The following is a 56,571-nucleotide window of genomic DNA, read 5'->3' on the forward strand; positions in this document are numbered from 1 at the left end:
CGCTGATTCAGTCGTCCGGAAACCAAGCCCCTGCGCCGCAAAAAAAGGAGCGGCCGATCCGGCCGCCCCGCTTGTCTCATCGTCGATCGGTCAGAAGATCTTGACCGCGCTTTCCAACGTCTTCCAGACACCCCATGCCAGCGGCACGCCGACGAAGGCCCAGAACAGGGCGGCCTTGACGTCGAGACCGCCCTTGCCGATGCCGAACGACCCGTGCTGGATCGCCGACTCGTTCTTGGCGAGCTCCGCCTGGTACTTCGCGACTTCGTCCGCGCTCATGTTCCACTTGTCATCGACGGGCTTGATCAAGAAGTTGCAGATCAGGCCGGCGAGCAGCATGGCGCAGAGAATATACATCGTCGTGTTGTACAGCTGGTCGCGCGGCACGCCGGCGGCAAGCTGGAACTCGCGGATGTAGTTGACGACCACCGGACCGATGATGCCGGCCGTCGCCCAGGCCGTCAGCAGACGGCCGTGGATGGCGCCCACGAACTGGGTGCCGAACAGGTCGGCCAGATAGGCAGGCACCGTCGCGAAGCCGCCGCCATACATCGAGAGGATGATGGCGAAGGCCGCCACGAACAACAGCTTCGAACCCATCGCTGCGAAGGTCGGCGCCAGCGCATAGAGCACGATGCCGATCAGGAAGAAGCAGTAATAGGTGTTCTTGCGGCCGATGTGGTCCGACAGCGACGCCCAGAAGAAGCGGCCGCCGATGTTGAACAACGACAACAGGCCGGCAAAGCCTGCCGCGATGCCCGCGATCGCGGCCTTCTGGCCGGCGTCGAGCTGGTTGAAGCTGACGTCGGGCAGACCGATCAGCTTGCCGGCGAAGATCTCCTGCAGCATCGGCGAGGCCATGCCGATCACGCCGATACCGGCCGACACGTTCAAGCAGAGCACCCACCAGACCAGCCAGAACTGCGGAGTCTTGTGCGCGTTGTCGAGGTGCACATGGTGCTCCGAGATCATCGCCTTCTTGACCGCCGGCGGCGTCCAGCCTTCGGGCTGCCAGCCGACCGGAGCGACGCGATAGGCAAAGGCACCGATCATCATGAAGACGAAGTAGATCACGCCCATCGTGACGAAAGTCTCCCAGACACCCACCGAGGTCGGGGTCTTGAAGTAGTTCATCAGCAGGTTGGCGAGCGGAGCACCGATCATCGCGCCGCCGCCGAAGCCCATGATGGCCATGCCGGTCGCCATGCCGCGCCGGTCCGGGAACCATTTCACCAGGGTCGACACCGGCGAGATGTAGCCGAGGCCGAGGCCGATGCCGCCGATGACGCCGGCACCGAGCCACATCATCCAGAGCTGGTGAACATAGATGCCGAGCGCCGCGATCAAGAGGCCACCGCCCCAGCAGCAGGCTGCGACGGCACCCGCCTTGCGCGGTCCGGCCCGCTCGAGCCAGCCGCCCCAGACGGCAGCGGAGCCGCCCAGCAGCACGAAGAACAGGGTGTACATCCAGCCGAGGCTCGCGACCTTCCAGTCGCAGCTCGTCGTGAACAGCTCCTGCACCAGGGTCATGTCCGGGCAGGCCTGGGTCTTGGTCACGCCGATCGCGCGCGACAACGGCAGCCAGAACACCGAGAAGCCATAGGCCATGCCGATGCAGAGATGGATGCACAGCGCAGCCGGAGGAACCAGCCAGCGGTTGAACCCCGCCTTGGCGACCGTGTGCTCACGATCGAAGATCCCCGCCTGCGCGCCCGGGAGCGTGCCCGCGCTTTCAATGGTAGCCATGCATCCCTCCCCTACGGACTCTCGTCCAACGCAACAACGTCATGTTCTGTCCCCTTGATCAGAATCAATACGCCCACTCACCCCGCCCGCTATCGCGTACCAGAGCAGTCTTGCAACGCACAAACGCTCATCACTGCCTCGATGCGCATAACACCCCACCCGAGACGTTATGCCCTCACCATTCTTGTGCCGCTGGTCTGCCTGGCCCGCTCCCCAGCGGGCATGACTCGTCTCCCGCAACCTCCGCGGAAAGCGCCCCAATTGGTGCAGAACCGAGGCAAATTGTCGATAGTAAAATGGTAATAATCGGTCAATCTTGGTGGATTGATCGCACTGCAGCGCGAATGTGTTGCTAACACACACACAAATTCACGTGCAACCAACGCGACCGCCACTCCCGGCTGTAGTCATGTTGCTCTCGATTACTTTCTCGACGCGTCACGACCATCCCTGATGAAATCAACTAATGAGATGTACCGACCGTCAGCGACGGACACGCTCATAGCCGCATGCGCGCGCTCGCGGAAACGTGAAGAAGGAACAACTTGTCCTTGCCTTGCAACAGCGTCGCAAGCCTGGACTGAGAACGCGGCATTGTTGTGAGCTCGGGTTGGCGCCGCTGCGACGATAGGAAGCAGCGCAATCTCTTGACAGTCCGACCAAGACAGCGCGCGAACTACGTAGTTCGAGCAGCCCGCAGCAGAGGATGTTCACCGCCGCACGGATCCGGCCGGTTCCGCGGCCTTCTCGATCCGAAACAGAATGCCGTGCTCGGTGCGATCGACGCTCTCGACCCGATCTCCGGTCTCCCGCACCAGATTCGGGATGTCGATCACGGCAAGCGGGTCGGTACAGCACACTTCGAGCCGCTCTCCCGCCTTGAGCGTCTGCAGCGCCTTCCGGGTCTTCAGCACCGGCAATGGGCACTTCAGGCCCGTCAGATCCAGCCTCGTCATCATCATGCGCGCGACCATGGAGAAGCGGTTCCGGGACGTCAACCGGGGCGGCAGCCTCCTATGGAACTCGGAGCCGGGTTCCTGGGATGCCAGAAGATACAGGTGCGAGCTCGCGCGAGCTCCATCACGGAACACCAGGTTTGTCGCACAGCGCGAGAACGTCCGCCCGCGGCGTCGCCAGATGTAGGACGAGCGCCGCGATCGCCGGAATGTCGTCGAGATGAACGCGCGGCAGCGCCGTCTCGACATCGCCGTCGCTGGCGAGCCCGACAATGCCTGGATCGTCGGGAAACAGCAGCGGCTTGCCATTGGCCGCGCGATGCACCTCGATACGGCGATGCGGCCCGGCCTTGTACCCTTCGATGACGACCAGATCGACGGGAGACAATTTCGCCAGAAGCTCCGCGAGTGCGGGCTCCCTTGCTCCGCGCAGCTCGTGCATCAGCGCCCAGCGCGTGCCCGACGCGACGAGGACCTCCTCGGCCCCGGCCTCGCGATGCCGCCACGAATCCTTACCCGGGACGTCGACGTCGAACTTGTGATGGGCGTGCTTGATCACCGAGACGCGCACTCCCTGCCCCCTGAGATGAGGAATCAGCCGCGTCAGCAGCGTGGTCTTGCCGGCGCCGCTCCAGCCGGCGAGGCCGATGACTTTCATCGCGGTCTCCAGAAAGGCCCCGGCGTTTTTCGCACAGCCAGGAGCGCGGGATCGATCGATGGCCCGAAGGCCCCGTGGAACGCCACGTCCACGCTTGGCGATGTCATGCCAGCAGCCCCATGGACCAGGCAAGGGCCCGTGGGGAGGGCCATGCCGGCATGGCCGCCGGGCAGGCGCAAATGGTGGATCGCGCGCGGCGCAACGCTGACGCCCTGGCAGCAGTCGTGGTAACGAACCCGCGATGACAGCCATGACCTCGACTTCGATCCCCGGCGTGCTGCTCGCCGGCGGTCGCGCGCAGCGGATGGGCGGCGGCGACAAGCCGTTGCGCATGGTCGACGGCCGCACCATCCTCGAGCGCGCGATCGCGCGGCTGGCGCCGCAGTGCAGCCGGCTGATCCTCAACGCCAATGGCGACCCCGCGCGGTTCGCAGGCAACGGTCTGCCCGTCGTGCCGGATGGCGTCGCAGGCTTCCCGGGCCCGCTCGCCGGCATTCTCGCCGGCCTCGACTGGGTTGCGGCGCACATGCCGGAGGCCCGGTGGATGCTGAGCGCCGCCGGCGACTGCCCATTCCTGCCGCGTGATCTCGTCGCGCGGCTGGCAACAGCGCAGGCGGCCGAGCAGGCCAAGCTGGCGTTGGCGGCGTCCGGCGGACAGATCCACCCGGTGATCGGACTGTGGCCGGTCGGGCTGCGCGAGGATCTCCGGCACGCCCTGGTCGCGGAGGACATCCGGAAGGTCACCCGCTTCACGGCGCGCTACAAGGTCGCGATCGTGAGCTGGCCGACGGTGCCGCTGGATCCGTTCTTCAATGCCAATACCGCAGTCGACCTCGCCGAGGCGGAGCGGCTCGCAGCTCTCGAGGATTGAGGACGCCTGATGGACGCGACAACCATCGTTCGCCGCGCCGTGCTTGCCGTTGCCGCGCTCAATCTCGGATATTTCGGCATCGAGTTCGCCGTGGCGCTGGCGATCGGCTCGGTGTCGCTGTTCGCCGACAGCGTCGACTTTCTGGAGGACGCCTCGGTCAACATCCTGATTGCGCTGGCGCTGCGCTGGAGCGCCCCGCGGCGGGCGCTACTCGGCAAGGTGCTGGCGCTGATCCTGCTGGCGCCGGCGGTCGCCGGACTGTGGACCGCCGGCGAGAAGTTCTTCACGCCGATCGTACCCGCACCGCTGCCGCTCACCGTGACCGGCCTCGGCGCGCTGATCGTCAATCTCGGCTGCGCGTTGATCCTGGCGCGGGTCAGGGACCACCAGGGCAGCCTCACCCGCGCCGCCTTCCTGTCCGCACGCAACGACGCCTTCGCCAACATCGCGATCATCGCGGTCGGTCTCGTGACCGCCTTTGTGTGGCCCTCGATCTGGCCCGACCTGATCGTGGGGGTCGGTATCGCGCTCATGAATGCGGACGCCGCGCGCGAGGTGTGGGAGGCTGCGCACGAGGAGCAAAAGACCGCCAAGGCCTGAACGGCCGAGAATCCTGCGCGCGTGCGCGACGACCTCACTGCTTGCGGCATTGCAGCGCACGGGATCGCTCCACCGCTCCGCCGTCCGGCATGATTGACGGCCGCCCTGGATTGATTGCAGATAGGCGGACCGGCCGGCAGAGCCGGAACAAACAACGGCGTCACGCCGCTACCGGTGGAGGACTGATTGCAACTCAGCTGTTTGAAGCGGGCGGCGTGGGCCGCAGCCGCGCTGCTGGTCACGACCGCCGCGCAGGCCGAGATCTCCGACAACGTCGTCAAGATCGGCGTGCTCAGCGACATGAACGGCCCGGCCTCGACGCCGACCGGACAAGGCTCCGTCACCGCGGCGCAGATGGCGGTCGATGATTTCGGCGGCAAGGTGCTGGACAAGCCGATCAGCGTCATCGTCGGCGATCATCAGCTCAAGCCCGACATCGGCGCCGCGATCGCGCGCCGCTGGTACGACACCGAGCAGGTCGATCTCATCGTCGACGTGCCGGTCTCCGCGGTGGGCCTCGCCGTGCAGACCATCGCCACCGAGAAGAAGAAGCTGTTCATCACCCAGTCGACCGGTGCCGCCGATTTTCACGGCAAGTTCTGCTCGCCCTACGCGATGCAATGGGTGTTCGACACCCGCGCACTCGCCACCGGCACGGCGAAGGAGGTCGTCAAGCGCGGCGGCGACAGCTGGTTCTTCATCACCGACGACTACGCCTTCGGCCATTCGCTTGAGCGCGACGCCTCCAGCGTCGTCATCGCCAATGGCGGCAAGGTCGTGGGCGCGGTGCGGCCGCCATTCGCGACGCCCGATCTGTCGTCCTTCATCCTGCAGGCGCAGGCCTCCAAGGCCAAGATCATCGGCATCGCCGCCGGCCCGCCCAACAACATGAACGAGATCAAGACCGCATCCGAGTTCGGCCTGCTCAAGGGAGGCCAGCAGATGGCGGCGCTGCTCGCGCTGGTGACCGACATCCATTCGCTCGGCCTGCCGGCGGCGCAGGGGCTCCTGCTCACCACCTCGTTCTACTGGGACATGGACGACAAGACGCGCGAATGGTCGAAGCGCTATTTCGCCAAGATGAACCGGATGCCGACGATGTGGCAGGCCGGCGTCTATTCCGCCGTCATGCACTATCTCAACGCCATCAAGGCGGCGGGCAGCGACGATCCCCTCGCGGTCGCCGCGAAGATGCGGGACACGCCGGTCGAGGACTTCTTCGCCCGCAACGGCAAGCTGCGAGCCGACAATCTGATGGTGCATGATCTCGTGCTGGCGCAGGTCAAATCGCCGGAGGAGAGCAAATATCCCTGGGACTACTACAAGATCCTCGCGACCATCAAAGGCGATGACGCGTTCGGCCCGCCGGATCCGGCGTGCCCGCTGATCAAGAAGTGACGGCGCACTGAACGATCGGCGGCCGGGGCGACCGGGCCGCCGCATGCGAGCTGAACGACAACAATCAATGGGGGAAGACGAGCATGAAGCTGGCGCGCGCGCTGCTGTTCGGGTTGATCGTCGCGGCGGGACTCGCCGCCAAACCGGGACCGGCGCTCGCCGCCTATCCGGACCGTCCCATCCGCTGGCTGATCGGCTTTGCCCCCGGCGGGCCCGTCGACATCGTCGCCCGCATCATGGCGCAGTGGCTGTCCGACCACCTGGGCCAGCAGGTCGTGGTCGAGAACCGCACCGGCTCGGGTGGCAACATCGCGGCCGCCGCCGCGATCAACTCGCCGCCCGACGGCTACACGCTGCTGTTCGTCGCGCCCAACAACGCGATCAGCACCTCTCTCTACAAGAAGCTGCCCTATGACTTCATCCGCGACACCGTACCGGTCGCCAGCATCATGCAGCTCACCAATATGCTGGTGGTGAGCAACGACGTGCCGGCCAAGACCGTCAAGGAGTTCATTGACTACTGCAAGGCCAACCCGGGCAAGATCGCCTTCGCGTCCTCCGGCAACGGCACCTCGGTGCACATGGCGGCCGAGCTGTTCAAGGCGATGACCAAATGCGACATGCTGCACGTGCCCTATCGCGGCTCGGCGCTGGCCTTTCCCGACATCATCTCCAACAAGGTGCAGTTGATTTTCGACAACCTCCCGACGGCGCTGGAACAGTCGCGCGGCGGCAGCGTCCGCGCGCTCGGCGTCACCTCGCCGCAGCGCTGGCCGACGGTGCCGGACGTGCCCGCGATCGCCGAGACCGTGCCGGGCTACGAATCGGTCGGCTTCTACGGCATCTCGGCGCCCAAGGGCACGCCGCCCGACATCGTCGAGATCCTCAACAAGGCGGTCGGCGAGGCGCTGAAGGACCCCAAGCTGGTGGCGCGACTCACCGAGACCGGCGGCATCCCGCGCGCGATGACACCGGCGGAGTTCGGCAAGCTGGTCGTCGACGAGACCGAGAAGTGGCGCAAGGTGGTGGAATTCGCCGGGGTTTCGGTGGACTAGCGTCGCGGCGCGCCGGGACGGACCGGCGTCGACGGAAGCGCGCCAAAACAATCGGGCAGCGGCATTGCCGGATGGCTGGCCAGGCTGTAAACGGAGCCCGAGCCGTCGTTGGGGTTCCGACGCCGCGCCGGGCAGGCCCGCTCCTGCCCGCCGCCGGCAAGACCTCAGCGTCGCGGGGCCTGTAGCTCAATGGTTAGAGCCGACCGCTCATAACGGTCTGGTTGCAGGTTCGAGTCCTGCCGGGCCCACCAATGAGCTCAAGAGTTTACGGCTCACGCGCCAAGTGTTTTTCGAGGTGAACCACCGTTTCGACCACCGATACGTTCTGCTTGCGATCCCTCGAGGTAATCGCGGCCGCGGCCTCGCGCATGCAGTCCGGGATGATGATGGCCGAAGGTGTCGAGCAGCACCTTGACCGACATTCCGAGAAGGCCTGAGACCTGCCCCGGATAGCGTGCCGCTGCATGAGCCACGTCGCCGCCGTGTGGCGCAGCGTGTGCGGCGAGATCTTCCCCTCCTTCGGCAACAGCCCTGACAGCCGCACGCGTCTGTATGGCACGGTTGGCTTCACGTGCGGCGAGGACGCAGAGCCGGTCGTTAAGCTGGTTGGCCCGCACGGCAGCTGTACCACGCTGCCGGGCTGGACGCGCACTTCAGGCTCTATCCTGACGTGCGCCACGAGATGGAAATGACGCCGGCAATGTGGAACGATGTCTTGGACGTGTTCCGAGGCGCACCTGGTGCCGATTGACGTGTTGAGCCCGCCGCATGCGCCGCAAGGCCTGCGATGCACCTGTGAGCGCGGCACCCGGCGGCGCACCTCGCGCAAGACCGCTTCGTATGTCCCTGCACTTCAACCTGCGATCCACTGAACGATCAGCGGATCGATACTGCATACGGTTGCCTCAAGAAGCTGGCCCAGCGGGACTCTTATTGCCGGCAACAGGAACGCCGTGCAGCGGCGCGTAGTTGGCTGCGAAATCCGAGCAGAGCTTGTTCTGGTACTCGATAGGTAACGACGCAAGCACCGATGCGGCCGCCACCGCCCTTGCATCGTCCTTTGATTTCACGGTGATGTAGGCGATCATTCGGTGAAGTGTCAGAAAAATCGAGAAAAAGTTTCGTGTGTTGACGTAGAAGCAATGATTGCTTTCGAGCTTTGTGCCCGGCCGGTCCTGCCAATGCCGCTGCACGATTGCGGTCCCCGCATCGAAATCGGTAACGGCAAAATTGCCGTAGCCGAGCCGAGTAAATAGCGGACGATTGCTGAGAAACTTGGCAAGGTCGAGCTCCTGTCCACGCACGGCCCCGATCAGCAGCATCTGATCCGCTACAGGAATGTTCTCACGGATCTGAAATCCTTTCGACAGTTCAAGCGCGCAGACTACGTAGCGCGGAAGGCGGGTCGTTTCCATCGCCTTTCCCTGTGCGGCCGGCGTGCACAGATCCTGCCTGACGAGTTGGGAGAGATGAGCGAGCGCGCCTGATACCCCGACCGCCTTCCCCTTCAAGAGCAAAGGCGCCGGGTCTTTCTCACGCAACGCGATTCCAATATCCAGCAGCCCGTCAAATTCATCGTCTGCAGGCAGGTCGATCTCGAGCATGGAAGACCAGCCGAACGGCCACAGCCAGATGGTTGACCGCACTCTCCCCGCCTTGTGCCACACGGCCTCGTTCAGCGTTAAGTCGAGATTCTTGGGCCTGCAGCGTAGAGGCCACACGAGATCGCAGGCATCTCCAAACGAGGTTATGGTCCCCGGGATATTGCTAGCGACCGCCTGATAGCGCGGCCAGAAGTGATTCCGACGCAGGTCGAATTCATCGTTCAGTGGAAGAAGGACAAGGTTCGCGAGCTCGATCTTGGCCCCCTGGCTGCGCATCTCGCGATAATCACGAGAGGACCAAAGGAAGTGAACCCGTGGATCAAAATCGGCCGCAACGAACGGCTGCGACCAGAGGTGGACGTCAAAAACACAATAGACAGCGCGCGCCATTATCGATTTCCTCACAAGATCGATTTCCTCACAAGCGCAGCATCCCCGGCATCTCGCTTCGCCGGTCATCCGCAAACCATTGTCTTCTCGCGCTTTGCGCGCTATTCTCAACGAGCTGTACAGCTGGGCGACTGCCCAAATATGTCGCCAGTGCTTACCGACCAGGCGAGCAAGGCGGCAGCGATCTCCTGGGACCGGCCGCAAGGCCGGTCCCGGCCGGCTCTTCAGGTTAAGGTGAGCGGTTTCATTTGTGCAAGATCCTCGCGCCCGGCCGGCAACCGCGCTGCCTTTTCGTCAAAGTACATCCAGAGAAATTCGGTCGGCTCAAGATTGCCGGCTCTTGATTCCTTGATCGGGTCGAACATGGTCGGTTCGACTCCCCATCGGGCTGCTGCATCAATGGGTTTGATGAACTCGTCTTTATCGAACCATTCTTTCATTTCCGATCGGCACTTCGCATCAGGCGCCTTGAGCTGAAACCAGCCGAGCAAAATCCTGCCGCCATTGCTTGCAGGCACGACAAGCGAGCCGAAATATTGCTTGCCATCCGCGATCATCATAACCGGATCGAGCTTGCCCCCGGCCGCACGCACGGCTTTCTGAATGATCGGGCCGACCCTGTCGGTTTCCTGGACAATGCGCGCGTTGCGCTCCCGGGCGCCGATCATCGAAATACCTTGCAAGACGGCAGCCAAGATTCCGCCAAGCACAATTGCAGCGCCACACAGCGCGAGAAACGCGATCGCGCTCACAGTCGATCCGATCCCCGCAAAATGCAGCTGCAAGGAAGGAATGAGGTACGCCGTCCCAAGGAACAAAAGAGTCGAGATAAAGATGCTGAGTGTAACGGACTCGGTCGCGCCCAGTTCAACTCTTGACTCCTTGGGGGCGAATAGCCGCAAAATCATCAAGAAGAACGTGCCGGGAATGACGTACGACGCGAGGCGGAGCGAAACACCGCCCACGCTCTCAGTCCCGAAAAGACCGATGCTCATCTTCTTTTCCGCAACAGATGCGCCGGCGATCGTTTTGTTGTCCTTCACGTTTTGGAGCGAATAACTGACACTGAACGCCAGGTTCTCGTCCCGCTCTGCGATGCTGGAATCGGCTTTGAGGCACATTCTGCTGCGCACCAAAGTCGAACCGGGCTCAACGGTGCCGAGACCGATGGTGTCTTTCACGTCGCATGTGCCGTCTGGCCCGAGGCTTCCGATCTTCAAAGAAGGAGGACCAAACAAGCTAAGACCCGCGTCCATGATCCTGGCTTCGGTCGCATTCTCGATCCATATGCTGAAGCCCATCGTCTGGCCGGCGAGGATTTCATTGCGCGCGAGAATAACCGTCAACGCCGGCTTGCCGGGAGCATCGGCCCAGGTGAGGCCGGGAAGCAAGCAGGCCATCAGTTGAAGGACGATGGTCCAAAAAGCCCCATTGAGCCGAGGAATTGGAATAGAGCGCACGTCCCGCTCCCAATGAATTTCGCAGCGCAAGCTGCGCGGCGCGTTACCGCAGCAAAGCTGTTTTCTACTAAAGCTTGCAACAGCGTAGGCTTGCTCGGTGGGCAATGCAAGACCACTCGGCATCCGACCGGCGAGTTGCTCCCAGGCCTAGGCTTGATCAGGATCAAGCGTCCAAAACGGCGTCACTTCTATCTTGATCTGATGAAAGCCGTCCTTCTGAGGAGCGATTGATGCCTCACAAGCAGGTGCTGTTTCATTCCGCGGCCCGTGAAAAGATCCTGCGCGGAGCCTCGCTGCTTGCGGACGCCGTGCGCGTGACGCTCGGCCCCAAATCAAAATCAGTGTTGATCCAGAAGAGCTGGGGCACCCCGATCGTATGCAACGACGGCGTCACGATCGCCAAGGAATTTGACCTCAAGGATCCGGAGGAGAATCTCGGAGCGCAGGTGCTGCGTCAGGCCGCGGAGAAGACCGGCGATCTCGTTGGCGACGGAACAAGCACCTCGACGATCCTGGCACATGCGATTCTTGCCGACGGCGTCAGGAACGTGGTCGCCGGCGCCAGTGCCATCGATCTGAAGCGGGGCCTCGACCGCGCTGCCCACGCGACGATAGCGGCCCTCCATGCCATGGCGCGCCCCGTCAAGACAAAGGCGGAAAGAGCTCAGGTCGCCACCATTTCGGCTCACAATGATCCATCGATTGGCGCGCTGGTCGCCGACGCGCTCGAGAAAGTCGGCAGCGATGGAGTGATCTCGGTGGAGGAATCCAAGACCACCGAAACGTCGCTCGACGTGGTGGAAGGGATGAAATTCGACCGCGGCTTCCTGTCGCCCTACTTCGTGACCGATGCCGATCGCATGGAAGCGGTTCTTGAAGAGCCATTCATCCTGTTGTGCGACCACAAGATAAGCGCCCTGCGCGACCTCATTCCGCTGCTCGAACAGATCGCAAAGTCGGCACAACCGCTCCTGATCATCGCCGAAGACATTGAAGGCGAGGCGTTGGCCACGCTCATCGTCAATCAGCTTCGCGGCGTGCTCAAAGGCTGCGCCGTCAAGGCGCCCGGTTTTGGTGAGCGACGCAAGGCGATGTTGCAGGATATTGCAATCCTCACTGGCGCCCAGGTCATCTCCGACGATCTCGGTTCGAAGCTCGAAAACACCACTTTGCAGCAGTTGGGACATGTCGCCCGTGTGGTTGCCGACAAGGAAAACACCACGCTGATCGGCAGCAAGGGCGAACGCAGCCAGATCGATGCGCGGCTGCAACAACTCCGCCGCGAGATCGAGAAAACGACCAGCGAGTACGACAAGGAGAAGCTTGAGGAGCGGCTCGCCAAGCTGTCGGGCGGGGTTGCCGTTATCCGTGTCGGAGCGCCGACTGAAGCTGAGATGAAATCACGAAAAGAGGCGCTTGACGACGCCATCAGTTCGACGAAGGCGGCCGTTGCAGAAGGTATCGTGCCGGGCGGCGGGCTTGCCTTGCTTCGATGCATCGAAGCCGTCGGCAAGGAGGAAGCACTCTGCGAAGGCGACGAAAAGACCGGTGTACAGATCTTGAAGCGCGCGCTCGAGGCCCCCGCTCGCCAGATCGCGGAGAACTCGGCAACGGATGGCGGCGTGGTCGTGGCGCGCATGCTGAGTGGCGTCGGCAGTTTCGGGTTTGACGCCGCGCGCAAGCAATATGTCGATCTCGTCGAGGCCGGCATTGTCGATCCCGCGAAGGTCGTTCGGACAGCCCTCGAGAACGCGGTGTCGGTTGCCGGCATCCTCCTGCTCACCGAGGCGACGATGACCGAAATCGCGGAGCCAAAGCGCGAACGGCTAGCGGAACCCGAAATTCCGGTGTGACGCTAGACCACGAAACGGGGCCGTGCCCCCTCCCCGAGCGTAGCAACAATTTTGCGCGGACCGGTTAGTGACCGCCGGTCATTGACTGTTGATTCAAGTCAACATGCCGCTTCATCCGACGGAGAGTATGGATTGGGTCCCGGAGGGAGGTCGTCGTGATCAATATCAACGACATTCTCGTGCATATTCCGACCGAGCAGCCACCGCAGCCTGTCGTTGATGCCGCCGTCTCGTTGGCTGCCCGGTTCGACGCCCATCTCGATGCGATTGCAGTCGGATACATCCCGCCCAGTAGCGCGTATGTGGTCGATGGAGGCGCGGGCGCAGCAGTCGCCGCTTCAGAGATCTTCGAAATGGAGCGGCAACGCGCCGCCCAACGCAGCGCGGCTGCACTCGCCATTTTCGAGACGGAAGCCCGGAATGCGAACATCTCTCACGCAAGCCGCTCGGTCGAGGACCTGCCCGGTGAAGCCGCGTCCGCGCTCGGCGCTGCGGCCAGGCTCTATGGACTGACGGTGGTCCTGCAGACGGACGCAACACGGGACAGCTACGACAATAGGACTGCGACGGAGATCCTGCTCCAGGCGGGCGGACCCGTCCTGTTCGTGCCGCATATCTTCCGCGGCACCTTCAGGGCCAACCGTATCGGCATCTGCTGGGATGGAAGCCGCCTTGCCGCCCGCGCCTTCAAGGACGCAAGAACGTTTCTTTCTCAGGCAGAAGCGCTGGTCACGATTTCGATCAATGAGGCGCAGGTTGCTCCCACCGAGGCCTCAGCGCGGAAATTGACTGAACATATGGCTCGCGCCGGACTTACGACAACGCTGCTCGAGCTGACGGCAGAGCATTCCGAAATTCAGCCGTCCATCCTGTCCCTGGCCGCCGACGAAAGTCTCGACATGCTGGTGATGGGGGCATATGGGCATTCCCGCCTGCGGGAAGGCATTTTCGGCGGCGTCACCCGTGAAATGCTGAGAACGATGACGATCCCGACCCTGCTGTCGCATTGAATCGAGGCCGGCATCTGTGCTCACCGATCATGACAACGGACGTGATTGCGGAGACGCCGTCGATCCGGGATGCCTCTATTGTGGCCAATCTAGGAGAACGCATCATGAGCGTAACAGGCGTCACCGCGCTGGATCACACCATTCAGGAGACCAATGTCTGGCTCAAGGCGATCGAGGAGAAGCTGGATCTCGGTAGTCGTCAACAGGCCTACAACGCGCTCCGGGCTGTTCTGCATGCGTTGCGCGATCGCGTACCTCCGGAGGTGGCGATCAAGCTTGGCGCCCAGCTGCCGATCCTCCTGCGCGGGATCTACTACGAGAACTGGCACGCGGCGGGAACGCCGACCAAGGAGCGACATGCCAGCGACTTCGCGGATCACGTCGCAATGGAGCTGCCCCAGCAATTTCCCATCGCGCCGCTGACCGTCATTCGCGGGGTGTTCGAGATCGCGTGGGAGAAGCTCGATCCCGGTGAATTTGAGAAACTGATGCACCATCTGCCGGTGCAGATCCGCGAATTGAAATCGTAGTCCGGTCATCTGGCCCCGCCCGGCACGCCCGCCGCGCACTCAGCGACGGGACGCCTTCGTACCGGCCCAATCGCGTGTCGCCAGACCAGCGGCGATGCCGCCGGACCGTCGAATGGACCGCGCAGCCGGCCAAGTGAGCTTCCCAAGTGAGCTTCGATGTGCAGGGATCAGCGCTTTCCTGACCAGCGAGCATTCATTTCCTGACTGCAAGAATGTAGAGGTAGCTCATGATCGCGTACACGTCCTCGTCGGAAAATTCGATTTGCGGCATGTCCCTGTGCTTCGACACCATGCCTTCCGACAGCTCCGCCTGCAACTCGCGCCGATTGAACCGGGCGTAGATATCGCGCATCGGCGGAGCATTCTCGAGCGGGCTTTCGCCAACCGATTTGATCGCATGACAGCGCCCGCATCTTTCCTGCAGGATGGTCCTGCCTCGTTGCGCTGCCTTGCTGAGGTTCGCGGCGTCCACGTTTGTCGGCCAACACGAGAGCAGTCCGACGAAGAGGCCCAGAGCCCGAAACTTGAAACGCCCCGACATGCGTCTGGCTCTCCGCGGCAATCTAACAGCCCCGCCCGTTGCTCGAGTGCAAGCGGATTTAATAGCAGACCCGCACGTAATGCACATGCCGCCTGTGTCGGACAGCTCGGACATAGCAGTCGCCGTATCCGTACGGTCCCCAGAACGGTCCTGGCCCCCAATACGGTGCCGGTGGGTAGTAATAGACTGGCCCCGGATAGCCGTAATAGGGATACGGCCCCCAATAGCCGCCGCCGAGGGCCGCGCCGAACAGCGCGCCGGCAGCCAGGCCGCCGACGATTCCCGCGGCAATGCGCCCGTTGCGAGCGTCGGCACCCGTGGGTGCAAGCAGTGCGAGGGTCAGGACAGCCGCGGTCGCAACCGTGCCAATCTTCTTCTCGAAGCCCATTTCACCCCTCCTGTGCTGTTGCCTAAGAGAACGCAACATCGCGTGCGCAACGTTGCGAAGGATCAAACAATCCGGCTAGCGCTTCAGCATTTTCTTCGCCCGCGACAACGGTTGAGTGTTGATGACGTCTGCGGCTTCGAGCCAGCCTCGGCGCGCCTGATCGACGCCGAAACGCATGTTGGCGAATCCAGCCGTCGAATGTGCGTCCGTCGAGATCGCCAGCTTGACGCCCGCGGACTTGGCGGCATGAACATGGATATCGTTGAGATCGAGCCGGTCCGGGTCGGCGTTGAGCTCGAGATGACAGCCGCGCTCGCCCGCCGCCGCAATGACGGCTTCCATGTCGATCTCGTAAGGCTCGCGGTCCCCGATCAACCGTCCGGTCGGATGACCGATAATCGAGACATGGCGATTGTCCATCGCCCGGATGATGCGCTCGGTCTGCATCTTGCGCGAGAGCTCGAACTTGTAGTGAACGGAAGCAACGACCAGATCGAGCCGCGACAGGATCTTGTCAGGCAGATCAAGGCGTCCGTCCGCCAGAATATCGACCTCGGCGCCTTTCAGCACCGTAAATCCATCCAGCCGGTCGTTCAAACGGCCGATCTCGTCGATCTGACGCGACAGACGTCCGGCATCGAGACCATGGGCGACAGTGACATGTTGGCTATGGTCGGTCAGAGCCATATAGGCATAGCCTCTTGCCTTGGCGGCAGTCGCCATCTCGGCGATCGCGGCGGTGCCGTCGATCCATTTGGAATGGACGTGCAGGTCGCCTCGAATATCGGACAGCGTAATCAGTTTCGGGAGCTTTTTTGCTTTTGCGAGCGCGATCTCGCCGCGATCCTCGCGCATCTCGGGCGGAATCAGGGGCAGCCCGAGCTTGCCATAGATCTCCTCCTCGGTTGCTCCGGCGATGCGCCGCTTGCCGGCGAACAGGCCATATTCGTTCAGCTTCCAGCCGTGATCGTTAGCGAGTCCGCGCAAGGAGATGTTGTGCGCCTTGGATCCGGTGAAATACATCAGCGCGGCGCCGTAGCTGGCCTCAGGAACAACGCGCAGGTCGACGTGCAGCCCGGAGCGCAGCACCACTGCCGTCCGCGTATCGCCATGAGCGAGCACATTGGCGACATTGTCGTATCGAGAGAGTCTCCCGCCGGCGGCGTGGCCGTCACGTGCCACCATCAAGATATCAAGATCACCGACGGTATCGCGCCTGCGACGGTAGCTTCCGGCGACGATCACCTGTCCATCGGTCGCGTCTGGCCTCAGATAGCTGAGGAGTGCTTCCGCTTCGGCTTCGGCCTCGGATAGTCTGAAGCGCCTCTCGGCTCGAGGCTTGGCCAACGCCGCGGTGAGCTTTTCCTCGCTCTTGGCACCGAAGCCCCGAAGCTCTCTCAGCCGACCCGACCTCACCGCGCGCCTGAGGTCCGCGAGTGACCGCACGCCCAGCTTGTCGTAGAGCAGTTTGACGCGTTTCGGACCCAAGCCCGGGAGTGCCGCGATCTCTCCGAGATCGCCGGGCAGTTCACGCTTGAGCTTGTCCAGCACATCGAAATGATGGGTTGCGACGATCGTTTCGATCTTTCCTGCCAGATCCTTGCCGATACCTGGCAGCTCGGAAAGATCCTCACCCGCCTTCAAGAGGTTGGTGATGCTCTTGGGCAGACGTTCAATCACCCGCGCAGCATTGCGATAGGCCCGCGAACGAAACGGATTGTCGCCTTTGATCTCGAGAAGTTCGGCGGTCTGGTCGAACATCTCTGCAATTTCGGCATTCTGTACCGGCATCGATGCACCTCCGTCGCTTGACAAGCTAGAGAGGGATCGAGCCGCTTCCCTTGATGCAGATCAGAATTCAGGGACGCGAGCCTATCCGGTCGGTGACAGCTGCCAGCTGTTCAAGGTGGCTTGAAATCTGCACCGGATAGGGCGCGACCGCTTTGGAGGTTCTCAGCTCCGGAGGCAGCTGATCGAGCTGCCGGCGCGCGTGAGCCCGGATGTCGTGAAGTGAAGGTTGAGAGGCGATAGGGCGTCCGCCGAGCATCACTGCCTGGATCAGCGTTTCCCCCTCTTGTTGGTCCTCCTCGGTGGAAAGAATGTCTGCGAGCATACGACCATCCCTGTCATACCGGCGCCAAACCTGCTTGCGGCCGGGCCAGGTGGCTTTTCCCGTCGAGCGCTTGCGACGCGGCAAGCCCGCATACTCCTGCAGCTTATAGGCACAGTCGAGTGCTGGCGCATCGGACGACGTGACGAGGCCTGTGCCGATGCCGATACCGTCGATCGGCGTCGCATCCCGAGCGAAGGCAATCAGGGTACCCTCCTCTATCCCGCCACTGACGAAGATGCCGGTGTCCTTGAGTCCGCCGGAATCCAGAATGCAGCGCACCTTCTTGGCGAGCGCAGACAGATCCCCGCTGTCAAGCCGCACGGCGCTGACCGCAATTCCAAGCTCCTTCAATCGGGGCGCCAGCATGACGACCTTCCTCGCGGCCGCCTCGGTGTCATAAGTGTCGATCAGCAGGACGAGATTCTCTGGCCTGGCGCGCGCAAACGCCTCGAATGCTGCAGCTTCGTCATCAAAGGATTGAACAAACGAATGCGCCATGGTGCCATAGGTCGGAATGCCGAATGACTTCTCGGCCAGGAGGGTTGCCGTACCGGAGAACCCAGCGACATAGCTCGCGCGGGCGGCCAGCAACCCTGCCTCGGCACCATGGGAGCGACGCAAGCCAAAATCGACCAGGAGCTTGTCTGGCGCGAGTAAGACCAAGCGCGCGGCCTTGGAGGCAATCAGCGTCTGAAAATGCATGATGTTGATCAGGCGCGTCTCGACAAGCTGCGCCTCCGGCAAAGGAGCCGTAACCCTAAGGATCGGTTCGTTGCCAAAGAACACGGTGCCTTCCGGCATGGCGTGAACCTCGCCGGTGAAGCGGAAATTGGCGAGATAGTCGATCAACGACTTGCTGAACCTTTCCGTTCGCTCAAGCCAGCCGAGTTCGTCTTGCGAGAACCGTATGTTTTGCAGGAAATCGAGCGCCTGCTCCAGTCCGGCCGCCATCAGGAAGCTGCGCTGAGGCGGCAGCTTGCGCACAAAGAACTCAAATACGGCTGTATCAGTCTGGCCCGATTCAAGGTACGCTTCGATCATGGTCATCTGATACAGATCGGTTAGCAGCGCGCTCGGTAACGGGTCCATCGATGTCCTCGGCGCTCACATGACGTCAGCCATCCCTTCGATGTCTGCGCATCCCTATTTGACGCCGGTCAAGAGGCGGAAGCAAGTTGCCTCTATCCTCTTTGGTGGAAACGCCGCGGCGTCGCGAGCAAGGCGCGGCAGTGAGCGTCCGAGGCAAGAGCCATGCCCTATCGCACAAACATCGATCTTCCCCCTGCTGTTCGCGCTCACCTCCCATCACACGCGCAGGACATCTATCGGGAAGCATTCAACCACGCCTTTGCCGCCCATGCGGAAGACGAACGGCAGGAAGAGATTGCTCACCGCACAGCCTGGGCAGCGGTGAAGCGATCCTACGCGAAGGTCGGCGACCGCTGGGAGCCGCTGCCCCACGACCATTAGATGCCGGCTCGTCAGGAGGCGTGCATGGATCTGCTTGATGGAAACTGCCTCAAAGTGGCAATCACCTCGTCGTCGCTGACCTGATGAAAGTCGCGATAGAAATAGCCGAGCGCGCCAAACTCCTGAGGCTCATGCAGACAGACGACGGCATCGACTTCCGCATGCAATTTCCTGATGGCGTCCGGCGGCGCGACCGGGACCGCAAGCACGAGCTCTTTCGGTTCCTGCTTCCGAACAGCCTTGATGGCGGCAAGCGTGGTTGCGCCTGTCGCAACGCCGTCATCGACGATGATCGCAACCTGCCCCTTGACTTCGGCGCGAGCCCGATCGCCCAGATAGCGCTTGCGGCGCCGTTCGATCTCAGCACGTTCCTCCCTGCAGACGACCTCAAATTCTTCGGAGGTGACGCCGGATAGCTCGATCACGTCCTGGTTACGTATGGTGGTCATGCCCTCACCATCCGCGATGGCGCCCATTGCGAGCTCCGGCTGCCCCGGCAGCCCGATCTTGCGGACCAGCAGCAGATCGAGTGGCGCATTGAGGGCTGCTGCGACTTCCGCCGCAACCGGCACGCCGCCGCGTGGCAGCGCAAGAACGACCGGGTGCCGCCCCTTGTATTTGAGCAGCGCCTCGGCGAGTTGCCGGCCGGCATCGGTTCGGTTCTGGAACAGCATGGCAGACCTCATGCGGAAGAGGGGCAGGATATGAGCCGGACAGCCACTGCTATTGATCCGTATCAAGCTGCCGGCTGCCTCGATTGGCGATAGGCATCATATGCCCGGATGGCAGAATGAACCCTGGGGCGAGGACGCTGAGAATGGCAGCGCGACCGCTCTTGCTCGCAAGGTGGCGTTTCTCAGCCGGCCGGACAGTTATGTCCCGGCGCCCGACGCTGTGATCACGCGGGAGACCCACATGTCCTGGGTCTTCATGGTTGACGAGCGCGTCTACAAGCTCAAGAAGCCGGTTCATTTTCCATATCTCGATTTCTCCAGCCTTGAGCGCCGCGCAGAGGCCTGCCGCGCTGAGGTTTCGCTGAACCGAAGGCTGGCGCCCGACGTCTATCACGGCGTGGTGCCGCTGACGGCTGCGCCGGGTGGTTACGCCATCGGAGGAGGCGGACACATCGTTGATTGGCTCGTCGTCATGCGCCGGCTCGACGAAGGCCAGACGCTCGAAGTCGGGCTTCGCGATCGCAAGGTCTCCCAGGCCCAGATCGATGGTTTGGCAAGTCGCCTGAGCCGCTTCTATTCGCATGCGCGCCGGATCATGATCAATCCGGAGAGCTACATGGTGACCCTGCAAAAGGCAGTTCTGGCGGATCGGCGAGGTTTGCTCGAGTCGGCCTTCGACCTGCCCCGCGGCACCATCGAGCGCATCGCCAACCTGCAATGCCGTTTCCTGCGGCAGCGGACCGATCTACTGGCGCAGCGGGTGCATCACCGGCTCGTCCTCGACGGCCATGGCGATCTGCGGCCGGAACATATCTGGTTGAGCCCTCCCTTCCCCATCATCGATTGCCTGGAGTTCAATGCCCGCTTGCGGACGTCGGATGCACTGGACGAAATTGCCTTCCTGCACTTGGAATGCGCTCGACTGGGAGGACCGTGGGTCGGTGAGAGGCTTCGGCGATATCTGGCCGTCCAGCTCAATGATGACCCGGCCAGCGGACTGTTCTTGTTCTATCGGATTGGCCGCGCCATGCTGCGCGCCAGGCTATCCATCGCTCATCTCGCCGACGCCCATCCACGGACGCCGGAAAAATGGCCGCGGCTGGCGCGCACCTATCTCAAACTTGCCAAGGCGGACGCAGCGCAGCTTGAGCGGCAGCTCACGGCGTGAGCCAGAATTTGAATTGCGGGGGGATCAATCCTGATACGGAAGCAGCTCCGTCAGCGGCTCGTTGTGGTGCAGCCGACGAATGGTCTCTCCGAGAAGGGGCGCCGCCGAGACAATCTCGAGCTTATCGCGAACCGCGCCCGGCGGAAGCCTGAACGGTGGCACGCTGTCGGTCGCGATGATGCGGCCAATCGCAGGGTCGGCGAGCGTCGTTGCCGCGCCCGGCATGAACAGGCCGTGCGCGACGCAAGCTATCACCTCTTCGGCTCCATGGGCACGGGCCGCCTTCGCCGCCCGCACCAGGGTTCCACCGCTGCTGATGAGATCATCCACGATCACGCACAGCGCGTTCGCCACCTCCCCGGCGAACAAATCGCCCGAAACGACGCCGGAGCTGCGATGCTTCTCCACGAATGCCTTGCCGATCGGACGGCCGAGCGCTTTCCCAAGAACCTCGCGAAGCAGGTCCGCTCGCTTGCCGCCTCCGAGATCCGGCGAAACCACGGCAATCGGCCGATCAGCCGCGATCGCCTTGATCCTGCCGATCAAGAGCGGCGCCGTGCTCAGCGCTACCGATGGGCAACGGAACGCGTTCTCGAACGCGGCCTCGTTGTGAACTTCGAGGGCCACCACTGCGTCAACACCGATCGCCTCGAACATGGTCGCAAGATAACGGATCGTGACGGGGTCATTGGCCTTGGTGCGACGATCCTTTCGCGCATAGCACAGATACGGTGCGACCGCCGTCACCCGCGCAGCACCGGCATCCTTCAACGCTCCGACCAGGAACAGCAGCCGGCATAGCTTGTCGTTCGGACTCTCGTCAGGACCGCCATGGAGGCTATGCAGAACGTAGACGTCGCAGCCGGCGACAACTTCCAGCGGCCGCACCTTGTGTTCGCCGTCCTCGAAGCTGCGTTCTTCGACAGCGGCGAGACGGCATCCAAGCGCGTGAGCGATTTTTTCGCCAAGCCCTTCCGTGCCATGAAGACAGAACAAGCGCAGGCGATCACCAATCATCGGTTACCTCCAACGTCAAACCTGCTCGCCGCTCGCGTCTCGGCCGCCGATCTAAGCCCGCAGCCCATGTTTCCCGAGCATTCTGACCGTGCTCGCCTGCGGTCCTTTCTCTCCGATCTCCTCGACGTAGCTTACGCGGGCGCCGGGCACGATGCTTGATCCGCCATCAACGACACTATTGCAGTTGAAATAGACTTCGTGGCCGTCGGCGGCTTCCAGAAAGCCGAACTGGCCGCTTGGATCGATACGCGCAACGGTTCCGATCGGTTGAGGCTCGTGCGTCTTGACATCGCCACGCATCAGTCGCGCCCGGTCCTGCAATTGTCGACGCGCGCGTTTGAATGCGTTGTCTACGGCGAAGGTCAAGTCGACGTACCGTTCATCCAGCTTCGGGGTACGTCCAACGTGGACTTCCCGACCGTCGGGCAGCGCCAGCCGAACGCTCACCAGATATTGACCGCCGGTTTGGTGATGACCACCCGGACCTTTGACCATGACGCGCGCCGCAGTGATCCGGCCAAAGCGGCTCTCCAGTTCCGCGACATGTTGCTCAACGGCAGCCCGGATTTCAGCGGAGACGCGAATCCCTTCAAATTCGATTTGAACTGGTGTTTGCATTTCCGGCTCCTCTCCCGTGTCGAACTTATTGGACCACGGGAGCGAGGAGCAGCTTTGAGCAAGATCAACTTGCCTTCAGCGTTTTGGCTGCCACGCGATCACGATCAGCTCGCAGCAAACACGAAATCGTCTGCGCGATCGCTCGCGCAGACGACAGGGCATCCGGAACCAATCAGCCGATCTCACCAGGGGCCGCCCCACGGACCACCCCAGCCATAATAACGATGCCGCCAATACGGACGGGCATAGTAGGGACGGCCGTAATACGGCCCGTAGCCGACGCCGACATAGCCGTAGGGCGGACCATAATAATAGGGATCGTCGTAGTAATAAGGCGATGCCGTCGCCGCGATCCCGGCGCCGAGAAGCGCGCCGGCCGCGAGCGCGCCTGCTCCCCAGCCCCAGCCGCCGCCACGCCAGCCGCCACCACGCCAACCGCCGCCATGCCAGCCGCCATAGCGGACCTGAACCGTGCTGAGCGGCGCAACGTCAGCCTTCGCCGCGGCCGACAGCGCAGTGACGGGTGCAGACAACGCCGGAGCGCTCGCTCCGGCCAGCAGCGCGCCGGACAGGGCCAGCGCTCCCACATAGTTCAAGCTTCGCATCGCAAGGACTCCTCGACCAAGGTCATCACGCATGACTGCCCGCGAAGGTCATCCGGCGCAGTCCTCCGCCGCGATCGCGGCGACGAGCAAATGAGTTGCTCGTCGCTACGAACCGCCTGTCGGCACGACCGTTCCATTGCAAAAGCGCGATCGCCGGCGATACATCGATGTCATCCCTTCAATGCCGGCCGAGATTGCTCGAGCTGCCGGAATTGTCGTCGCCGGTGCTCGGGCTGTTGTTGTCGAGCAAGCCGGGGGCGTCATTCGGCGCCGATGGCGTGCGCCCCGATCCGTTCCCCGCCGCAGCGGCGGCTCCCGCCGCGCCCGATCCCATTCCGGTCGTCCCCGTCGCGTTTCCGGGTCCGCCCGGCGTTGAGGTTGTCGCGTCGCGGGAGGCGCCGGCGCTGCTGCCACCCGTGCCGCTGCTATCAGCCAAGGCGAGCTGGCTCGACAACGCGAGCGCAGCAGCGGATGCGATCAAGGCCAATTTCGTGGAGGATGTCCTTCCTTGGGAAGGACAAGGCCGCCTCGGACGGGATGGTCCCGAAGGATCAGCTTCGCCGTTTGCGGCCCTGCGCTGCCGCGGCCTGCTTGCGCAGACCCTCGGCCGCGCTGCCGACGATCTCGGAAATCTGCATCAGTTGCTTGGCGAGCGGGCTGGTCTTGCGCCAGACCATGCCGACCGTACGCTGCGGCTGCGGATCGGCGAAGCGCGCGAGCGACACCGACGCCGACCGCGTCTCGACGCCGACCGCCATCTCCGGAATCAACGTCACGCCCATGCCGGCGCCGACCATCTGCACCAGGGTCGACAGCGAGGAGGCATCGAGCATCTCGCGCGGCGCCTGCATGTTGCAGAACGACAGCGCCTGGTCACGGAAGCAGTGCCCCTCCTCCAGCAACAGCAGCCGCATCTCGCGCAGCATCTCGCTGCTCGGCACCGCCGCGCCTTCATATTCCGGCGGCCGCACCAGCAGGAAGCTCTCCGCGAACAGCGCGACCTCGGTCAGCGACGGCTCCGACACCGGCAGCGCGACGATCGCGGCATCGAGGCGGCCCTCGACCAGTTCCTCGATCAGCTTCGGCGTCTTGGACTCGCGGACGTGGATGTCGATCTCGGGATGTCTGCGCGTCAGGTTCCCAATCACCTTGGGCAGCAGATAGGGCGCGATCGTCGGGATCATGCCGAGCCGCAGCCGGCCCGTGAGCTTGTCGCGCGAGGCGCGGGCGAAGTCGCCGAGCTCATCGACCGAGCGCAGGATCTCGCGCACGCGCTCGGCGAGCTGCTCGCCGAATCGCGTCAGCACCACCTGGCGCGCATTGCGCTCCAGCAGCACGCCGCCAAGCGCGTCCTCCATCTCCTTGATCTGCATCGACAGCGCCGGCTGCGAGATCGCGCAGGCCTCCGCGGCGCGGCCGAAATGGCCGAGACGCGCCAGCGCATCGAAATAGCGAAGCTGCCGCATCGTCAAATGTATCATCAGTTTATCTTATCGTTCACCGCCGCGGAGTCAATTTTCCCTGGCCACAATCTTGAGATGCAGCGGTTACGCACCGTGTCCATATGCGTTTGGATGGCGTCAGACCAGGTTCATCAGATAATCTTATCGTTGCGATCACCAATCTCAATTTCCCCTGATCGAAGCAGCCGCGTAGGGTCCCGGCTCCCACCCCAGGGGGGAACCATGACGATCACGTCAGGAGAGAAACATGGATGACGTCAGCAAGTGCCCGTTTTCGGGCGGCTTGAAGGGATTTTCGAACAAGGATTGGTGGCCGAACCAGCTCAATCTCTCGGTCCTGCATCAGCACTCGAACCTCTCCGATCCGCTCGGTGAGGCGTTCGATTATTCCAAGGAATTCAAGAGCCTCGATCTCGACGCGCTGGTCAAGGACCTGCACGCGCTGATGACCGATTCGCAGGACTGGTGGCCGGCCGATTTCGGCCATTACGGTCCGCTGTTCATCCGCATGGCCTGGCACGCCGCCGGCACCTATCGCATTGGCGACGGCCGTGGCGGCGCCGGCACCGGCCAGCAGCGCTTCGCGCCGCTGAACAGCTGGCCAGACAACGCCAACCTCGACAAGGCCCGCCGCCTGCTGTGGCCGATCAAGCAGAAGTACGGCCAGAAGATCTCCTGGGCCGACCTGTTCGTGCTGACCGGCAACGTCGCGCTGGAATCGATGGGTTTCAAGACCTTCGGCTTCGGCGGCGGCCGCGCCGATACCTGGGAGCCCGAGCAGGACATCTATTGGGGCCCCGAGGGCAAGTGGCTCGCCGACGAGCGCTACAGCGGCGACCGCGAGCTCGCGGGCTCGCTCGCTGCCGTGCAGATGGGCCTCATCTACGTCAACCCGGAAGGCCCGAACGGCAATCCCGATCCGCTGGCTGCCGCGCGCGACATCCGCGAGACCTTCGCCCGCATGGCGATGAACGACGAAGAGACGGTGGCGCTGATCGCCGGCGGTCACACCTTCGGCAAGACCCACGGCGCGGGTGATGCGTCGCTGGTCGGGGCCGAGCCGGAAGGCGCCGACATCGCGCAGCAGGGTCTCGGCTGGGCCAGCAAGTACGGCTCGGGCAAGGGCGGCGATACCATCACCTCCGGCCTCGAAGTGATCTGGACGACGACGCCGACCAAGTGGAGCAACAACTTCTTCTGGAATCTGTTCGGCTACGAATGGGAGCTGACCAAGAGCCCGGCCGGCGCGCATCAGTGGAAGCCGAAGCACGGCGCCGGCGCCAACACGGTACCGGACGCGCATGACAAGTCGAAGCGGCATGCGCCGTCGATGCTCACCACCGACCTCGCGCTGCGCTTCGATCCGGCCTACGAGAAGATCTCGCGCCGCTTCCTGGAGAACCCGGATCAGTTCGCCGACGCCTTCGCCCGCGCCTGGTTCAAGCTGACCCATCGCGACATGGGTCCGAAGGTGCGTTACCTTGGCCCGCTGGTGCCGAAGGAGGATCTGATCTGGCAGGATCCGGTGCCGGCGCTCGATCATCCCGTTGTCGACGACAAGGACGTCGCGGCGCTCAAGGCGAAGATCCTCGCCTCGGGTCTGTCGGTGTCGCAACTGGTGTCGACGGCCTGGGCCTCAGCCTCGACCTTCCGCGGCTCGGACAAGCGCGGCGGCGCCAATGGCGCGCGCATTCGCCTGGCTCCGCAGAAGGACTGGGCGGTCAACAACCCGGCCGAGCTCGCCAAGGTGCTCTCGACGCTCGAGGCCATCCAGAAGGAGTTCAACGCGCAGGCCTCCGGCGGCAAGAAGATCTCGCTCGCCGACCTGATCGTGCTGGCCGGCAATGCCGGCGTCGAGGCGGCCGCCAAGAAGGCCGGCGTCGAGGTGACCGTGCCGTTCGCGCCCGGCCGCACCGATGCCTCGCAGGAGCAGACCGACGTCGAGTCGTTCGCGGTGCTCGAACCGACCCATGACGGCTTCCGCAACTATCTCAGCGGCAAGCAGTGGCTGTCGGGCGAGGAGCTGCTGGTCGACAAGGCGCAACTGCTCACCTTGACCGCGCCGGAGATGACCGTGCTGGTCGGCGGCCTGCGCGTGCTCGGCGCCAACGCCAACGGCTCCAAGCATGGCGTGTTCACCGAGCAGACCGAGACGCTCTCCAACGACTTCTTCGCCAACCTGCTCGACATGGGCGTGGCCTGGCGTCCGGTCGATCAGGGCGAGCACACCTTCGAGGGCCGCGACCGCAAGTCCGGCGCGATCAAGTGGACGGCGACCCGCGCCGACCTGATCTTCGGCTCGCACTCGCAGTTGCGCGCGCTGGCCGAGGTCTATGCCAGCTCGGATGCCAAGCAGAAGTTCGTCAAGGACTTCGTCGCCGCCTGGACCAAGGTGATGAACCTCGACCGGTTCGATCTGAAGGCCTGAGGCGACAAGCCGACTGACCGACACCAAAGAGAAGCGGCGCTTCAGTGATGAAGCGCCGCTTTTTTCATTGGACATGTCTATCAGTCGCGGGCCCGTCAGCGCGCCGCGGCCGAGCCGCCGCCGTCGATCTGGCGGCCCATCAGCGCGATCGCCTTCTGATAGACGCCGGCGGCGTTCCAGGCCTCGATGGCGGCGAAGTTCGGCTCGCCCGGCTGATAGCCGGCGCCTGCCTTCCAGCCGTTGGCGCGCAGGAAGTTCGCGGTCGAGGCCAGCGCGTTGGCGGCGACGTCGAGATTGCCGACGCCGTAAGCGAGGATGTTCTTCGGCATGAATTGCGTCTGCCCGACCTCGCCATGCATCGAGCCGCGGGTGTTGCCCGAGAGCACGCCGCGGTCGATCAGCTTGAGCGCGGCATAGAGCTGGTCGGTGAAGAACTCCGGACGGCGGCAGTCATAGGCGAGCGTCGCGATCGACGACAGCATGTGCTGATTGCCGCGCTGGCTGCCGAACGCGCTCTCCATGCCCCAGATCGCGATCAGCGGTCCGGGCGGCACGCCGTAACGCTGCTCGATCGAGGCGAACATCGCCGCCTGCGACTGCTTGAGCTGGCGGCCGCGCGCGACGATCGCAGCAGCCCCGCGCTTGGCGAGGAACTGATCGAGCGACAGCGAGAAGCTGCGCTGGCCGCGATCGGCGGCGATCGTCGCGGAGGCGTAGTTGGTCTGCATCAGCGCGGCGATCGCGGCGCCGCCGACGCCCTTCGCCCGCGCCTCCTCGCTGAATTCGCGCTTCCACGCCTCGAACCCCGCCGGCGACGAACCGCACTGCGCCGCTTGCGCAACGCCGCCGCAGGCTGCGAGCAGCGTCGCGACGGTGAACGTGAAGGTGATCATGGCCCGGCGCTTAATCATTCAGACTCCTCTGGTCGCGTCCGCCGATGCGGCCTGCATCGTGACCCCTATCGGGACATCGGACGCCGCTGCGCGGCAATATCGGCCGCTCCCGGTTGAAACGGCGACAACCTATCGGAAATGGAAGAAAATCATAGCCGGCGGCGTATTAGCCGCAGATGAACGCGCCGAGCACCCGTGATTGCGCAGCCGCCCATCGACATGCGTGGCCGTGCGGGTTCCAAGGATGCAGCTCCCGCAATCGTGATCAGCGCCATCTACATCATCATGACCGGCCGGACGTCCACCGGTTTCCAGCCGGTCGAAAACAGCGCCAAGGCGATCGCGATCCGCTCGCTGGCCGTGACGAGCAAACGCGAGATCCAGAGCTATCTCCCGCCACCTATCAGTTCGCCAGGCACAATGGCTTGGCCTTCAACATGACGGCGATCGCCCCTCCATCCCCGAGGGCCACGGCGTCGGCTTCGACACCGACTACATGACGCCGCCGGTACCGTAACCTTGACATATACGCTGCCCATAATTATAAAACGATACAGTTTCGTTTTAACACAACCGTTTTCCGAGGGAATGCTCTACAAGCACCGACCGAGATCGGAGACAGCAGGCCGTCATGAAACGAATCATTCTGTTGACCTTGATCCTGCTGTCATGGGCGCCCCTGGCGCACGCGGTCGCCGGGACCGGCTCCGGCATGCAGACCGAGAGGGATCCGTCAGCCTCCACCGATCCGGCACTGAGCCAGGAGACGATCGATCGCGAGCTCGACAAGTTCCGGCGGACGGAGGTGTCACTGCACCAGGCGCTGCGGATCGCCGAAAGGATTCATCCGGGCTCCAAGACCGCGGACATCAGCTTCGAGGGTGGGCTCGACGCGCCCGTCTACAAGGTCCGAACCCTGCAGAGCGGACGGATCTGGGAATCCGACATCGACGGCACCACGGCGAAGGTGCGCAACAGCGTGCTGTTCTCCACCGTGGATGGACTGAGCGAAAGCGATCGTAACAGCCTGGCTGCCCTCACCACGGTCCGGCTCAAGATGTCGGATGCGATTCGGATCGCCGAGCGCTCGGCGGCCGGCCGGGCGATCAGTGGCGGCCTGATGAACAAGGACGGCAAGCTCGCCTTCGTCGTGGTCGTCGTCAGCGGCAACGATCTCAAGCAGGTGACGCTCGAACCGTCATCGCTCCGGCGACGCTGATCGCGCTGCTCAGACCTTCGGCTGCAGCGCCAGGAACGTCTTGACCCGGTCACGGACGAAGCCGGGCAGCTCCCTGCGGATCGTCCTTTCGCTCTCGCCCATGAGCGAGCGCATGATCACCGGCATGACGATCAGATCGATGAAGATCTCGGCAGAAACGGCCGACGCCTTCGACGGCGTCCGGCGAGCGGTCGTGGCCGAGGCGCCGATCGTCTCGCCGAGCAGCACCGCCACAGCATGGGTGGCCCGCTTGCGCGAGACGTCATGAAACTGACAACTGAGATCGGGAAACCGGTAAGCCTCCCCGATCGTGACCCGTAACAATCCCAGCGAGTCCTTCAGCGCCCGATCGACGATGGCGATGGCCAGTCCAACCAGCTTTTCCTGTGCGGTGCCGGCCACCGGCGCGTAGGACCCGAGATTCATCACGTCGTTGATGGACCGCGCGACGACGGCGGCAAACAATGCGGCCTTGCCGGTGTATCGGGCATAAATCGTCGGCTTGCTGGCGGGGGCGCGCTCGGCGATCTCGTCGATGCTGGCGCCGTCAAAGCCGCGCTCGAGAAACACCGCGCGCGCAGCGTCCAGAATACGTTCCTCGATATTTCCAGCCAGCGCCTTCGGCGGCCGTCCCACCCGCCCGCGAAACGCTTCCGTGCGTGCAACGTCCGTACGTTTCAATTTGGCCTGCGTGCGGGCCATACTCAACGACCTCGACTCGACATGAAGATATGTCGTCAAGGGATTACACGTTCTTGTCGAGACGGCAATAGAACGACCACGCCACGCGGCTATGCGCATGGTGGCGTACATAATCGGCAACGCATCAGCACAAACACCTCAAAATACCTCAGGTAACAAGCTCCCCGAGATCGTCGAACACGGCAAGCGCACCGTCGAACGCGTCGTCATGAAAGTAGAGGCTGCGCGTGATCAGCACGGGAACGCCGGCGCGGGTCGCAGCCATCAACCCGTTACCGGAGTCCTCGATCGCGATGCAACTGGCCGCGGGTAGATCGAGCTGCGACAAGACCTCCAGGTAGACATCGGGCGCAGGCTTCTTGCGCACGACATCGTCGGCCGCCACGACGGCGGCAAATCCTGCCTCCCAGTTCGCGCCCAGCGCGGGCGCCAACAGGGCATCGATATTGGCGCGCGTGGTGGTCGTCGCGATCGCGAGCCGCTGCCCGCGGGCCGAGGCAGCCTCCAGTAATGCTTGAACGCCCGGGCGCAACGGGCAGCCCTTGTCGGCCATCAGCGCGGCAAACCGCTCCGTCTTGATGCGATGAAGCCGGGCAACGACGGCGTCGCTGAGCGGCGGACCCGTGCGCCGCATCTGGTCGAACGCACGGACGCGCTCCTTGCCACCGGTGACACGCAGCAGCTCCTTGTAGATGCGGCGGCCCCAGTGCCAGTCGATGCCCACCGCGACGAACGCCTCGTTGAAGGCCTCGCGATGGATCTCCTCGGTCTCGGCCATCGTGCCGTCGACGTCGAAGATCAGTGCGCCGGCGTCGGCGATGCGGCGCCGGAGGTCGTCGAGCGGCGCGTTCCTCACCAGAGCCAGACTCATGATTGCACCTCCACCCTGCCGTCCCCCGCGTCGGCCCCCTTGGCGAACACGCGGCTTGCCAGCACGTCGCTGGCTTCGATCGACATCACGTCATCGGACGTCAGCACGCGGTCGAGCCGCGACACCAGCCGGTTGGCCTGGCGCAGGCGGATCCGATCCAGCGCGTTGCGGATCGAGCGCGCGTTGGAGAACATGGGCTGAGTGCGCCGGACGGCGATGTATCTTTCGAAAGCGGCGCGGGCCTCCGGCGTGAAGCGATAATTCTGCCCTTCCAGCATCATCTCGGAGATCGTCAGCAGCTCGGCCTCCGAATAGTCGGGGAAGTCGATGTGATGGGCGATGCGCGAGCGGAAGCCGGGATTGCTCTGGAAGAACTTCTCCATCCGGTCGGCATAGCCGGCAAGAATGACCACGAGGTCCTCGCGCTGCGACTCCATGATCTGCAGCAGGATCTCGATCGACTCCTGGCCGTAGTCGCGCTCGTTCTCGGGACGGTAGAGATAATAGGCCTCGTCGATGAACAGGACGCCCCCCATCGCCTTCTTCAGCACCTCCTTGGTCTTCGGCGCGGTGTGGCCGATATACTGGCCGACGAGGTCGTCGCGGGTGACGCTGATGACGTGGCCGCGGCGCACGAAGCCGAGCCGGTGCAGGATGCCGGCCATGCGCAGCGCGACCGTGGTCTTGCCGGTGCCGGGATTGCCGGTGAACGACATGTGCAGGGTCGGAAATGTCGTCGCCAGCCCCATCTTGCGGCGGATCCGCTCCATCATCAACAGCGAGGCGATCTCGCGGATTCGCGTCTTGACCGGGGTGAGCCCGACCAGCTCGCGGTCGAGCTGCTCCAGCACCGGCGCAATATCGACGCTCTCGAACTCGCGGCGCAGGTCGACGGTGTCGACCGGCGTCGCCTCGGTGGTGTCCGTCTGCGTGGCCTGCATCATCGGCTGGTGCTCCGTTCTGGACGTTCGCATCAGATCGCCGTGCGTTCGATTGCGAACCTGGCAGCAACGAAGCAACGGCAAATAGAAGGTGATATGGCCGCTCCGGGCGGAGTTCCCTGCCACGCCGCAGACCTGCAGGCGCAGCAGCGACCTCCGCCCGCCAGGGATCAGTAACGCTGGCCTTCCGGGCGCTCGGCCGCGTAGGACCGCGTCGAATAACGCTGATTGCGCCCGACGGTTTCCTGCCGGTCGAGCCGGAAGCCCGGCTCGTTCTGCGGCCGGTTGACGATGAAGGACAACCGGGTCGATTCCCAGCCATGGCTGGAATCGAAGGCCGAGATGCGGATGTAGCGGTCGCCGTAGATCTTCCGGCACTCGGTCAGCTCGTGCATGATGCCGGCGGCGTCACGCAGGTCGAACATCGGCAGGCCCCACATCTCCCAATAGGTGTTGCGGGGATGCGGATCGTCGGTGAACTCGATGTTCACGGCCCAATTCTTCTCGAGGCAATACTGGATCTGAGCGGAGATCTGCTCGTCGGTCAGATCGGGCAGGAAAGAAAAGCAACCCTGGGTCACGCGCATGTTGATGTCTCCTGATATCGCTGAAACGGGCGAGCCGGTGTCCGGCTCGCATCGCGGCGTCGCATCGAACGATTGTTAGGCGGCAGGCGTCACGGTCGGGACGAAGTCCGGCGAATCGGTCGATTCGTAGTTGAAGGTGACGTCCTTCCAGATCTCCAGCGCCTCGCGCAGCGGCGTGCAGGTCTGTGCCGCCTTGGCCAGGATCTCCGGACCTTCATGCACGTAGTCGCGGCCCTCATTGCGGGCGAGGATCATCGCTTCCAGCGCGACGCGGTTGGCGGTCGCACCGGCGGCGATGCCGCGCGGATGGCCGATCGTGCCGCCGCCGAACTGCAGCACGACGTCCTCGCCGAGCAGGTCGAGCAACTGGTGCATCTGGCCGGCATGGATGCCGCCGGAGGCCACCGGCATCAGCTTGTTCAGGCTGGCCCAGTTCTGGTCGAAGAACACGCCATGCTCCAGCCGCATCGGATTGAAGTCCTCGCGGCAGATGTCGTAATAGCCGCGCGTGGTGTTCGGATCGCCTTCGAGCTTGCCGACCACGGTGCCGGCATGGATGTGGTCGACGCCGGCGAGCCTCATCCATTTGGCGATGACGCGGAACGACACGCCGTGCGCGCGCTGCCGCGTGTAGGTCGAGTGACCGGCACGATGCAGATGCAGGATCATGTCGTTCCGGCGCGCCCATTTCGCCATCGACTGGATCGCGGTGTAGCCGATCACGAGATCGATCATGACGATCGTCGAGCCGAGCTCCTTGGCGAACTCGGCGCGCTCATACATGTCCTCCATCGTCGCCGCGGTGACGTTGAGGTAGGTGCCCTTGATCTCGCCGGTTGCCGCCTGCGCCTTGTTGACCGCCTCCATGCAGTACAGGAAGCGCTCGCGCCAATGCATGAACGGCTGAGAGTTGATGTTCTCGTCGTCCTTGGTGAAGTCGAGCCCGCCCTTCAGCGCCTCGTAGACGACGCGTCCGTAGTTGCGGCCGGACAGGCCGAGCTTCGGCTTGACGGTGGCGCCCAGTAGCGGCCGGCCGAACTTGTCGAGCCGCTCGCGCTCGACGACGATGCCGGTCGCCGGCCCCTGGAACGTCTTAACATAGGCAACCGGCAGCCGCATGTCTTCCAGCCGCAGCGCCTTCAGCGGCTTGAAGCCGAACACGTTGCCGATGATCGAGGCTGTCAGGTTGGAGATCGAGCCCGGCTCGAACAGATCGAGGTCATAGGCGATATAGGCGAAGTAGCTGCCGGGCGAGCCCGGCACCGGCTCGACCCGGTAGCACTTGGCGCGGTACTTCTCGGCTGCGGTCAGACGGTCGGTCCACACCACGGTCCAGGTCGCGGTCGAGGATTCGCCGGCGACCGCGGCGCAGGCCTCGGTCGGATCGACACCGTCCTGCGGCGTGACGCGGAACAGCGCGATGACGTCGGTGTCCTTGGGCTGATAGGACGGCTCCCAATAGCCCATCTTCTTGTATTCCATCACGCCGGACTTGTAGCGATCCTTGCCGCGCACCGTGATCGATTGGTCGTTCATGTGTTCCTCCTGGATTTTCGTTGTGGCTGTGGACGTCACGCAGCTTCGGTCATTCCCCCAATTCGCGGATCGAGCGCGCCGGAGCGATAGCGCTTGGCCATCTCCGACAGCGGCAGCACCTTGATCCTGGATGCATTGCCGGCGGCGCCGAACTGCTCGAACCGCTCGCGGCAGAGCTCGCGCATCGAATCCATCGCGGGCTTCAGGAATTTGCGCGGATCGAACTCGCTCTTCGACGACGCGCCGACTTTTCGGAAGATGGCGGTCATTGCCAGCCGGCAGTCGGTGTCGATGTTGACCTTGCGCACGCCGTGACGGATGCCGCGCACGATCTCCTCGACCGGGACGCCCCAGGTCTGCGGCATCTCGCCGCCGAACTGGTTGAACATGTCCTGCAGGCTCTGCGGCACCGAGGACGAGCCGTGCATGACGAGATGCGTATTCGGCAGCCGGCGATGGATCTCCTCGATCACGTTCATGGCGAGAATCTCGCCGTCCGGCTTGCGCGAGAATTTGTAGGCGCCGTGCGAGGTGCCCATCGCGATCGCCAGCGCATCGACCTTGGTGGCGCGGACGAAGTCGACCGCCTGGTCGGGATCGGTCAGCAGCTGCTCGCGGCTGACCTTGCCCTCGAGGCCGTGACCATCCTCCTGCTCGCCGCCGCCATGTTCGAGCGAGCCGAGCACGCCGAGTTCGCCCTCGACCGAGGCGCCGACCCAATGTGCCATGTCCGTGACGCGCCGGGTAATGTCGACATTATAGTCGTAGTCCGCCGCGGTCTTGGCGTCGGCCTTGAGCGATCCGTCCATCATGACAGAAGTGAAGCCGTACTTGATCGCGGTGGCGCAGGTCGCCTCGTCATTGCCGTGGTCCTGGTGCAGGCAGAGCGGGATCTGCGGATACATCTCCTCCAGCGCGTCGATCATCTTGGACAGCATGATGTCGCCGGCATAGGAGCGCGCGCCGCGCGAGGCCTGGATGATCACGGGGGCATCGACGGCCGCGGCCGCCTCCATGATCGCCAGCCCCTGCTCCATGTTGTTGATGTTGAACGCCGGCACGCCGTAGCCGCGCTCGGCCGCATGGTCCAGCAATTGTCTGAGCGTGATCCGCGCCATGTTGGTCTCCGTCCCTGGTTCGATGTTCTGTTTGGCGGCGCGGCTCAGGAAGCCCGCGCCCGGATGATGTTGCGCATCGCCGCATCGGCCACCGCCGCAGGCGTGATGCCGAATTCGCGGTACAGCACCTCGGCCGGCGCCGAGGCGCCGAAGCCGTGCATGCCGACGAACTCGCCGGCATCGCCGAGCCAGCGCGCCCAGTCGCCCTCGATCGCGGCCTCCACGCCGATGCGCGGCACGTGGCCGAGCACCGCGGCGCGATACTCTGCCGACTGCTCGCGAAACAACTCGAAGCACGGCGCCGACACCACCGCCGCCTGGACGCCCTCGGCCGCCAGCAGCTTGGCCGCCTCCAGCGCGATGGCCACCTCCGAGCCGGTCGCAATCAAAGTTACGTCGCGACCGGCCTCGGGCTCGATGACCACGTAAGCGCCGAGCGCTACCTTGTTGTGATCCGATGCCTCGGTGCGGAAGGCCGGCAGGGCTTGCCGAGACAGGCACAGCACCGACGGCGAGGTCTCCGCGCGCAGCGCGCAGTCCCAGGCTTCCGCCGTCTCGACGGCGTCGGCCGGGCGGAATACCAGGAGGTTCGGAATGGCGCGCAAGCTCGCGACATGCTCGACCGGCTGATGCGTCGGGCCGTCCTCACCGAGGCCGATGGAATCGTGGGTCATCACGTGGATAACGCGGATGCCCATCAGCGCGGCCAGGCGAATCGCCGGCCGGCTGTAGTCGGCGAACGCGAGGAAGGTGCCGCCATAGGGAATGAAGCCGCCATGCAGCGCGATGCCGTTCATGGCCGCAGCCATCGCGTGCTCGCGCACACCATAGTGGACGTAGTTGCCATCCATTGCGGCCGGCGTGACGGATTTGTGCGTCTTTGCCTTGGTCAGGTTGGAATGCGTCAGGTCCGCCGAGCCGCCGAGCAGATTTGGCAGCACTGTCGCAATGACATCGATGACGTTCTGCGAGGCCTGGCGGGTAGCGATCTTCGGCCGCTCGGCCGTGAGCTGCGCGATGAACTGCGCCATGCGCTCGGTATAGGCGGCCGGCAGCTTCTTGTTCAGCGCGTCATGGCACGGCGATCGGTCCGCGGTGCACAGCTTGCGCGCACGCTCCTTCCAGGCCTGGCGCACGCTGCGGCCGCGCGCGCCGATCTCGCGCCAGCTCACCAACACATCGGCTGGCACCTCGAACGGACGGTGCGGCCAGTGCAGTGCCGCGCGGGTCTTCTCGACCTCCTCCGGCCCGAGCGGCGCGCCATGCGCCTTCTCCGAGCCCTGCCGTCCGGGTGAGCCGAAGCCGATCGTCGTCCGGCACGCAATCATGCTCGGGCGGTTGCTCTGCCGCGCCGCCGCGATAGCAGCCTCGATGGCTTCGGGATCATGGCCGTCAATGCGGGACGTCGCCCAGCCCGACGCCGCGAAGCGTGCGAGCTGATCGTCGGAGCAGGCAAGACCCGTCGAGCCGTCGATCGAGATGCCGTTGTCGTCGAACAGCACGATCAAGCGATTCAGCTTGAGATGGCCCGCGAGGGAGATCGCCTCGTGGCTGATGCCCTCCATCAGGCAGCCGTCGCCGGCGATCACGTAGGTGTAGTGATCGACCAGATCGTCGCCATAGCGCGCGTTCATCAGGCGCTCGGCGAGCGCCATGCCGACCGCCGTCGCGATGCCCTGCCCGAGCGGACCGGTGGTGGTCTCGACACCAGGCGTGTGGCCATACTCAGGATGCCCCGGCGTCTTGGCGCCCCATTGCCGGAACCGCTTCAGCTCATCGATCGTGACGGCCTCGTAGCCAGTCAGATGCAGCAGCGCATAGAGCAGCATCGAGCCGTGTCCGGCCGACAGCACGAAACGGTCGCGATCGGGCCACGCCGGATCGGCGGGATCGAATTTCATGAAGCGTGAGAAAAGGACGGTTGCCACGTCGGCCATGCCCATCGGCATGCCCGGATGACCCGATTTCGCCTTTTCGACGGCGTCGATGGCCAGGAAGCGGATGGCATTCGCCATCTCGGCATGGCTGGGATCGGCTTTCGGAGCCAGCGTTTGCACGGCGGTGGCGGTCATAGCGTGCGCCTCTTTCGGTCCATCAGTTGCATGATCATGGGGGTGAGAATGAGCTGCATCGCGAGATCGAGCTTGGCGCCGTGGATCACGATCGAATTGGCGCGCGACATGAAGCTCTGCGGAATCATCGAGAGCAGATAGGGGAAGTCGATGCCGCGCGGGTTCTTCAGCCGGATCACGACCATCGATTCATCGGGCGTCGGGATCCAGCGGGCGACGAACGGGTTCGAGGTGTCGACCGTCGGCACGCGCTGGAAGTTGATGTCGGTCTCGGAGAACTGCGGGATGATGTAGTTCACGTAGTCCGGCATGCGGCGCAGGATCGTGTCGGTGACCGCTTCGGTGGTGTAGCCGCGCGACGCGCGGTCGCGGTGCAGCTTCTGGATCCACTCCAGGTTCATCACTGGAACAACGCCGATCTTCAGATCGGCGTGCTGCGCGATGTTGACCTTGTCCGTGACAACGGCGCCGTGCAGGCCTTCGTAGAACAGCAGATCGGAGTCCTCCGGCAGCCGGCTCCACTCGGTGAAGTTGCCGGGCCTTGTGTCGTAAAGCCGCGCCTCCTCCTCATCGTGGACGTAGTGGCGCGTCATGCCGGTGCCAGTCTCGGAATAATCGCGAAAGGTCTTCTCGAGCTCCTCGAACAGATTGGTGTCGGGGCTGAAATGGCTGAAGTGCTTATTGCCGATCTCGGCCTCCTCGACCATCTTGCGGCGCATCTCCTCGCGATTGTAGCGATGGAAGGCGTCGCCCTCGATATAGGCCGCCTTGACGTTCTCGCGGCGGAAGATGTTCTCGAAGGTCTTCTTGACGGACGTGGTGCCGGCGCCCGACGAGCCGGTGATCGAGATGATGGGATGACGACGTGACATGAACTTTCTCCGGAAGGCGCGTTCGACAGGCGGGCTCAGCGGAACAGGCCGCGCCGCGCGAACAGGGGCGCATCGCTGGTTTCGAACAGCGGCTCGATGCCCTCATGCAGCTGGTCGACGTCGCGGACAAGGCGGACGTCGCCCATGATCAGCGGCGCACGCTGATGCGGCGAGCGCGCCGACAGTTCGAGGATGCGCGAACGGCCGCTCGAGGCCGAGCCGCCAGCCCATTCCATGATCAGCGCCATCGGATGCGCTTCGTAGACCAGCCGCAGCCGGCCCTCGCGATAGCCGGGGCGGGAGTCGGCCGGATAGAGGAACACGCCGCCGCGCATCAGGATACGATAGGCCTCGGCGACCAGCGAGGCGATCCAGCGCATGTTGAAGTCGCGGCCGCGCGGGCCGGCCGCGCCCGACAGGCATTCGTCGACATAGTTGCGCACGGTCCCGCTCCAGTGCCGGCGGTTCGACGCGTTGATGGCGAACTCCGGCGTATCCTGCGGGATGCGGATGCCGGACTTGGCGAGCATGAACTCGTGCAAGGTCGGATGCAGGACGTAGAGATCGACGCGATGGTCGATGGCGAGCACCAGGCAGGTCTGCGGTCCATAGACAAAGAAGCCGGCGGCAAGCTGTGCCGTGCCGGGCTCGAAAAAGCTGGAGAGCACGTCGCGGCCCCGCGGGCGGATCGAGAAGATGGTGCCGACGGAGATGTTGTTCTGCAGGTTCGACGAGCCGTCGAGCGGGTCGATCGCCACGCAAAGTGGGGCAGCAGCATTGACCGTTTCCGGCCGGTCGACCTCCTCGGACAGGATGCCAGCGACCGGAGCCCGGCGCAGCGCATCCCGCATCAGATTGTCGGCGACGATGTCGAGCGCCTTCTGGACGTCGCCGTCGGCGTTCACGGTGGCGGCGCCTTCGTCGACGCCGGACAGCGGCGCGACCGCGATCTGCCGCGCGAGTTCGCGCGCCGCCCCGGCCAGAGCCTCGATGACCGCGGCGCAATCGGCGTCGGCACCCTGCGCCGCCAGATGTGCCTGCAATGTCTGATGTTGATCGATTTGGTGATTCATGGGCCACTCCCTCGCCATCAGCTCCTCTGCCGGGAACTTGATGAAGCCGCACGAATGCGTCGTGCCGCGCTGCTATCAACACTCGATTTGCCTAATTAGGGAAATTTCATTATCTTTGGATAGACCAAAGTTTTCCTTATACTGGCGATCTCATCGAGGGTTCCATGAGCCGGCACTTCTCTCGCGATCTCACCATCCGCCAGCTTCGGGCGCTGGCTGCCGTGCAAAACTCGGGTTCGGTGACGTCTGCGGCCGGCCGTTTGAACCTCACTCAGCCTGCCGTGACCCTGCAGATTCGCAATCTTCAGGAACTCGCCGGGCTGCCGCTGATCCAGCGCACCACCGACGGCATGATCCTGACCGAGGCCGGCCGCAGCGTCCTGGCACTCGCCGAGCGCGTCGAAGCCGCCCTGCAGGACTGCGAGCAGGCGCTCGACATTCTGGCGGGACGCAGCGGCGGCCGCGTGGCGATCGGCGCGGTCAGCACCGCGAAGTATTTCGTGCCGTTTGCGATCGCGGAATTTTCGCGGCGCTTCCCCAAGATCGACGTCACCTTGCGGATCGGCAACCGCGACAGCCTGCGCGAGGCGCTGCGCGGCTATGATCTCGACATCGCCATCATGGGCCGGCCACCGGCCGACGTTCCCGTGGATATGCGGCCGTTCGGCAAGCACCCGCACATCATCATCGCCCCAGCCAACCACCGGCTGGCGCGCCGCAAGCGGATCGCGGCCGAGGATCTCGCCGGCGAGGTGTTCATCACCCGGGAGCCGGGATCGGGCACCCGGCTGCTGATGGAGACATTCTTCGAGAAGCATGGTCTGAAGCCGAAGACCAGCATGGAGATGGACAGCAACGAGACCATCAAGCAGGCCGTGATCGCCGGCCTCGGCATCGCCTTCATCTCGCAGCACACCGTCGCCCATGAGCTCGGCGAGGGGCGGCTGGTGACGTTGAAGGTCGCGGGATTGCCGATCATCCGCCAGTGGCACGCGGTGCGGCGCGCCGACAAGCTGCTGCTGCCGCCGGCGCAGGCGATGCTGGACTTCCTCGGCAAGGAAGGAGCGCGGTTTCTGCCGAGCTGAGCGCGACAACCGATGCCATTGCGGTGTCGCGTCTCGCATGGCGCCGTCTCACCAGCCGATCTCGAACCGGCAGGCCTCGTCACCCCGGGCTTCGCAGGCGATCTCGCGCGCATGGGCGTCGGAATGCACGAGCGTTGCGAACAGCGTCTCGAACGTCCCAGCGTAGAAGTCGCAGATGGCGTGATCGCCGTGATGGCCGCGGCACAGCGGACAATGGCTGATCTGGTAGATGGTGGGCCGGCCCGGGCGTGCGGTGAAGGTGCCGGTCCCGGCAAACGTCCAGGCATGCGCGGATATCGCCCGCGTCAGCGCGCGGCTCGCGAGCCGGGCCGGCAGCAGCCGGAGCACGCGCTGCGCCGCGGAGGGGATGCGATGCGCGAGCAGATAGGCCGCCGTCAGCCGCCCTGCCCTGGTGCTGACGGCGCGCGCAGCATCGTCATCGATCTCGGTCCGAAGCGCACGATGGAGCCGCGTGACCTCGGCTTCGTCGACCATCGCCGCCGGAGGCGTCGCGAGATAGGTGTCGAGCCGCGCGGCCGCGAATACGCGGCGCGCCGGCTCCTCGCCGTGCAGCAGACGCAAGGCCTCCGCGATCTGGATGATCGCGTTGGGACCGATGCGGCCGGCGATGTAGCCTTCAGCAACGCCGTCCTGATGGTCAGGCGCGGCGTCAGCGCGCGGCAGCTGAGTGTGCCGGGCGCGCGTGCCGTGCATCTCAATGCACCCTCGTCTCGGCCTCTTCGCTCATCTGCCCGGCGCCGCCGCCACAGGCCATCACCTGCGCCTGCTGCGATCCGCTCAGCTTGCGATTATGGCTCGTCTTCCATTCGATCTTGCCGGGATCGGCGCGCCTGCGCGACGTATCGAAGCCGAAATCGACCTTGCCCTTGGACTGCGGCCCCCAGTAATTGACGCGGCCAAGATCGTAGAATTTCCGCTCGAAGCCCGACTTCAGGAACGCCTTGAGGCAGCCGAGCAGATAGCGGCGGCGCGCGCCGGAGCCGGCCCACGGATAGGAGAACAGCGCCTTGTGCATGTAGAAGCGGCGATAGTTGTTCATGACGCCGTCGAGCAGCTCGCCGCGGTCCATCGCGTCCGGCTTCATGATCGGGGTGACGAAATTGTACTTCTCGTAGTCGAAGATCTCGACCTTGTCGCCGAGGTCGCGGAACAGATCGGAGAACGGCCAGGGCGTGTACATCGCCCAGTTGGCGAGATCCGGCTTCCAGTCGCGCGCCATCTGGTAGGTCTCTTCCAGGGTCTCGCGGGTCTCGTTCTCCAGCCCGACGATGAACTGCGCCTCGACGACGATGCCGGCGTCGCGCAAGAGCTGGATCGCCTTCTTGTTCTGCGCGACCGTGGTCTCCTTGTTGAAGCGGTCGAGCTTCATCTGCGCCGCGGCTTCCGTCCCCAGCGAGACGTGGATCAGGCCGGCCTTGCGATACAACGGCAGCAGCGCCTCGTCGCGCAGGATGTCGGTAACGCGGGTGTTGATACCCCAGAGGATCTTGAGGTCGCGGCGGATCAGCTCCTCGCAGAAGGCGACGAATTTCTTCTTGTTGATGGTCGGCTCCTCGTCGGCGAGGATGAAGAATCCGACATCGTGCTCGCGCATCAATGTCTCGATCTCATCGACCACCTTCTTGGGGTCGCGGATGCGATAGTCGCGCCAGAACTTCCATTGCGAGCAGAAGCTGCAGGTGAACGGGCAGCCGCGCGCCATGTTGGGGATGGCGACCCGCTTGTTCATCGGGATGTAGATGTACTTGCTCCATTCGAGCACGCTCCAATCCGGCGTGATCGCATCGAGGTTCTTCACCGTCGGCGCCGCCACCGTCGCCACGACCTCGCTGCCGTCGCGATAGGCGATGCCCTTGATGCTGCGGCGGTCCGTCGCCCATCGGCCGTCCTTGCGGGCGCGCATCAGGTCGACGATGATCTCCTCGCCCTCGCCGCGCACGATGGCGTCGATCCACGGCGCCTCGGTCAGCACCTGCTGATACATGAAGGTGGCGTGGATGCCGCCGAGTACCGTCAGCGCATCCGGGTGCTCCTCCCGAGCGATCTCCAGAAGACGCTCGGCCTTGTAGATGGAGGGCGTGATCGCGGTGCACCCGATCACGTCAGGCTTTTCGCTGCGCAGGATGGCGCGGACCTGATCCTCGGAGAGATCGTTGGTCATCGCGTCGATGAAGCGGAGGTCGGTATAGCCCGCGGTCTTCAGCGCGCCGCAGATATAGGCCGCCCAGGCGGGCGGCCAGTTGCCGGCGATCTCGGCGCCGCCGGAGTGATAATTCGGATGCAGCAACAAGATCCGCACGGCGTTCTCCCCGATTATCAGTTCGTCTATCTATCTTAACGTCAAGATATATTGACAACTTGATCTGGCTCAAACGCCGCGCGAAGAGCGTCACCTCACGCCGCTTGGGCGAGACCCATCTCGGCCCAGATCTCCGAGAGTGCCGCAACGAGATGCTCGATATCCGCATCGGAATGATAGGGCGACGGCGTGATGCGCAGCCGTTCGGTGCCGCGCGGCACCGTCGGATAGTTGATCGGCTGCACATAGATGCCGTAGCGGTCGAGCAGGATGTCGCTGATCCGCTTGCACAGCACAGGATCCCGCACCATCACCGGCACGATATGGCTGGGATTGCCGAGATGGCTGACGCCGGCCTCGTCGAGCCGGCGGCGCAGCCGAGCGACGCGGTCCTGGTGCCGGGCGCGCTCGGCATTGCTGGCCTTCAGATGCCGGATGCTGGTCAGCGCGCCCGCGGCGACCGCCGGCGGCAGCGAGCTGGAGAAGATGAAGCCGGAGGCAAAGCTGCGGACGAAGTCGCAGACCGTGTTGGAGGCCGTGATATAGCCGCCGATCACGCCGAACGCCTTGGCCAGGGTACCCTCGATCACGGTCAGGCGATCGGCCACGCCGTCGCGCTCCGAGATGCCGCCGCCGCGCGGACCGTACAGGCCGACGGCGTGGACCTCGTCGAGATAGGTCATGGCGTTGAACTCGTCGGCGACGTCGCAGACGTCCGAGATCGGCGAGATGTCACCGTCCATCGAATAGACGCTCTCGAACGCGATCAGCTTCGGCGCCTTGGGATCGAGATCCGACAGCTTGTCGCGGAGATCGGCGACGTCGTTGTGGCGCCAGATCCGGGTGTCGCAGCGGCTGTGGCGGATGCCCTCGATCATCGAGGCGTGGTTCAATTCGTCGGACAGGATCACGCAGCCGGGCATGCGCGCAGCCAAGGTCGACAGCGAGGTCCAGTTCGAGACATAGCCGGAGTTGAACAAGAGCGCAGCCTGCTTACCGTGGAGATCGGCGAGCTCCTCCTCCAGAAGGACATGATAGTGGTTGGTGCCGCTGATGTTGCGGGTGCCGCCGGCGCCGGCACCGCAGCGGTCGAGCGCCTCGTGCATCACCTCCAGAACCTTGGGGTGCTGGCCCATGCCGAGATAGTCGTTGGAGCACCACACCGCCACATCGCGCTCGCCATGGGGGCCACGATAGGTCGCACGCGGGAAGGCGCCGGCCTTGCGCTCGAGGTCGGCGAATACGCGATAGCGTCCTTCGCGCCTGAGACCGTCGAGCTGGCGGCGGAAATAGTCTTCGTAGTTCATGGTACTCCCCCCTGTGCTGTCGTGTTCGGATCGACCGGCGGCGTGACCGGCACTGCGGCCAGTCCGGTGATGGTTTGCGCCTGCGCGTCAGCGCGGGCCTGGCGATAGGCCTGGCGGAATTGCTCTTCGAGCCGCTGCCGTGCTGCGGCTGCTGCACTCTTCTGAACAGAGACGGGACGCTCGGCCTGCGGCGCAGGAGAGACTACCGCGAGCACCGGCCGGACCAAAGGCGTCGCGGGCACTGGTGCGGGAGCGGCAGCCACGACCGCCATCGCTGGCACGGCAGGCTCGACTGGCGCGCTCCAGCGCCACAGATTGATCACCGGCATCGGCAGCGCCATGAAGCCATGCTCGAGCAGGCCGAGCGCGATCAACGATGCGAGCAGTGACAGCGCGGCGCCGTCGAACGATGACGTTGCGCCGATCGCGGCAGCGGCGACCATCACGGTCGCGGTGGTCGCCGCGGCAATCGAGAACGGAAACAACAGGTTGGTGGACTTCTTGGCAAAATAGCTGCGCATGAAGCGGACCTGCTGCGGCAGCAGCTCGTCGTTCAGGGTGCGCACGCCAAGGAACAAATTGATCTTCGCGCTTTGCCGCAGCACCAGCAGTGCCGCGAAGGTCCACCAGCTCAGCCGGTTCGGCGCGCCCGATGTCACCGCGAAGACGAGGCCCGCGGTCGCGATCAGCGCCAACTCGTGATAGGCGATCGCCTGCAGCGCGAAACAGACGCGCGAGGCCGGCGTGCAGTTCCGCGGGCACGACTCGGGCCGCGGGCCGGTGATCCAGCCGGCGAGCAGCGACATCTCGACCGTGCCCCACAGGAGAATGGCGCAGGTGAAGGCGCAATAGGCGTTGGCATCCTCCGCCGCCTGGCTCGACACCGCGACGCCCGACAGGGCCGCGACGAACGCCGCGGCCGTGCCCCATTTGAACGCGGCCGGATGGCGGGCGGCGAGCCTGACCAGCACCAGCACGGCGCCGGTCGAGAACCACCAGACGAACACGACGTAGGGAATGGCAATCGCGGTCGCGCCCATGGCCGGCTCCTTGTCACCAGGCGGGTTGCAGCCTGATCTCCCGTGGCAGCTCGTTGCTCTTGGCCGGCAGCATGTACAGCCGGCCAAAGGTCAGCGCCGCCTTGAGCGGCAGCACAGCGCGCTTCAGCGTGCCCATGATGCCCCCCTGTGCCTTGGCATCGGCAATCGCCTCCGACACCTGGCGCAATTGCTTCAAGCCGGCCCAGAAGCGCGGATTGTCGATGTCCAGCATGACCGGAAAGACCTGGCGCGAGATCTCCGAGGTGATCCGGAACACGCGCATGTCGTACTCGTCCACCGGCATGCCGAGCGCCTCGTAGAAGGCGGGGCGCATGTGGTCGCGGACATGCATCGTGGCGAACACCGCGAGCAGGAAGAACTTGATCCACAGCTTGTTGAGGCCGCTGAGCAGCTTCGGATCGGCGCGCATCAGAAGCGCGAACGCCTCGCCGTGGCGGAACTCGTCGTTGCACCACCTCTCGAACCACTTGAAGATCGGGTGGAACTGGCGCTCGGGATTCCGCTCCATCTGGCGATAGATGGTGATGTAGCGGGCATAGCCGATCTTCTCGGAGAGATAGGTCGCGTAGAAGATGAACTTCGGCTTGAAGTAGGTGTATTTCTTCGTCTTGGTGAGGAAGCTGAGGTCGACGCCGATGCCGTGATCCTTGAGGATCTCGTTGATGAAGCCGGCATGGCGCGCCTCGTCGCGGCTCATGAACTGGAACAGCTCGCGGATGTCGGGATTGGTGATCCGCTTCTTGATCTCGGCATAGAGCACGCAGCCGGAGAACTCGGCGGTCAAGGACGACACCAGGAAGTCCTTGAACTCCACGCGAAGCGCCTCGGGCAGCTCGTTCAGATCCTTCTCGAATTCCGGCGTGCGCACGAAGTGCTTGCGGTTGTGGTCGGCGCGCAGCTCGGCCATGACCGCATCCCATTCGCGGCGCACCAGGTCGACGTTGAGCCGGTCCATCGCCGCAAAGTCGGTGGTGTAGAAGCGCGGCGTGAGGATCGTGTCCTCCAATGCCATCTTGGTGGAGATGTTGCCGCTTCCGCCTTCCATCGCGATCATCTGACCCTCCCGTCCGAAAAGCTGACGTCGTACAATTCCGTGAGCTCGAGATAGCCCGCGACATGCATCATCAGGCGCTTCAAGGGACCTGCCCGCACCACCGTGGCGGTGCGGCGCAGGTTGAGCTGCTCGCCGAACTTCACCACGATCGGCGCGCCCTGGATCAGCACTTCGTCGCCCGGACGAATGTTGACGTCGCGGTCGAGCGTGACATGGGCATGCAAGGTCTCGGAGGTCTGCTCGATCTCGATGCTGCAGCCGATCTCGAAGCGGCGCGGCCCGGCGGCCCATAATCCTCTCATCGCGGCTCTCCCATCGCCATCAATCCCGTGAACCGGCGCATGTTGTCGGCGCCGAACGGCGCGAGATCGATCCGCCGGCCGGTGGCGGGATCGTCCAGTGTCAGATGGCCGTCGGACCAGCGGTTGATCGTGAACGCCGGGCCCGATCCGATCGCGTGACGCTGGCGGTCGAAGGCCATGCTGCGCAGCACGGTGCGCAGGAAGCCATCGCCGCCGGCCTCGACCACGGTCACGAGCTTGCCGCTGTCGGGCGACACCACCGCAATGCCGCCATCGGCACGGTCCTCGAACCGCAGCGCCGTCGACTGCACCGCCATGACGTGGTCGTTGCGCACCGTGCCGATACCCGTGACCCGGCCGACGCCGGCCGCGAGCAGGGCAAAGGCGACCAGCGCGAAGGCCGCGCGGAGCGCGCCCTTCGGAATGATGATCTCGGCTTCGGCATGGCTATCGGCGTTGCTCATCGCGCCCTCCTCCCGATCACGCCGCGCTGGCGACCGCCGCCGGCGGTGCGCCTTGCGACTGACCATTGGCTGCCGGCAGCGGCTGCGCGGCGACGGCGCCATCCGACGCCGCAACCAGCGCCTTGGCAAGAATCTCGGCGACGTTGCGGGCGTCCGGAACGCCGCGCAGCATCGGCTCGACCTCGTTCAGCCGCCACGGCCGCGCATGCGGCCACAGCAGCAGATACGACAGCCGCTGCTGCGCGGTGACGCCGAGCGGCAGATCGCCGGAGCCATCGGAGAACAGCTTCGCATCCGCCCGTGCCACCTGCTTGAACGGCACGTTCAGGGTCATCGGCAACACGGCGCCGAACTGCAGCAGTACGCGCCGGCTGGTAATGGTATAGCGCGTGGTGCGGCTGTAGAGCACCGCGAGCCCGGTGAGCAGCAGCGTCGCCAGTGCCACCGGCGTCACCAGCGACGAGGCGCCGACGACCGAGGCCGCGAGCGGCTGATGATCGAGCACGCCCGCCACAACGCGCGCGCCGAACAGCGCCGCGAAATAAGCCAGCACCAGGCGCAGGTGGAACACCCGCAGCAGCAGCGCCTTCACCGTGGGCTGTCCCTGCCAAAGCAGCCGCTCGCCCTCCGGCAGCATCAGCGTGTCCATCTCCCTGCGCGTACTCACAGCAGCGGCTCCTGCCGTGCAGCAGTCGCGTAGAGATGACCGCCGCCATAGTAGCCGACGATCTTGTCTTCCTCGAGCTTGGTGACCCGGTCGGGGTTGGCAAGCCCCGGCACGCTGGCGAATTGCGAGCCGAGGATGGCATCGACCAGCACCGCCTTGCGCGACCTGTCGACGATGGCCATGGTCATCGGCAGCAGCACGTGACGTCCGACGATGCCGTCGACCTCGACCTCGAGGTATCGGATCAGCATCTCGGCGCGGTCGACCCAGACCTCCCGAACCTTGCCGCCGAGCCTGCCGTCGCAACCCAGCACTGGCATGCCGCGCGGATCCGGATCTTCGGAGGCGATGAAGATGCTGCCGTCGACGCGCAGCGGCACGATCGCAGGGATGTTGTCGATGGTCAGCTCCGGCTCGTCCTTGCGCGCGGCAAAGGAGCCCGGACCGACACCGTCGAGCATCGGATTGCCGGTCGGCAGGTAGGGCGTGCCCGGCCAGGGATACATCGGCGTCACCGGCGCATCGGCGCGGTCGTTGTCCCAGTTCGGCAGGGTCGCGGTGCGGCCGCCATGCATGTGGTAGGTCTTCGGGCTCGGCGGGGTCGGGAAGCCGTGACCGCTCGAGGCGGTCCGGCGGCCGACGCGGCCCTCGAACTGCAGCGGATAGCCTTCGCGCTTGTCCTCGGTGCGCAGGTAGAAGATCAGGGCTGCGAAGAACACCCAGAACCCGTAAAGCACCACCTGGGCGACATCGATGTAGCTCGTGAAAGACGTCTGCATGGTTTCCTCCCCGACCGGGCTAACCTGGGAATTCAGCGATTCCGAATTGTAGTTGCTGCGGCTCCGCCGCTCGCCGCCGCACCAGCGGTCCGATGACCGCAAGCGTGACGAACAGCAGCGCGATTTCGACGTGGTAGACGATGCTGTAGCCGGTCGCGGGACCGGCAAGGGCGACGCCGAGGCGGCCATCCAGCGCGAGCTGCGACATCACATCGCGAATGGCGCCGCCTCCGGCGATCGCGAGCCCCGCCGCCGTCGCCTGCACCGCGCCCCAGGCACCGAGCGCAAGCCCGCTCTCGCCGTTCTGCACCAGTGCCATCGCCGCCGTCAGCGTGCCCACGGCGAACAGCCCGCCGCCGAACCCGATCAGCGTGGTGCCGATCCGGAACAACAAGGGTGAGGCCAGCGGCGCCGAGAAGATGACAGCAGAGAAGGCGAACAGCCCGACCAGTCCGCCGACGGCGGCGATCCGATAGGGATCGGAGCCCTTGCCGAGGCGGCGCGCGGAGAGACCGAAGCCGGCCAGCGTGCCCGCGGCGAACAAGGCGGTCAGCGCCGTGGTCTCGCCGACGGTCAGATGCAGGATCTCAGCCCCGTAAGGCTCCAGCAGGATGTCCTGCATGGTGAAGCCGGCGGTGCCGAGCCCGACCGCGAGCAGCACGCGTGCCGAGCCACCCGCCTCCCGGAAGTGTCGCCAGGAGTCGCCGAAGCGCGGCCGCTCGCGGGCCGCCGACGTGCGCGACGGATCACGCGCCTCCTGCTTCCACAGCGCGATGACGTTGAGCACCATCTCGGTCAGCGCCGCGCCCTGGATCACCTGGATCAGCCGCATCTCGCTGAACTCGGCGAGCAGCCCACCGAAGGTCAGCGCGCTCGCCATCATGCCGAACATCAGCATCACGTAGAGAAAGGCGACGACGCGCGGACGCGAATGCTCCGGCGCGATGTCGGTCGCGAGTGACAGGCCTGCCGTCTGCGTGGTGTGCAACCCGGCGCCGACCAGCAGGAAGGCGAGCGCCGCACCGAGACGGCCGGCAATCACCTGGCCCGGCGCATCGGCCGACGACAGCAGCAGCAGCGCGAACGGCATGATCGCGAGGCCGCCGAACTGCAACAGGGTGCCCATCCAGATGTAGGGCACCCGGCGCCAGCCGAGTACCGAGCGGTGATGATCGGACCTGAAGCCGATCAGCACCCGCAGCGGTGCGAACACCAGCGGCAGCGCCACCATGGTCGCGACCAGCCAGGAGGGCACGCCGAGCTCCACGATCATGACGCGGTTGAGCGTGCCGTTGAGCAGCACCACCGATATGCCGATCGAGACCTGGAACAGCGACAGCCGCATCAGGCGCGACAGCGGCAGCTCGGTCGAGGCGGCATCCGCAAACGGCAGATAGCGCGACGACAGCCGCATCCACGCCTGCATGATCGATGGTGCGCGTGCGCTCATGCCGGGCGGAGCTCCAGCGCCTGCGAGATATAGAAGCCGTTGGCGATGCGGCGGCTGCGGGCGCAGCGCCAGTCGGCGAGATCGTGATGGTCGGCGATCAGGCGATACAGCTTCTGCTCGGCGACCGGCTCGATCGACGGCGCGCGGTTGCCGCGCGGGAACACGCCACCGACGGCATGCATGACGGCGAGCATCGGCGTGCGCGGCGCATAGGTCATCAGGATCGCGTCGGAGGTGCGAGCGGCCAGACCGGCGACAATCCGCACGGCATCCTCGGCGCGGTAGTGGATGAACGAGTCCATCGCGACGACGAAGTTGAAGCCGCCGTACCTGGGATCGAGCATGTCGCCGGCGACGAACTGAATGGCGTTGCGGCTGATGTCGTCGGGCAGCCGGCGCTGGGCGATCTCGATCAGGGTCGGCGAAATGTCGACGGCGACGACATCGGCGCCGCGACGGGCCGCCTCGATCGAGAAGCTGCCGGTGCCGCAGCCGGCGTCGAGAATGCGCGCGCCGCGCAGATCGAGCGGGAGCCATGACAGCAGCGTCCGCCGCATCTCGTCACGGCCGGCCCGCACCGTGGCGCGGATGCGGCCGACCGGCGCATCCGACGTCAGCCGTGTCCAGGCGGCGACCGCGGTGCGGTCGAAATAGGTCTCCACTTCACTGCGGCGGGCGAGATATTGCGCTGAGGTCATCGGAGAGAGCCCTACTCAATCGAAACCAAGGAGATCGAAGATGTCGCGGTCCTTGAGCGGCACCGCCTGCATCGGCTCGCTGCCGGCGAGCAGCGAGGCGGCGAGGCGCAGATACTCGTTCTGGGCGCGCTCGACGTCGGGCGAGGCCTCCATCTCGAACAGCGTGCACTTCTTCAGCCGGCTCTTTCTGATGACGTCGAGATCGGGGAAGTGCGCCACCGTCCTCAATCCGGCCCGCTCGTTGAACTTGTCGATCTGGTCCGTCGCGGCGCTACGGTTGGCGATCACGCCGCCGAGCCGCACCGGATAGTTGCGCGACTTGGCCTGGATCGCGGCGACGATGCGGTTCATCGCGAAGATCGAGTCGAAGTCGTTCGCAGCCACGATCAGCGCACGGTCGGCGTGCTGCAAGGGCGCTGCGAAGCCGCCGCAGACGACGTCGCCGAGCACGTCGAAGATCACGACGTCGGTGTCTTCGAGCAGATGGTGTTCCTTGAGCAGCTTGACGGTCTGGCCGACGACGTAGCCGCCGCAGCCGGTGCCGGCCGGCGGCCCGCCCGCCTCGACGCACATCACGCCGTTATAACCCTGGTAGACGAAGTCCTCCGAGCGCAGCTCCTCGGCGTGGAAATTGACCTGCTCGAGAATGTCGATGACCGTCGGTACCAGCCGCTTGGTCAAAGTGAAGGTGGAGTCGTGCTTGGGATCGCAGCCGATCTGCAGCACGCGCTTGCCGAGCTTGGACAGCGCGACCGAGAGGTTCGACGACGTCGTGCTCTTGCCGATGCCGCCCTTGCCATACACCGAGAACACCTTCGCGGTGTCGATGACGACGTTCGGATCGAGCTGCACCTGCACGCTGCCGGCCCCGTCGGGGCGTCGCGGCGCGGTCGTCAGCGGCGGTCGTAATGTCACGTTCATGCGGCAACTCCCACGCCTTCGAGGCGATCTTCGAGCTCTTCCCCCGCCTTGCGCAGCACGTCGAGCATGTCGGGGTCCGGGGTCCAGTAATTGCGCTCATGCGCCTCGATCAGTCGGTTGGCGATCTTCGCCGACGCGGCCGGATTGAGCGAGGCAAGCCGCTCGCGCATCGCGGGGTCGAGCACGAAGGTCGTCGTGATCTGCTGATAGACCCAGGGCGCGACCTGGCCCGTGGTGGCCGACCAGCCGACGGTGTTGGTCACATGCGACTCGATCTGGCGCACGCCCTCATAGCCGTGGGCGAGCAGCGCCTCGTACCATTTCGGATTGAGCGTGCGGGTACGGGTCTCCAGCGCCACCTGCTCCGACAGCGTGCGCACCGTGCCTTCGCCGCGGGTCTGGTCGCCGATATAGACCGGTGCCGCCTCGCCCTTGGCGCGCTTCACCGCGCGGCTGATGCCGCCGAGCGTATCGAAATAATGGTCGATCGTGGTGACGCCGAGCTCGACCGAGTCGACGTTCTGATAGGCCGCATCGACGCCGGCCAGCACATGGCCGAGCAACGCGTCGCGCCGGACAGGGCGTCCGTCGGTGCCGTAGGCAAAGCCCTTGCGCCGTGTGTAGACGTCGGCGAGTTCGTCCTCATCGGTCCAGGCGCCGCAATCGATCAGGTGGTTGACGTTGGCGCCATAGGCGCCCTCGGCATTGCCGAACACACGCAGCGACGCATCCGCCAGCTCGCCGCCATGCGCGGCCTGGAACGCGACCGCGTGCTTGCGCACGTAATTCATGTCGGCCGGCTCGTCGGCGGACGCCGCAAGCAGCGCTGCTTCGGCGAGCAACTTGGTCTGCAACGGCATCAGGTCGCGGAAGATGCCCGAGAGAGTGATGACGACATCGATGCGCGGGCGGCCCAACTGCTCCAGCGGGATCAGCTTCGCGCCGCAGAGGCGGCCATAGCTGTCATGGCGTGGCTCGGCGCCCATCAGCCACAGCGCCTGCGCGATCGGCCCGCCCTCGGTCTTGAGATTGTCGGTGCCCCACAGCACCAGCGCGATTGTCTCAGGCAGCTTGTGGCCTTCACCTGCATGGCGGGCGAGCAGCCGCGCGACCTGGCGCTCGGCATCCTTGAGCGCGAAGGCGCTGGGGATGCGGAAGGGATCGAAACCATGCAGGTTGCGCCCGGTGGGCAGCACGTCGGTGTTGCGCAGCAGATCGCCGCCGGGCACCGGACGGATATAGCCGCCGTCGAGCGCGTGCAGGATCGCGGGCGTCTCGCTGTCGGTGGCGAGCATCCTGTCGAGCTCGGCACGCTTGGCCGGATCGGCGATGCCGGCGAGGTCGAGCAGCTCGGTCCGCTGCCCCTCGGGCGGCGGCGCGCCGACGATGTGCAGGCCGTGTGGGATCAGCGAGTATTCCAGCTCCAGCACGCTCGCGGACAGCGCGCCGATGCTGGCATCGCGCTCGTCGCCCCACAGCGGCTCGGCCGCGGCAAGATCGACCGCCGCCGCCTGCGCCTGGATCAGCGCCGCGCTGTCGCCCCTCACCTGCTCGGTCGCGTCCGGCGACAGATTGCGCCAGGCGTCGAGCGAGGATTTCAGATCGGCGAGCCCCTTGTAGAGGCCGGCGCTGGTGATCGAGGGCGTGAGATAGCTGATCAGGGTGGCACCGCCACGCCGCTTCGCCAGAGCGCCCTCGGACGGGTTGTTGGACGCGTAGATGTAGAAGTTCGGCAGGTCGCCGATCAGGCGCTCCGGCCAGCATTCCGCGGACAGCCCGGCCTGCTTGCCCGGCATGAATTCGAGCGCGCCATGGGTGCCGAAATGCAGCACGGCGTGGGCAAGGAAATCCTCGCGCAGCCAGCGATAGAACGCCGCAAACGCATGCGTCGGCGCAAAGCTGCGCTCGAACAGCAGCCGCATCGGATCGCCTTCGTAGCCGAACGCCGGCTGCAGGCCGACGAACAGATTGCCGAACTGCTCGCCCAGCACGAGGAGGCTGGCGCCATCGGTCTGGTGACGGCCGGGCGCCGGCCCCCACTGCTTCTCGATCTCGGCGAGGTGGCGCTCGCGCCGGACATGCTGATCCACCGGGATGCGCGCCGCGACGTTGGCGGCGGTGCCGAAGCGCTCGGCATTGCCCTTGAGCACACGTGCGCGCAGCGCGTCCACGGTGTCGGGGACGTCGATCGTGTAACCTGCCGCGCGCAGCGATGTCATCACATTGTGCAGCGACTCGAACACCGAGAGATAGGCCGCGGTGCCGGCGCTGCCGCCGTTCGGCGGGAAGTTGAACAACACCACGCCGAGCTTGCGCGCGGCGCGCGCGGAGCGGCGCAGCTCCACGAGCCTGGCGACGCGTGCGGCGAGTTGCGTCGCGCGCTCCGGCAGTGAGGCCATGTCACGGCCGGCATCGGCCATCGCCGAGCGCCCGCCGAACACGGTCGGGCCGACGGCGCCGTCGAGCTCGGGGATCGCGACCATCATGGTGGCTTCGACGGGCGTCAGCCCGCGCGCGTCATCGCGCCACTGCTCGACGGTCTGGAATTCGAGCGGATGCGCCGCGATCAGCGGCACGTCGAGGCCGGCCATCACCTCTTCCGCGGCGCGCGCGTCATTGTAGGCGGGGCCGCCGACCAGCGAGAAACCGGTGAGCGAGATCACGGCATCGACCGTGGCGACGCCGTCCTTCTGGAAATAGCGCTCGATCGCCGGGCGCGAGTCCAGCCCGCAGGCGAACACCGGAATGACCGCAAGCCCGCGCGCCTCCAGCGCTGCGATCACGCCGTCATAATGCGCGGTGTTGGCGGCGAGCAGATAGGAGCGCATCAAGATCACGCCGACGCGGCCGGCCGGCTTCGCCAGGGCCGGCAACTGGTCGGCGCGCTCGATGATCCGCGGCGACAGCCGCGGATGATAGAGGCCGACATCCGGATAGGTCACCGGCTCGGCCGCGTTGGTCTTGCCACGCAGCGCGGCGCGCGGGCCGTCGGCGTAGCGGCCGACCAGGAAGCGCACCATGTTCGCAAAGTTCTGCTCGGAGCCGGCGAGCCAATATTGCAGCGTGAGGAAGTAGGCGCGCAGGTCCTGCGCGGTGCCGGGGATGTAGCGCAACAGACGCGGCATCCGCTGCAGCATCTTCATCTGGCCCTGGCCGCTGGAATTGCCGGAGCGGTTGCTGCCGCGCAGCCGCTTCAACAGGCCGAGCACGCCGGTGGCCGAGCCCGACATCGTCAGCTTGCCGAGCCGCGTCAGCCGCACCACCTCACCGGCCGACAGGCAGCCGATCATCGCGTCGCAATGATCGCGCCGCGCCTGCAGCGCAGGCAGCACCGGCTGGATGTGGTCCTCCATGAACAGCATCGTGGCGACGACGATGTCGCCGGTGGCGATGTCGGCGAGGCAATGTTCGAGCGCGGTCGGATTGCAGCCCCACTCGTCGGCCGCATGCACCTTCAGATCGAGCCCGGGCAGCTCCGCCTGCAACGCCGTGCGCGCGCGCACGGCAGCCGAGGCGAGATGGCTGTCCATCGTCACGATCACCACCCGGATGGGTGTGACGTCAGCGACCGAAATGCGCTTTGGCATCGTACAAGGTCTCGAGCGTGATCAGGTTGACGTTGCGCTCGCGCGCGAATCGTTCGGTGTTGCGGCGGGCCTTGCCGCGCACGAAGAAGGGGATCTTGGTCAGTTCGCGCTCGGCGTCGGACGCCCAGGCAAGCTCGGTGGTGACGTTGGTTTCGACGACGCGCAGCTGCGGCTGCTGCGGCGGCGCGGCCGGTGCTGCGCCGAGATGCGACGGCGCGTGATCGGCGAATTCATGGTCCTCGCGGAACATGCCGAGCAGATGCTCCTCCAGGCCCATCATCAAAGGATGCACCCAGGTGTCGAACAGCACGTTGGCGCCTTCGAACCCCATCTGCGGCGAGTAGCGCGCGGGGAAGTCCTGCACATGGCTCGGCGCCGAGATCACGGCGCAGGGAATGCCGAGCCGCTTGGCGATGTGGCGCTCCATCTGCGTGCCAAGCACGAGCTCGGGGCGCAGCTCGCCGACGCGGGCCTCGACCTCCAGGTAATCATCCGTGATCAGCGGCTCCACGCCGTAGATCGCGGCGGCTTCGCGGATCTCGCGGGCGAACTCGCGGGCATAGGTGCCGAGGCCGACGACCTCGAAGCCGAGCTCCTGCGTCGCGACGCGCGCCGCGGCGACCGCATGGGTCGCGTCGCCGAAGATGAAGACACGCTTGCCGGTGAGATAGGTCGAATCGACCGAGCGCGAGTACCACGGCAGCCGGCTCTCGCTGCGCGCCAGCACCGGCGCGGCATCGACGCCGGCGAGGCCTGCGACCTCCGCAATGAAGTCGCGCGTCGCGCCGACGCCGATCGGGATCGTGCGCGTGAAAGGCTGGCCGAACTGGCGATTGAGCCATTGCGCCGTCGTCAGCGCGATCTCGGGATACAGCACGATGTTGAAATCGGCGTCGGGAAGGCGGGCGAGATCGGCCGGCGTCGCGTTCCACGGCGCGACGACGTTGATCTCGATGCCGAGCTCCACAACCTGCCTGGTCACTTCCGCGAGGTCGTCGCGGTGACGGAAGCCGAGAGCCGTCGGACCAAGCAGGTTGCAGACTGGACGGGCGCCTGTCTTCCTTTCACGGCGGGGGGAGCCATCTGCGGAAGACGCAGCCAACGCCCGTACAATCCGGTAGAGCGTTTCCGAGGCGCCCCAATTCTCCTTGCGCTGATAGGCCGGCAGCTCGAGCGGGATCACCGGAATGGGAAGCTTCAAGGCCTGCGCGAGCCCGCCGGGATCATCCTGGATCAGCTCGGCCGTGCAGGACGCGCCGACCAGCATCGCCTGCGGCTGGAAGCGCTCGTAAGCGGCGCGCACCGCGCTCTGAAGCAGATCCGCAGTGTCGCCGCCGAGATCGCGCGCCTGGAACGTGGTGTAGGCGACCGGCGGGCGGCGGTCGCGGCGCTCGATCATCGTGAACAGGAGATCGGCGTAGGTGTCGCCCTGCGGCGCGTGCAGCACGTAGTGCACGTCGCGCATCGCGGTCGCGATGCGCATCGCGCCGATGTGCGGAGGTCCTTCATAGGTCCAGACCGACAGCTGCATCTCACACCGCCAGTCGGGTTTGCCGCAGCAAGGGCCGCGCGAACAGCTCGGCGAGATCGCCGGCCTGCTCAAACCCCTGAATCGGCGTGAAGATCAGCTCGATCGACCATTTGGTGGTGAGACCCTCGGCCTCCAGCGGATTGGCGAGGCCGAGCCCACAGACGACGAGATCGGGCCGCGCGGCGCGGCAACGGTCGAGCTGGCGCTCGACGTCCTGGCCTTCGCTGAGCTGCGTGCCATCGGGCAGCAGCGCCAGCTCGGAGGCGAGATGATCGCGGTGCAGATAGGGCGTGCCGACCTCGACCAGCTCCATGCCGATCTCGCGCGCCAGGAAACGCGCCAGCGGGATCTCGATCTGGGAGTCCGGAAACAGGAAGACGCGCTTGCCGGCGAGCTGCGCGCGGTAGCGCGCCAGCGCGCGCTCGGCCCGCGCCTTCAGCGGCGCGATGGTCCGCTCGACATGGGGGCGAGAGACACCGAAGGCGTCGGCGGCGGCTGCGAGCCACAGCGCGGTGCCTTCGCCGCCGAGCGGAAATGGCGCAGCGATGCGGCGGCAACCGCGCTCCTCGAGCGCACGCACGGTGTCGCCGAGGAAGGGCTGCGCCAGCAGCACGCGCGTCTCGGGGCCGATCGCGGGCAGCTCCGAGGAGCGGCGCGGCGGCAGGAAGGAGACCTGGTCGACGCCGATTGCCGCCAAGGTCCGCCTGAACTGGTCCTCCACCACGTCGGCGAGCGCGCCGACCACCAGCAGCGACGGCGCCGAGCTGCGATCGGCGGTGGGCAGCACCGGCACCAGCGACGCGAGGCAGGCATCCTCGCCTTGCGTGAACGTCGTTTCGATGCCG

Annotated in this window: 55 protein-coding genes and 1 tRNA gene (2 of these 56 running past the window's edge); 15 read left to right on the top strand and 41 right to left on the bottom strand. The window is 65.0% G+C overall.

The window, feature by feature from the left end:
* Window positions 1-104, top strand: partial view of a hypothetical protein gene (locus QX073_RS23740; RefSeq protein ID WP_316193168.1) — the final stretch only. It extends 259 nt beyond the left edge of the window; 104 of the gene's 363 nt are visible here — the last part of the coding sequence; its start codon lies beyond the left edge, outside the window; it ends in the stop codon at window positions 102-104.
* Here QX073_RS23740 and QX073_RS23745 read toward each other — a convergent pair.
* The 3 genes from QX073_RS23745 to mobB form a co-directional block, all read right to left on the bottom strand.
* Window positions 91-1,746 carry an OFA family MFS transporter gene (locus QX073_RS23745; RefSeq protein WP_315828329.1) on the bottom strand — a complete coding sequence of 552 codons (1,656 nt, stop codon included), beginning with the start codon at window positions 1,744-1,746 and terminating at the stop codon, window positions 91-93. The two genes, QX073_RS23740 and QX073_RS23745, sit on opposite strands and share 14 nt — an antisense overlap.
* A 710-nt stretch (window positions 1,747-2,456) precedes the next feature.
* Window positions 2,457-2,720: a sulfurtransferase TusA family protein gene (locus tag QX073_RS23750; RefSeq protein ID WP_409999286.1), complete on the bottom strand. Its 264-nt coding sequence runs from the start codon at window positions 2,718-2,720 to the stop codon at window positions 2,457-2,459.
* Between the two features lie 106 nt (window positions 2,721-2,826).
* Window positions 2,827-3,360 carry a molybdopterin-guanine dinucleotide biosynthesis protein B gene (gene mobB / locus QX073_RS23755; protein ID WP_316169186.1) on the bottom strand — a complete coding sequence of 178 codons (534 nt, stop codon included), beginning with the start codon at window positions 3,358-3,360 and terminating at the stop codon, window positions 2,827-2,829.
* 241 nt (window positions 3,361-3,601) lie between these two features.
* On the opposite strand from mobB, the gene mobA reads away from it, so the two are divergent.
* From mobA to QX073_RS23780, 5 genes are all read left to right on the top strand, one after another.
* Complete coding sequence (gene mobA / locus QX073_RS23760) at window positions 3,602-4,231, top strand: molybdenum cofactor guanylyltransferase MobA (protein WP_316193169.1); 630 nt, start codon at window positions 3,602-3,604, stop codon at window positions 4,229-4,231.
* A 9-nt stretch (window positions 4,232-4,240) separates the two neighbouring features.
* Window positions 4,241-4,831, top strand: a complete 591-nt coding sequence (locus QX073_RS23765; RefSeq protein WP_315717976.1) for a cation transporter — start codon at window positions 4,241-4,243, stop codon at window positions 4,829-4,831.
* A gap of 186 nt (window positions 4,832-5,017) precedes the next feature.
* Window positions 5,018-6,229 carry an ABC transporter substrate-binding protein gene (locus tag QX073_RS23770; protein ID WP_315717975.1) on the top strand — a complete coding sequence of 404 codons (1,212 nt, stop codon included), beginning with the start codon at window positions 5,018-5,020 and terminating at the stop codon, window positions 6,227-6,229.
* 83 nt (window positions 6,230-6,312) lie between these two features.
* A complete protein-coding gene (locus tag QX073_RS23775; RefSeq protein ID WP_315750189.1) occupies window positions 6,313-7,284 on the top strand; it encodes a tripartite tricarboxylate transporter substrate binding protein in 972 nt (323 codons plus the stop codon).
* Between the two features lie 175 nt (window positions 7,285-7,459).
* Window positions 7,460-7,535 (top strand) — tRNA-Ile (locus tag QX073_RS23780).
* Window positions 7,536-7,556: 21 nt separating this feature from the next.
* Here QX073_RS23780 and QX073_RS23785 read toward each other — a convergent pair.
* From QX073_RS23785 to QX073_RS23795, 3 genes are all read right to left on the bottom strand, one after another.
* The gene (locus QX073_RS23785; RefSeq protein WP_316172501.1) at window positions 7,557-7,901 is read right to left on the bottom strand and encodes a hypothetical protein; all 345 of its coding nucleotides are present in this window, start codon (window positions 7,899-7,901) and stop codon (window positions 7,557-7,559) included.
* A 288-nt stretch (window positions 7,902-8,189) separates the two neighbouring features.
* Complete coding sequence (locus QX073_RS23790; protein ID WP_316226463.1) at window positions 8,190-9,278, bottom strand: hypothetical protein; 1,089 nt, start codon at window positions 9,276-9,278, stop codon at window positions 8,190-8,192.
* A 224-nt stretch (window positions 9,279-9,502) separates the two neighbouring features.
* On the bottom strand, window positions 9,503-10,861 hold the full coding sequence (locus QX073_RS23795) for a hypothetical protein (RefSeq protein ID WP_315768633.1): 1,359 nt from the start codon (window positions 10,859-10,861) through the stop codon (window positions 9,503-9,505).
* A gap of 107 nt (window positions 10,862-10,968) precedes the next feature.
* On the opposite strand from QX073_RS23795, the gene groL reads away from it, so the two are divergent.
* The 3 genes from groL to QX073_RS23810 all read left to right on the top strand — a co-directional run bounded on the left by groL (window position 10,969) and on the right by QX073_RS23810 (window position 14,131).
* On the top strand, window positions 10,969-12,591 hold the full coding sequence (gene groL / locus QX073_RS23800) for a chaperonin GroEL (protein ID WP_315718645.1): 1,623 nt from the start codon (window positions 10,969-10,971) through the stop codon (window positions 12,589-12,591).
* A gap of 155 nt (window positions 12,592-12,746) precedes the next feature.
* Window positions 12,747-13,601, top strand: a complete 855-nt coding sequence (locus QX073_RS23805; protein WP_316226464.1) for a universal stress protein — start codon at window positions 12,747-12,749, stop codon at window positions 13,599-13,601.
* Between the two features lie 29 nt (window positions 13,602-13,630).
* A complete protein-coding gene (locus QX073_RS23810; protein ID WP_316226465.1) occupies window positions 13,631-14,131 on the top strand; it encodes a DUF2267 domain-containing protein in 501 nt (166 codons plus the stop codon).
* Between the two features lie 193 nt (window positions 14,132-14,324).
* Here QX073_RS23810 and QX073_RS23815 read toward each other — a convergent pair whose 3' ends face one another.
* From QX073_RS23815 to QX073_RS23830, 4 genes are all read right to left on the bottom strand, one after another.
* Entirely contained in the window at window positions 14,325-14,672 is a 348-nt protein-coding gene (locus tag QX073_RS23815; protein WP_315718648.1) for a cytochrome c, read from the bottom strand.
* A 58-nt stretch (window positions 14,673-14,730) separates the two neighbouring features.
* The gene (locus QX073_RS23820; RefSeq protein WP_316226466.1) at window positions 14,731-15,060 is read right to left on the bottom strand and encodes a hypothetical protein; all 330 of its coding nucleotides are present in this window, start codon (window positions 15,058-15,060) and stop codon (window positions 14,731-14,733) included.
* Between the two features lie 75 nt (window positions 15,061-15,135).
* Window positions 15,136-16,851: a DNA polymerase/3'-5' exonuclease PolX gene (gene polX / locus QX073_RS23825; protein WP_316226467.1), complete on the bottom strand. Its 1,716-nt coding sequence runs from the start codon at window positions 16,849-16,851 to the stop codon at window positions 15,136-15,138.
* 67 nt (window positions 16,852-16,918) lie between these two features.
* Window positions 16,919-18,262, bottom strand: a complete 1,344-nt coding sequence (locus QX073_RS23830) for a nicotinate phosphoribosyltransferase (RefSeq protein WP_316226468.1) — start codon at window positions 18,260-18,262, stop codon at window positions 16,919-16,921.
* 162 nt (window positions 18,263-18,424) lie between these two features.
* Here QX073_RS23830 and QX073_RS23835 point away from each other — a divergent pair, with 162 nt between their 5' ends.
* Entirely contained in the window at window positions 18,425-18,643 is a 219-nt protein-coding gene (locus tag QX073_RS23835; RefSeq protein WP_316226469.1) for a ChaB family protein, read from the top strand.
* A gap of 11 nt (window positions 18,644-18,654) precedes the next feature.
* On the opposite strand, the gene QX073_RS23840 is transcribed toward QX073_RS23835, so the two are convergent.
* Window positions 18,655-19,317 (bottom strand): phosphoribosyltransferase, encoded by a 663-nt coding sequence (locus tag QX073_RS23840; RefSeq protein ID WP_316226470.1) that lies wholly within the window; start codon window positions 19,315-19,317, stop codon window positions 18,655-18,657.
* A 241-nt stretch (window positions 19,318-19,558) separates the two neighbouring features.
* Between QX073_RS23840 and QX073_RS23845 the strand changes: the two genes are divergently transcribed.
* Window positions 19,559-20,485 carry a hypothetical protein gene (locus QX073_RS23845; protein ID WP_316172508.1) on the top strand — a complete coding sequence of 309 codons (927 nt, stop codon included), beginning with the start codon at window positions 19,559-19,561 and terminating at the stop codon, window positions 20,483-20,485.
* Between the two features lie 24 nt (window positions 20,486-20,509).
* Here QX073_RS23845 and QX073_RS23850 read toward each other — a convergent pair whose 3' ends face one another.
* The 5 genes from QX073_RS23850 to QX073_RS23870 form a co-directional block, all read right to left on the bottom strand.
* A complete protein-coding gene (locus tag QX073_RS23850; RefSeq protein WP_316172509.1) occupies window positions 20,510-21,502 on the bottom strand; it encodes a ribose-phosphate diphosphokinase in 993 nt (330 codons plus the stop codon).
* A gap of 51 nt (window positions 21,503-21,553) precedes the next feature.
* Complete coding sequence (locus QX073_RS23855) at window positions 21,554-22,120, bottom strand: HPF/RaiA family ribosome-associated protein (RefSeq protein WP_316226471.1); 567 nt, start codon at window positions 22,118-22,120, stop codon at window positions 21,554-21,556.
* A gap of 182 nt (window positions 22,121-22,302) precedes the next feature.
* Window positions 22,303-22,725, bottom strand: a complete 423-nt coding sequence (locus QX073_RS23860; protein ID WP_315827733.1) for a hypothetical protein — start codon at window positions 22,723-22,725, stop codon at window positions 22,303-22,305.
* Between the two features lie 178 nt (window positions 22,726-22,903).
* Window positions 22,904-23,206 carry a hypothetical protein gene (locus QX073_RS23865; RefSeq protein ID WP_316226472.1) on the bottom strand — a complete coding sequence of 101 codons (303 nt, stop codon included), beginning with the start codon at window positions 23,204-23,206 and terminating at the stop codon, window positions 22,904-22,906.
* A 70-nt stretch (window positions 23,207-23,276) separates the two neighbouring features.
* Window positions 23,277-24,206, bottom strand: a complete 930-nt coding sequence (locus QX073_RS23870; protein WP_315714347.1) for a hydrogen peroxide-inducible genes activator — start codon at window positions 24,204-24,206, stop codon at window positions 23,277-23,279.
* 229 nt (window positions 24,207-24,435) lie between these two features.
* Between QX073_RS23870 and katG the strand changes: the two genes are divergently transcribed.
* Window positions 24,436-26,616, top strand: a complete 2,181-nt coding sequence (gene katG / locus QX073_RS23875; protein ID WP_315714346.1) for a catalase/peroxidase HPI — start codon at window positions 24,436-24,438, stop codon at window positions 26,614-26,616.
* A gap of 95 nt (window positions 26,617-26,711) precedes the next feature.
* On the opposite strand, the gene QX073_RS23880 is transcribed toward katG, so the two are convergent.
* Window positions 26,712-27,527: a lytic transglycosylase domain-containing protein gene (locus QX073_RS23880; protein ID WP_409977953.1), complete on the bottom strand. Its 816-nt coding sequence runs from the start codon at window positions 27,525-27,527 to the stop codon at window positions 26,712-26,714.
* 177 nt (window positions 27,528-27,704) lie between these two features.
* Here QX073_RS23880 and QX073_RS23885 point away from each other — a divergent pair, with 177 nt between their 5' ends.
* Both QX073_RS23885 and QX073_RS23890 read left to right on the top strand, forming a co-directional pair.
* Window positions 27,705-27,950: a hypothetical protein gene (locus QX073_RS23885; RefSeq protein ID WP_316201200.1), complete on the top strand. Its 246-nt coding sequence runs from the start codon at window positions 27,705-27,707 to the stop codon at window positions 27,948-27,950.
* A gap of 190 nt (window positions 27,951-28,140) precedes the next feature.
* Window positions 28,141-28,728: a PepSY domain-containing protein gene (locus QX073_RS23890; protein WP_315714344.1), complete on the top strand. Its 588-nt coding sequence runs from the start codon at window positions 28,141-28,143 to the stop codon at window positions 28,726-28,728.
* A 9-nt stretch (window positions 28,729-28,737) separates the two neighbouring features.
* Here QX073_RS23890 and QX073_RS23895 read toward each other — a convergent pair whose 3' ends face one another.
* The 9 genes from QX073_RS23895 to QX073_RS23935 all read right to left on the bottom strand — a co-directional run bounded on the left by QX073_RS23895 (window position 28,738) and on the right by QX073_RS23935 (window position 38,518).
* A complete protein-coding gene (locus QX073_RS23895; protein ID WP_316201201.1) occupies window positions 28,738-29,430 on the bottom strand; it encodes a TetR/AcrR family transcriptional regulator in 693 nt (230 codons plus the stop codon).
* A 148-nt stretch (window positions 29,431-29,578) separates the two neighbouring features.
* Window positions 29,579-30,301: an HAD-IA family hydrolase gene (locus QX073_RS23900; RefSeq protein WP_315714342.1), complete on the bottom strand. Its 723-nt coding sequence runs from the start codon at window positions 30,299-30,301 to the stop codon at window positions 29,579-29,581.
* Window positions 30,298-31,242 carry a CbbX protein gene (gene cbbX / locus QX073_RS23905; protein WP_316192035.1) on the bottom strand — a complete coding sequence of 315 codons (945 nt, stop codon included), beginning with the start codon at window positions 31,240-31,242 and terminating at the stop codon, window positions 30,298-30,300. Before cbbX ends, QX073_RS23900 begins: the two co-directional genes overlap by 4 nt.
* Before the next feature lie 170 nt (window positions 31,243-31,412).
* Window positions 31,413-31,829, bottom strand: coding sequence for a ribulose bisphosphate carboxylase small subunit (locus tag QX073_RS23910; RefSeq protein WP_316172510.1), 417 nt, complete (start codon window positions 31,827-31,829; stop codon window positions 31,413-31,415).
* Between the two features lie 75 nt (window positions 31,830-31,904).
* A complete protein-coding gene (locus tag QX073_RS23915; RefSeq protein ID WP_315714340.1) occupies window positions 31,905-33,365 on the bottom strand; it encodes a form I ribulose bisphosphate carboxylase large subunit in 1,461 nt (486 codons plus the stop codon).
* A gap of 35 nt (window positions 33,366-33,400) precedes the next feature.
* Window positions 33,401-34,483, bottom strand: a complete 1,083-nt coding sequence (fba, locus tag QX073_RS23920) for a class II fructose-bisphosphate aldolase (RefSeq protein ID WP_316191936.1) — start codon at window positions 34,481-34,483, stop codon at window positions 33,401-33,403.
* A gap of 44 nt (window positions 34,484-34,527) precedes the next feature.
* A complete protein-coding gene (gene tkt / locus QX073_RS23925) occupies window positions 34,528-36,555 on the bottom strand; it encodes a transketolase (RefSeq protein WP_316201202.1) in 2,028 nt (675 codons plus the stop codon).
* Window positions 36,552-37,427, bottom strand: coding sequence for a phosphoribulokinase (locus QX073_RS23930; protein WP_315714337.1), 876 nt, complete (start codon window positions 37,425-37,427; stop codon window positions 36,552-36,554). The genes tkt and QX073_RS23930 overlap by 4 nt, the downstream gene beginning before the upstream one ends.
* A gap of 35 nt (window positions 37,428-37,462) precedes the next feature.
* On the bottom strand, window positions 37,463-38,518 hold the full coding sequence (locus QX073_RS23935; RefSeq protein ID WP_316186770.1) for a class 1 fructose-bisphosphatase: 1,056 nt from the start codon (window positions 38,516-38,518) through the stop codon (window positions 37,463-37,465).
* Window positions 38,519-38,664: 146 nt separating this feature from the next.
* Here QX073_RS23935 and QX073_RS23940 point away from each other — a divergent pair, with 146 nt between their 5' ends.
* Window positions 38,665-39,585, top strand: a complete 921-nt coding sequence (locus QX073_RS23940) for a LysR family transcriptional regulator (RefSeq protein WP_316186769.1) — start codon at window positions 38,665-38,667, stop codon at window positions 39,583-39,585.
* 48 nt (window positions 39,586-39,633) lie between these two features.
* Here the strand turns inward: QX073_RS23940 and bchJ are convergent, their stop codons facing one another.
* The 15 genes from bchJ to QX073_RS24015 form a co-directional block, all read right to left on the bottom strand.
* On the bottom strand, window positions 39,634-40,299 hold the full coding sequence (gene bchJ / locus QX073_RS23945) for a bacteriochlorophyll 4-vinyl reductase (RefSeq protein WP_316226473.1): 666 nt from the start codon (window positions 40,297-40,299) through the stop codon (window positions 39,634-39,636).
* 1 nt (window position 40,300) lies between these two features.
* Window positions 40,301-41,905: a magnesium-protoporphyrin IX monomethyl ester anaerobic oxidative cyclase gene (bchE, locus tag QX073_RS23950; protein ID WP_316226474.1), complete on the bottom strand. Its 1,605-nt coding sequence runs from the start codon at window positions 41,903-41,905 to the stop codon at window positions 40,301-40,303.
* A 95-nt stretch (window positions 41,906-42,000) separates the two neighbouring features.
* A complete protein-coding gene (gene hemA / locus QX073_RS23955) occupies window positions 42,001-43,212 on the bottom strand; it encodes a 5-aminolevulinate synthase (RefSeq protein WP_316226475.1) in 1,212 nt (403 codons plus the stop codon).
* Complete coding sequence (gene puhE, locus QX073_RS23960; protein WP_316226476.1) at window positions 43,209-44,252, bottom strand: putative photosynthetic complex assembly protein PuhE; 1,044 nt, start codon at window positions 44,250-44,252, stop codon at window positions 43,209-43,211. Before puhE ends, hemA begins: the two co-directional genes overlap by 4 nt.
* A 13-nt stretch (window positions 44,253-44,265) precedes the next feature.
* Window positions 44,266-45,327 (bottom strand): magnesium-protoporphyrin IX monomethyl ester (oxidative) cyclase, encoded by a 1,062-nt coding sequence (acsF, locus tag QX073_RS23965; RefSeq protein WP_316200719.1) that lies wholly within the window; start codon window positions 45,325-45,327, stop codon window positions 44,266-44,268.
* Window positions 45,324-45,629 (bottom strand): hypothetical protein, encoded by a 306-nt coding sequence (locus QX073_RS23970; protein ID WP_316226477.1) that lies wholly within the window; start codon window positions 45,627-45,629, stop codon window positions 45,324-45,326. The genes acsF and QX073_RS23970 overlap by 4 nt, the downstream gene beginning before the upstream one ends.
* A complete protein-coding gene (puhC, locus tag QX073_RS23975; RefSeq protein WP_316226478.1) occupies window positions 45,626-46,093 on the bottom strand; it encodes a photosynthetic complex assembly protein PuhC in 468 nt (155 codons plus the stop codon). Before puhC ends, QX073_RS23970 begins: the two co-directional genes overlap by 4 nt.
* Before the next feature lie 16 nt (window positions 46,094-46,109).
* Window positions 46,110-46,760 carry a photosynthetic complex putative assembly protein PuhB gene (puhB, locus tag QX073_RS23980; RefSeq protein WP_316226479.1) on the bottom strand — a complete coding sequence of 217 codons (651 nt, stop codon included), beginning with the start codon at window positions 46,758-46,760 and terminating at the stop codon, window positions 46,110-46,112.
* Window positions 46,757-47,539, bottom strand: a complete 783-nt coding sequence (gene puhA / locus QX073_RS23985) for a photosynthetic reaction center subunit H (RefSeq protein WP_316166585.1) — start codon at window positions 47,537-47,539, stop codon at window positions 46,757-46,759. Before puhA ends, puhB begins: the two co-directional genes overlap by 4 nt.
* A 19-nt stretch (window positions 47,540-47,558) precedes the next feature.
* Window positions 47,559-48,989 (bottom strand): BCD family MFS transporter, encoded by a 1,431-nt coding sequence (locus QX073_RS23990; RefSeq protein ID WP_316201209.1) that lies wholly within the window; start codon window positions 48,987-48,989, stop codon window positions 47,559-47,561.
* Complete coding sequence (gene bchM, locus QX073_RS23995; protein WP_316172517.1) at window positions 48,986-49,687, bottom strand: magnesium protoporphyrin IX methyltransferase; 702 nt, start codon at window positions 49,685-49,687, stop codon at window positions 48,986-48,988. Before bchM ends, QX073_RS23990 begins: the two co-directional genes overlap by 4 nt.
* A gap of 15 nt (window positions 49,688-49,702) precedes the next feature.
* Window positions 49,703-50,608: a ferredoxin:protochlorophyllide reductase (ATP-dependent) iron-sulfur ATP-binding protein gene (gene bchL, locus QX073_RS24000; RefSeq protein ID WP_316226480.1), complete on the bottom strand. Its 906-nt coding sequence runs from the start codon at window positions 50,606-50,608 to the stop codon at window positions 49,703-49,705.
* Window positions 50,605-54,195: a magnesium chelatase subunit H gene (locus QX073_RS24005; protein WP_316226481.1), complete on the bottom strand. Its 3,591-nt coding sequence runs from the start codon at window positions 54,193-54,195 to the stop codon at window positions 50,605-50,607. The genes bchL and QX073_RS24005 overlap by 4 nt, the downstream gene beginning before the upstream one ends.
* Window positions 54,170-55,726 (bottom strand): ferredoxin:protochlorophyllide reductase (ATP-dependent) subunit B, encoded by a 1,557-nt coding sequence (gene bchB / locus QX073_RS24010; protein ID WP_316226482.1) that lies wholly within the window; start codon window positions 55,724-55,726, stop codon window positions 54,170-54,172. Before bchB ends, QX073_RS24005 begins: the two co-directional genes overlap by 26 nt.
* A gap of 1 nt (window position 55,727) precedes the next feature.
* Window positions 55,728-56,571, bottom strand: partial view of a ferredoxin:protochlorophyllide reductase (ATP-dependent) subunit N gene (locus QX073_RS24015; RefSeq protein ID WP_316226483.1) — the 3' portion only. 443 nt of this gene lie beyond the right edge of the window; the window shows 844 of its 1,287 coding nt (coding positions 444-1,287); its start codon lies beyond the right edge, outside the window; its stop codon occupies window positions 55,728-55,730.

The organism is Bradyrhizobium sp. SZCCHNS3052, from assembly GCF_032484495.1.
GTDB lineage: Bacteria > Pseudomonadota > Alphaproteobacteria > Rhizobiales > Xanthobacteraceae > Bradyrhizobium.

Bases quoted from the DNA above. Each gene is read 5' to 3' on its own strand.
- QX073_RS23775 (WP_315750189.1), top strand. From the start codon at position 6,313: ATGAAGCTGGCGCGCGCGCTGCTGTTCGGGTTGATCGTCGCGGCGGGA.
- QX073_RS23815 (WP_315718648.1), bottom strand. From the start codon at position 14,672: ATGTCGGGGCGTTTCAAGTTTCGGGCTCTGGGCCTCTTCGTCGGACTG.
- QX073_RS23850 (WP_316172509.1), bottom strand. From the start codon at position 21,502: ATGATTGGTGATCGCCTGCGCTTGTTCTGTCTTCATGGCACGGAAGGG.
- tkt (WP_316201202.1), bottom strand. From the start codon at position 36,555: ATGACCGCCACCGCCGTGCAAACGCTGGCTCCGAAAGCCGATCCCAGC.
- acsF (WP_316200719.1), bottom strand. From the start codon at position 45,327: ATGATCGCGATGGAAGGCGGAAGCGGCAACATCTCCACCAAGATGGCA.
- QX073_RS23990 (WP_316201209.1), bottom strand. From the start codon at position 48,989: ATGAGCGCACGCGCACCATCGATCATGCAGGCGTGGATGCGGCTGTCG.
- katG (WP_315714346.1), top strand. From the start codon at position 24,436: ATGGATGACGTCAGCAAGTGCCCGTTTTCGGGCGGCTTGAAGGGATTT.
- QX073_RS23830 (WP_316226468.1), bottom strand. From the start codon at position 18,262: ATGGACCCGTTACCGAGCGCGCTGCTAACCGATCTGTATCAGATGACC.
- bchL (WP_316226480.1), bottom strand. From the start codon at position 50,608: ATGAACGTGACATTACGACCGCCGCTGACGACCGCGCCGCGACGCCCC.
- QX073_RS23880 (WP_409977953.1), bottom strand. From the start codon at position 27,527: ATGATTAAGCGCCGGGCCATGATCACCTTCACGTTCACCGTCGCGACG.
- QX073_RS23915 (WP_315714340.1), bottom strand. From the start codon at position 33,365: ATGAACGACCAATCGATCACGGTGCGCGGCAAGGATCGCTACAAGTCC.
- QX073_RS23855 (WP_316226471.1), bottom strand. From the start codon at position 22,120: ATGCAAACACCAGTTCAAATCGAATTTGAAGGGATTCGCGTCTCCGCT.
- QX073_RS23890 (WP_315714344.1), top strand. From the start codon at position 28,141: ATGAAACGAATCATTCTGTTGACCTTGATCCTGCTGTCATGGGCGCCC.
- cbbX (WP_316192035.1), bottom strand. From the start codon at position 31,242: ATGCAGGCCACGCAGACGGACACCACCGAGGCGACGCCGGTCGACACC.
- QX073_RS23810 (WP_316226465.1), top strand. From the start codon at position 13,631: ATGACAACGGACGTGATTGCGGAGACGCCGTCGATCCGGGATGCCTCT.
- QX073_RS23745 (WP_315828329.1), bottom strand. From the start codon at position 1,746: ATGGCTACCATTGAAAGCGCGGGCACGCTCCCGGGCGCGCAGGCGGGG.
- fba (WP_316191936.1), bottom strand. From the start codon at position 34,483: ATGGCGCGGATCACGCTCAGACAATTGCTGGACCATGCGGCCGAGCGC.
- QX073_RS23790 (WP_316226463.1), bottom strand. From the start codon at position 9,278: ATGGCGCGCGCTGTCTATTGTGTTTTTGACGTCCACCTCTGGTCGCAG.
- QX073_RS23940 (WP_316186769.1), top strand. From the start codon at position 38,665: ATGAGCCGGCACTTCTCTCGCGATCTCACCATCCGCCAGCTTCGGGCG.
- QX073_RS23895 (WP_316201201.1), bottom strand. From the start codon at position 29,430: ATGGCCCGCACGCAGGCCAAATTGAAACGTACGGACGTTGCACGCACG.
- groL (WP_315718645.1), top strand. From the start codon at position 10,969: ATGCCTCACAAGCAGGTGCTGTTTCATTCCGCGGCCCGTGAAAAGATC.
- QX073_RS23900 (WP_315714342.1), bottom strand. From the start codon at position 30,301: ATGAGTCTGGCTCTGGTGAGGAACGCGCCGCTCGACGACCTCCGGCGC.
- bchB (WP_316226482.1), bottom strand. From the start codon at position 55,726: ATGCAGCTGTCGGTCTGGACCTATGAAGGACCTCCGCACATCGGCGCG.
- puhE (WP_316226476.1), bottom strand. From the start codon at position 44,252: ATGGGCGCGACCGCGATTGCCATTCCCTACGTCGTGTTCGTCTGGTGG.
- mobB (WP_316169186.1), bottom strand. From the start codon at position 3,360: ATGAAAGTCATCGGCCTCGCCGGCTGGAGCGGCGCCGGCAAGACCACG.
- QX073_RS23835 (WP_316226469.1), top strand. From the start codon at position 18,425: ATGCCCTATCGCACAAACATCGATCTTCCCCCTGCTGTTCGCGCTCAC.
- QX073_RS23845 (WP_316172508.1), top strand. From the start codon at position 19,559: ATGTCCTGGGTCTTCATGGTTGACGAGCGCGTCTACAAGCTCAAGAAG.
- QX073_RS23860 (WP_315827733.1), bottom strand. From the start codon at position 22,725: ATGCGAAGCTTGAACTATGTGGGAGCGCTGGCCCTGTCCGGCGCGCTG.
- QX073_RS23935 (WP_316186770.1), bottom strand. From the start codon at position 38,518: ATGGCGAGGGAGTGGCCCATGAATCACCAAATCGATCAACATCAGACA.
- QX073_RS23910 (WP_316172510.1), bottom strand. From the start codon at position 31,829: ATGCGCGTGACCCAGGGTTGCTTTTCTTTCCTGCCCGATCTGACCGAC.
- puhC (WP_316226478.1), bottom strand. From the start codon at position 46,093: ATGAGCAACGCCGATAGCCATGCCGAAGCCGAGATCATCATTCCGAAG.
- QX073_RS23820 (WP_316226466.1), bottom strand. From the start codon at position 15,060: ATGGGCTTCGAGAAGAAGATTGGCACGGTTGCGACCGCGGCTGTCCTG.
- puhA (WP_316166585.1), bottom strand. From the start codon at position 47,539: ATGCAGACGTCTTTCACGAGCTACATCGATGTCGCCCAGGTGGTGCTT.
- QX073_RS23970 (WP_316226477.1), bottom strand. From the start codon at position 45,629: ATGAGAGGATTATGGGCCGCCGGGCCGCGCCGCTTCGAGATCGGCTGC.
- bchM (WP_316172517.1), bottom strand. From the start codon at position 49,687: ATGACCTCAGCGCAATATCTCGCCCGCCGCAGTGAAGTGGAGACCTAT.
- QX073_RS23930 (WP_315714337.1), bottom strand. From the start codon at position 37,427: ATGTCACGTCGTCATCCCATCATCTCGATCACCGGCTCGTCGGGCGCC.
- bchJ (WP_316226473.1), bottom strand. From the start codon at position 40,299: ATGCACGGCACGCGCGCCCGGCACACTCAGCTGCCGCGCGCTGACGCC.
- QX073_RS23765 (WP_315717976.1), top strand. From the start codon at position 4,241: ATGGACGCGACAACCATCGTTCGCCGCGCCGTGCTTGCCGTTGCCGCG.
- QX073_RS24005 (WP_316226481.1), bottom strand. From the start codon at position 54,195: ATGCCAAAGCGCATTTCGGTCGCTGACGTCACACCCATCCGGGTGGTG.
- hemA (WP_316226475.1), bottom strand. From the start codon at position 43,212: ATGAACTACGAAGACTATTTCCGCCGCCAGCTCGACGGTCTCAGGCGC.
- QX073_RS23840 (WP_316226470.1), bottom strand. From the start codon at position 19,317: ATGCTGTTCCAGAACCGAACCGATGCCGGCCGGCAACTCGCCGAGGCG.
- QX073_RS23750 (WP_409999286.1), bottom strand. From the start codon at position 2,720: ATGGTCGCGCGCATGATGATGACGAGGCTGGATCTGACGGGCCTGAAG.
- QX073_RS23795 (WP_315768633.1), bottom strand. From the start codon at position 10,861: ATGCCGAGTGGTCTTGCATTGCCCACCGAGCAAGCCTACGCTGTTGCA.
- QX073_RS23870 (WP_315714347.1), bottom strand. From the start codon at position 24,206: ATGATACATTTGACGATGCGGCAGCTTCGCTATTTCGATGCGCTGGCG.
- polX (WP_316226467.1), bottom strand. From the start codon at position 16,851: ATGCCGGTACAGAATGCCGAAATTGCAGAGATGTTCGACCAGACCGCC.
- mobA (WP_316193169.1), top strand. From the start codon at position 3,602: ATGACAGCCATGACCTCGACTTCGATCCCCGGCGTGCTGCTCGCCGGC.